Genomic DNA, 57,671 nt, shown 5'->3' with positions numbered 1-57,671 from the left:
CGAAATATTACGTCCGGAACACGATCAAATTTTCCATCGCATTATACATATTCGACGGCGCAGCGCTCCGCGGGCGTTTCAGAAAACCAACCGATTGATTGAAATTTACGAAGACCATCCTGCGAACTATATCCGCAGCGTATAAAATTTTACCGAAAAAGTCATTGTGAATTCATCGGCAAGTACTTATAGTTGTCGAACGCCTGTTTGCTCTCCGGTTCAGCACTAAAAATTTCAACGGGGTGGATTTATCTTTATCCAGACCTGTGGTTTTGACATGATTTTCGATCGCACAGCTGAGTTAAGTCGCGTCAGAAATGCGATTCTTCAAAAATAACGAACGACCAAGGCAATATCCCGGGTGGGTATGCATTCACAACCTTGACGTAGCACATCCTTCTTTGCGGCTTTTTACCGTTCTTCCTAACTGAAATCTGGGCAGGGAGAATTTTACCGATGAGTCGCACGATGTCTCGTATAAATACCTCTCTCATGGCAACCCATGACATTGCCGAGATATGCAAAGATCTGTTTAAAGCAGCAGAGATAAATTTTTTTTCATACTCCAGAGTCTACAAGGATGGGTCGCGAGCCGAACTCTGGAGCGATCCGAATGCACTCGAACATACATTTTTCAAGAAGAAATATATTACCGGAACCTACACAGCGGATTACTACAATATCAACGAACGTTATGTTCTGCTGGACAGCAAGATTGAGTCATTCCCTGATTTAATTCGCGATAAATATTCAATGCACCTGGTCGATCAGCGGATCATTTTTGATCACACCAGTCCATTTGAGATTGTGATAAAGCTCAATGACTCATGCGAATTCTTTTCTTTTTATAGCTCCGCTTCGCGGCGCTCCGCAGAAATTTTTTATATAAACAATCTCGCGACGTTCGAACAATTTTCCAGTTTCTTCAAGATCGTCGCGGCCAGTCTGATTTCGGCCGCGTCGAGCCAGAGACTCGTTAAAGCGTCGAGTCCACCCGACGCTCCCCGTCTGGGCAACGACATCCTGCCCAGGCCAAAAGCGTGGGGCCTCGTCAGCTCACATCCCCAACTGCTCACCGGTAGGCAGCTAGAAATCGCCCGACACATCATCACAGGGCAAACCGCTCGCCAGATCGGCCATCGACTGGGTCTGTCGGCCCGCACGGTTGAAACTCATATCGACAACATGAAGTCCAGGCTGGGGTGCTCGAACAAGACTGAACTCCTGGTCCAGTTCTCGCATCTCGGAATGATTTAGAGCAGATGCGGAACGATCGGGGATGCCATCGCGCATGTCGGCGAGATGGATGGCGCGCGCTGGCGATTTTCCGAGCGCTTGATCGCATAGAGCAATTGTCGCCACGCTGACCGTCCGCCCTCCCTTCCACGCTGCATCGCTCGGCCAGCTTTCCTCCGTCTACGCCCATCTTCCCGTTATCGTCCCAATGACGCGATAATGCCGGCTTCACTCGTTCGAACGTTGTCACACTTTTGACACGGCACACACCGTGTGAATTTGGCTCGCATACCCCGCAACCCGGAGAACTCCATGCGGAAAGGTAGTTCGGCGACCCGCCCCACCGAGACCAGCAATGGGGGGATACCGATGGAGGCTCGTCTGGAGCTTCGGCATCTGCGCTATTTTCAGGCAGTAGCCGAGGAACTGAGCTTCACGCGCGCGGCGGAGCGCCTGCACATCGCCCAACCGCCACTGAGCCAACAGATCAAACAACTGGAAGACGATCTCGGTGTGCAACTCATCGAACGGGCGGAACGCCCGCTCAGGTTGACGGATGCAGGAAAGCAGCTACTCAGCCGCGCAGCGGAAATCCTGTCGTCCATGCAAACGACCGTGGACGAAGTCAGGCGTATCGGCCGAGGTATGGCGGGCCAGCTGTCAATTGGCTTTGCCGGTTCCGCCATGTACAACTTTTTGCCGACTATCCTGAATGCATATCGTGACCTCTACCCCGAGGTCGATCTGACTTTCGTCGAACTGCTCGCCTGCCAGATAGAAGACGCCCTGGAGGCGCGGCAAATCGATGTCGGGTTCTCTCGACCCGGCCTGGAAGCGCACGAGAAGATCAGGCAACGGATGCTCCTCGAAGAGCCGATGGTCGTCGCCGTTCCCGAACGTCACCCGTTCGCCGTGCGTCCGTGCGTCCCGATCGAAGCGCTGGATCGTCAGGACGCTATTCTTTATCCGCGCTATCCGAAACCGAGCATCACCGACTTCGTGCTGCAACAGCTAGAAGCGAACGCCGTCCATATGGACATCGTGCAGGAGGTCGGCAACCTGCAAACCGCACTGGGTCTTACTGCTGCGGGAGTCGGCATCACCTTCGTGCCGGCTAGCGTCGGGCAGCATCGCCGCTCGGGCGTCCGGTTCCTCGCGCTCGACCCACCGATCCTTACCTCTCCGATGACCGTCGTCTGGCTGAAAGACGCCACCTCGGCGGCGCTTGGGAATTTCCTGAACATCGTCGAGAACAACAAGCCGGTCCGATGGATTCCCGACGAGCCTGACCGGCTCGCCACAGGGCAAGCGTAGAGCGCCGCCGGCATCGGACTGACCTCAGGCAGGAGCCGCTGGATCTCGCACGAGGCACCCGGCTACCCACTTACGTACGCCTGAACAGTGCATTCGCGGAGAAAGCGAACAGGCTAGCCATCAACCATGCGGCCGGCCAGGACCACAATTTCGCGACGATGGGGGTGAAGTAAGGTGCGAAGAATAGCGCCGTATAGACCGCTGTATTGCACATGCCAAGCGCAGTACCGACACGCCGGATTCCAACCTGCACGGCGAGTTCCGCATTCGCGATGCCGGTCCAGGCCGATGCGCATACGCCGGATACAATGAGCAGTGCGGAAATGATCACCAGCTTGAGCGAATTATCGATGTTTAACCGTCCCAGGACGAACAGGGACAACGCTAGAACAGCGAAAGAGACAGCGACCAGCAAACTACACCGGATCAGATAGTAGCGCCGGTTGCCGTGCCTGTCGGTCCAGCGCCCGCTCCAGATCCGCGCCGCAATCGCGCCGGACTGAATGACGATCATGATCCCGGCCGTGACGACGATCCCCGCCTTGCACACGTCATGCAGGAAGATCGATGCGAAGGTGATGACGGCGAACTGCGGAACACTGAACAGGCCGATCGCGGCGATCATTCTCCATATTTTGAAGTCGCGCAATGGACTGCGCGCCGCCGAGGCGTCTTTCGCCGCTACGCCCGCATCGCCTGGCGCCGGCGTCCTGACGCCAGCGTCCTGTCTGATTTTTTCGGGCGACTCGTGGAGCCATACCCAGGTAAATGCGGCTGTCGTGACGCATCCGAACGCAAGCACCGCAAATGTCGCATTGAAGCCGAATCGCGACGCTACCACCGGCAACAACAGCGCTCCTATTCCTCCACCCAAAGGGTAAGCAATTTGCCGAATACTCATTGCATAACCCTGCTCATTTTTCTTGAACCATGACATCACTGCACGACCGCTCGATCCGTTAACGCTCCCGCCGAGCAGGCCGACAAAAAACAGGCCCAACGCCAGTTGCCATGGACCGGGAACACGATCGGCCGTCGGCGAACCGAACAGCGCAAACAGGCATAACGCAATGGACGTCGCCCCCAAGCCGGTCAGCAACACGCGCCGGTCGCCCCAGCGATCGGTCAGCAGCCCCCAGGGTATTTCGCTGACAGCGATACCCATGCCAAGCAGGCCCAACGCCAATCCCAGCTGATCGTTCGACAGGTTGTAGTTCATCCGCATCAACACGGACGTGGTGGGTAATCCCTGAAATACCGCTGCAAAGCTCGCGTTTGCAGCAACACCAATTCCCAGGATCTTCCAGCGATGCCGGTCACCATACTGCGTTGTATGCTGTTCGACCATTACGGCCACTCCTTGAGGGAAATCGACGACGTTGCAATCGAAAAATCAGAACGTTTTCAGCACCGCTGCGATGGTGTCTATCATCAGATCCACTTCGGCTTCCTTGACGATGAAAGGCGGGGACAAGGTCACGCTGCTTCCTGTATGTCGGACCAGCAGTCCTCTCGCGAAGCATCGGTAATGAATTTCGAGCGCCATTTCCTCATTAGCACTGCGATTCGATTCAAATTCGATCGCGCCCAGCAAGCCGATGTTGCGGATATCCTTTATCCCTTTGATGCCTTCCAGCGAGTGGATCGCTTCTTCGAAATAACCCGCCATCGCCCCTGCCTTCTGGAACAGACCTTCCCTCGCATAAATCTCCTGCGCCGCAAGGCTCGCGGCGCAGGCGGCCGGGTGCGCCGAGAAAGTATATCCGTGAAAAAACTCGGGAGTATTGGCCGGGGCAGCGTCGACTATCGTCTGGTAGATCTCGTTTTTTGCCGCAACCGCAGCCATCGGAATACTGGCGTTGTTGATGCCTTTGCCCATGACGATGAGATCCGCGGACACGCCGAAATATTGTGCCGAAAATGGGGTTCCCAATCGTCCAAAGCCGGTAATCACTTCATCGAGAATGAGCAGGATGCCATGTGTACGGGCAATGCGTTCGAGACGCCGCAGGTAACCGCGCGGGGGCACCAACACTCCCGTCGATCCCGCGACCGGCTCGACAATCACCGCGGCGATGGTGTGCGCGCCATGCACGTCCACCAGTTGCTCCAGTTCGTCCGCCAGTTCTCCCCCCCACTCCGGCTCCCCACGGGAGAAGCGCTGCTTTTCATAGTCGTAGGTGGCGCGCAGATGCTGGACGCCCGGCATGAGATTGGCGTGAAACTTCGCTCGGTTATTCGCGATCCCGCCCACCGACATTCCACCGAAATTCACGCCGTGATAGCTACGCTCCCTGCCAATGAATCTGAAGCGCTGCGTATCGCCACGACAATGGTGATAGCAGATCGCCATTTTCAGAGCGGTATCGATCGCCTCGGACCCCGAGTTAGTGAAAAATATTCGGTCGAGACCGGGCGGTGTGAGTTCGGCTACTTTATTGGCGGCGGAAAACGCCAGCGGGTGACCTAGCTGTAGAAAAGACGGAGCATAGTCGAGCTCCATCATTTGCTCATGGACCGCCTGTACGATCTCGCGGCGGCCGTGCCCTGCGTTGACGCACCATAGCCCGGCCGTTCCGTCGAGGATTCCGTCGCCGTTAGCCGTGAAGTAATACATGCCCTCGGCAGCCGTGATCAGCCGCGGTTGCTTCCTGAAATCCCGATTTGCCGTGAACGGCATCCAGAATTTATCGAGGTCCTGCGGCCTGGAAAGGCGACCGGCATGTGTACTCGCGGTCACCACCTCGCCACTCTCCCGGTCCAGCTCACTGGACCGCGAACCCGCAAGATCGTCTCGCGATCGCTCGCCAGATGAGGGGGTACTCATCACCTCGTTCAATTTATCTATCTCGCGCTCCATTTGCGTCGCTCGAAAATCTGCGTGAAATTGTGGCGAAAAAAGACTTGCCCCGGTTCTGCATTCCGGATTGATGGCCTCGCCGTGCTTCGCATTGAGCTCGCCCATGGTCGCGACAGTGCGCCCGATTGACAATAACGCCCCCCGTCTCACTGGACATCCGTAGAACTACGGAGACATCGGAAAAAATCGCTTTGCCGGACCTTACCGACGGCCTCAGCAAGTCAGCTCCGGACGACCGAAGAACGAACGTATTTCCCTCGCGCAAAGATCGGCGGCTTCGTAGTGCACGAAGTGTCCGGTGTCCGCGAAATCGATCGAATAGTTCGAGAAATACTCGTCGAGCTTGTCGCACCAGTCGGCCTTGATCAGCGGATCGAACCGGCCCCACAGGAACCGGGTTGGCGTATGGATGACGGGCGGCCTGGGCAATGTCCCTTCCAGCCACTTGCGCCGGTTTCTCGCCGAACTCAGGTACCAGTCGAAGCCGCCTTGAATGTTGTTGTTCATCATGAACATGTCCGTGTATATCTCGATCATGTTCTTGAAGACATCGTGATTGTCACCAGACCAGTGATTCAGGAAGTACGACAGGTATAGCTTGCACGATTGCCGGGATGCGCCTATCAGGTCGGCAGCCCAGGGCAGTTGCTGAAAATACTGATACCAGACCTCGATCAGATGATCGGGTGCGCCATACCGTGAGCCCAAGCCCGGATACGGCGTGCAAAAAAAGAACGCACGCTCGAGCCTTGCCGGAAACCGCTGAGCGAACGCTTGCAGGACATACGCACCGAGGTCCCCACCCACTACGCCCGCGCTCGCGAGTCCCAGCGCATCGAAAAGCCCCTTGATGTCTTCCGCATGCGTATCGGCGGTCGCGTTTTCATCGGGCCCCGCGAACGGCTTACCTGTAAAACCAAAGCCGCGCAAATCCGGCACGATGAGTTCGAACTCGTCCTCGAGGCGCTCCATCAACGGACGAAACACCATCCAGAATTCAGGCCAGCCGTGCAATAGAACCAGAGGCTTTCCGCGCCCCTTGCGGGCATAGTGCATCCGCAGTCCATTGGTTTCGGCGAACGCAAACTCGATGCCTGACGCAGCAGCATCTTTCATCGCTTCTTCTAGCGCACTCATCACACCTCCCTGGGCGAAATCATGCTGCATCGAGAACAACCAGAAGCCCGTCTAGCCCGGAAACGTCGAGCTTGACCGAACAGACTTCGCGTAGTGCCGGCTTCGGTCGGAATCCGACGCCGAGGCCGGCGAACCGGATCATGCCGATATCATTTGCTCCGTCGCCCACGGCGATCGTCTGGTTCGGGGCAATCCCGAGTCGCTCACAGAACCGGCCGACTATCCGCGATTTTTCGTCAGCGTCGATCACCTCGCCTTCAAGGTGACCAGTCAGTTTTCCATCGGCAATTCCAAGCGTGTGCGCAACTACCTCGTCGATCCCGAGCAGGTGGCCAACGTAATCGGCCACGAACTGAAATCCGCCGCTCACAATGAGGGTTTTCAGACCTGCTTTGCGTGCAGCGGAGACAAGCGCGGCTGCGCCTGGCGTAAGTGTGATCTGCTCTCTCAGAAAACGATCCAGAGCGTGCTGCTCAAGCCCGCGCAGCATACGCACCCGGGTACGCATGCTGTCCTTATAGTCGCCCGTCACGCCTCGAACCGCATCGTCTGTCAAGCTGCGTACCGCTGCTCCGGCACCCGCCAGGCTCGCCAGCTCGTCGATACACTCCATCGGAATCAGCGTCGAGTCCATATCGAGCGCCATCAACCGGTAATGATCGAGTCCGAACGCGTGGGAAAGCACAGCGTGGTCGAGGCCGTACGCCCGGCAAAAGAGGTCAATGGAACCTCTTTCTCGATCACCACAGTGTTCTAGCCGATACTCAAGCAGATTGGGGCGCCTGCAATGAGGCCGCGCGCCTAGGAGCGCATTTGCCCGCGCTAGCGTATCCGCATCGATTGTCTCGATGCTGAAAATCCGAACCCATGTCGTCATATTCGCGGTGCCGGGGCGCGCGCCCCGACTCTACATTGGCGCAGACCGATCTCAGCTCCAGTAACCCAGCGGACGGTCCGGTCCGTAGCAGCCGATGAAGGCCGCCATACCGATGCGATAGCTGTCGCGGCTTGGCGTGACCGCGTGCAGCATTCTCGAACTGAAGATGATGAGATCGCCGGCGTCCGGGTGAAGTACCAGTGCCGGCTCCTCGACGCTCTCGGGAAGCAGCCCTTCGACATCCCGAATCAGCACTTTTTCATCTTCGGACGGATCGCGCAACCACAACTGCAAATCGCCTCCTTGCGTGGGCGTGCGCAGGTACATGTTCGCCACGAGCTGCTCGACGATGCCGGCCAGCTCCGGTGCATCGGACTCTTCGTCGATGCGATCGTGATGTGGATAGAACTTCGACGTCGAGGGCTTGAAGACGCGGATCGCCCCCACAAAACAGGTCCGCCCGTGCAGGCGCTGGATGTTGGCGCCACCAGGCCAGTATTCCTGCAGCAGCAGACGAACATGATCGGCAGGTGTGACGTGCGGTGCGAACATCGTTCGCAAATCGTGAATGTTGCCGATCGCTTCGCTGTGATATTTCTGGGCGGCGTCTTCATTCCACTCGGAATCGATGTGCGGCATGCAGATCCGCCCGACGCTACTGGTGTATTTCTTGTTGTAGTTCCCGAGCTTGGGGTGATCGATTGCCTGTTCCGCCGCTTTTTCAGCGACCGCGGCGGAGTAGAACCCCTTCACGTGAATCGCCCCGATCTTTCGGGTAGCCAGTTGCAGCAGTGTTTCGGTATTGAGTTCGCGAGCAACCACGGCGGGGACCGTAGCTTTCGACGGCGACGAAGTAAGGGTATCCATGAGTGCTTTCCTTAGCAGGTTACGAAACGAAGTTGCATCTACAGGTCATGCGCGTTGACGGGTAGGCCGGATCCGGATGTCGTCGATGTGCACGTGGGGAGGTTGCTCGAGCACGAAGCGGATCGAGGTGGCAACATCCTGGGCGGACAACAACGGTCCCTGGGTCTGCTCGATCTCGTTGAACCATTTCATGTCATAGCCGGCCGTGGCTTGAAACTCTGTTTTGACGAATCCTGGCTCGATCAAGCTGACGCGAACACTGTGTTCACAGAGTTCCACCCTCAACGATTCGACCAGCGAATGCAGCGCGAACTTCGTCGCCCCGTAGACGGGATTACCAGCCGACAACGTGCGACCCACCGTGGAACCGATCACGACGATATCCCTGATGTCGCCGCTGGCGGAGCGGTACGTGTCCTTGAAGAAGGTCGCACAGGCACGCAACTGGCGCATGACTCCCAACACATTGACGCGCAAAAGCTCCTCCCAAAGGGATGCGTCCGAACCCGTTACCGAACCCGGAAGTCCCCGCCCCGCACACAGGACAAACGCCGAGGGGCGCTCACCGAACGCGTGGTTTGCCGCTTCAAAGAGCCTGTCTACATGATCCTCGTCCACCGCGTCTGCAGCGACACCTTCGACACGATGGCGGCTTTCGTTATGCTCAACGGCAATTTGCTGGATGCGCTCGGTGCGCCGTCCACTGAAGCTGACTTTGACGTCGGCTTGTACCAATGTCTCCAGTACCGCGTAGCCGATACCGGAGGTTCCGCCCGACACCGCTGCGACTCGATGGTTGATCATGTTGTTATCCTGTCTAAGCTGCTTATTGAGCAATGAACTCTGAAATTCGACGTGAGGGGTCGCGCCGCTCGCCTACCGCCAGCGCCCCGGACTGCCGGAGGTTCTCGACGAAGCGTGTCACCCACGCGCTATCGAGCGGCCTGAAGGCGATGTCCGAACTCGCCAGCATGGCAAGCGTCCTGCTGTTGTCGTACCGTATGTTGCGGCTGCCTCTCACCGCCCAGAAGTAACCGAGCGCGATGTCCGCGTGATCGAGCCGGCCGGAATGCCGGAACAGCTCTGCGAGATTCGCGTTGTCGACGCGTTCGATGGGAGCGCCCAAGGCCTCGATCGAGTCGATGAACATACTCGCGGGAACCGCACTTTCGGAGTCCACATGGAATGTGCCTCCCGATACGTTGCTGTCCAGCGAAATGGCGACGATGCCTCGGGCGACGATGTCGACCGGGCTCAGAATGATGCGCTCGGTATAGACACGCGGCGCTTTCCCGATCGTGACAATGGCCCGCAGACATTGAACCCAGCGATTGGCTGTGGCGTTGCGCTGGAACAAGGCGGTCTCCGAATGTCCGGTGACGTTTCCCGAGCGGTAGATGAATGCGCTGCGCCCCTGATACGCGAAGTTCCTGACCAGTACTTCAGCGTCGAACTTCGTGCGCTCGTATTCGTTGAAGAAGGTCTGGCCGACGTCGAGTGAATCCTCGTCGAAGGTACGCGGTTCATCGCCCGCGCACATGCCGCTCACGGCGAGGGTGGACATGAAGTGAAGGTCTTTCTGGCGTCCCTGCTCTGCGAGCCTGACAATTTCTCTCGTCGAGTGCAGGATGCTTGCCCGCATCTCCGTGGTGCTACCAACCAAGCGAGTATCGGCAGCGAAGTGATAGATCGCATCCGCGGAGCGGCTCGTCATGTCCCATTCGACGTCGCTCATACCGAGGCAGGGTTGCGTGATGTCACCCGCTATCACCGAGATTCTCGACCACCGCGATTCGAGTTCGTTGGGATCGAAGAATGCCGACCATGCATCGAACAGCCGGCTCGCAGCGCTTTCGTCTCCACTGTCGCGAACCAGACAGATGATGTGCGCGTCGGTACTCAACAATAGTTCGTATAGTGCGTAGATGCCGATGAAGCCATTCGCGCCGGTCACGAAGATGCTTTCATATGAGCGGCGTTTCCGGTCCGCGCCGTTGGACGACACAATATCGGCGGGAATATTCCACAACGCACCGGACGAATTCGCGTCGTGCATTCGCGGGGGGCCACTCGAACGCAAGCCCGGATCCACCGGTTGCAAAATACGCTCTTTCAGATTCAGGACGAACTGTTCGATGGATGGCGCGGTATCCGCGCTCGCATCGAAATTCAGATCGAGAATGAGTTGTCCGTCGACAATCTTCCCGGTCAACTTCAGGTCATAGACCCGGTCGTTTTGCGCGCCTCTGAGACTGGGCAATTCGATACTGACAAGCTTCATCTTCCAGTCGTTTCGCAAGCCGAGGCGCTGCCGGCCAAGAAAATTGAAGCAATATCGCGAACGCGTGCCATGTTGCATACCATCGATCAGCGTATAGGCATGTCCCAGATTGGGTAAGCGGTTCAGACGCTCGTGCAATGCGCTCGCCAACCCAATGGATGTAATTTGCCCGCGTTCGAACGCAACAGGGAATGTCGAGGTGAACCACCCGATCGTGCGCGATACATCGACGTCGGGGGAGAGAGACAAACGACCGTGGCTCTCCACGTCGACCTGCACGACCTCGTCTGGACGCGCATCCGCGCACTGCTCGAAAAATCCGGCAAGCAACATGCGGTCAATGCCCATATTCTGCGACGCAGCGATCTTCGACAGCGCTTCTGTTTCCACGGCGCTAAAGGCGATCCACGCTGTACCCGAATGCGCTTCCACGCCTGCATGCGATGCGGAGAACGGCTCCTGGCGAGGCTGCTCCAGCCAGTAATTCCGATCCGCATAGAGGCGCGCCTGGTGGGTCTCCAGGTGCTGGCACCACTGTCCGAACGTACAGGAGCGGATTGCCCGGGTAGCCGGTTCGACACCTTCCAGCACCGAATAGTGACGCATCAGATCGTCCAGCAGGATTCGCCATGAAATGACGTCGACGGCGAGATGATGTCCCACGAGCAGAAGGAACTGTTTGCCCCGGATGATCGACAACTCCGCGCGAAACGTCTGCCCACTCTCGATGTCGAGTTGCGAGGCAAGGTGCCCGTACCGCTCGTTCACGAACGGGCCCAGGTCGGACCATGGTGCTTCCTGCGCCGCGCAAATGGACAGAATCGAATCCACCGTCGGCTGGGAGCGGAAATACCACTGCCCGAGCGCTTCGTCGCGGTGAAAGCCGGCGCGCAACAACGCATGTTCGGAAACGAGGCGGTCAAACGCGCGCTCAAGCACCAGTGGATCGAGCTGGACTCCGAGTTCGAGCACCATGGCCTGGTTCCACCGGTTCGGTTCGGCGAAACCGCGCTTCAGGAATTCTTGCTGGGCTGGCGAACACGGCCACCTGTCGGCCGTTTCTTCGGGAGCCGGCGCAGGCGCGGTTCTCGCCTGCTCGCCGTCGATCATCGCTAGCACCCCCCTTACGGTCGGACGCTCCAGGAATGCGTGCGCGCTGACCGGATAGCCGCTCAACTGGAGCTCGGCGATGAGCTGAATCGCATCCAGCGAATCAGCTCCCAGATCGAAGAAGTTATCGTCCGGCGAATAGCATCGTTCGCCGACATATTTGCGGAAGACGCGTGTGATGAAGGTCTGGAGATCGTCGTCTGCGTGTGCTGATGCGAGGTACGCCGCGCCGGGAGCGTGTCTGCGCGAGAATGTGTCGATCAGCAGCTGCTTGATGGTGCCGCCGTCTATCTTGCCGTTCTGATTGGTCGGCAGCGAAGCATAGTGCTCGAAGACAACGGGGATCATATAGCCGGGCAAGATATGTTGCATCTCGCGGCGAAGCGCGGCCGGCTCCTGCGCCAGACCTTCATACGCGCACAACAGATAATCGTGTTCCTGATGACGGTGATGCACGACAACCACGTGACCGATGTCCGCCTTGCTACGGATGGCTCGCTCGACGTGTTCCAGTTCGACCCGATAACCATTCACCTTGACCTGACGATCCACCCTGCCAAGGAACGTGATCGTCCCTTCGCCGTCCGCGCGCACCCAGTCGCCGGTCCTGTAATAGCGGCCGGTGCTGTTCTCCAGCTCGACGAAACGCTCGCGTGTGGCCTCCTCCCGGTTCCGGTAGCCCTGCGCGACGGACGGACCGCCGATATACAACTCCCCCTCGATATCGGCTGTGCCGAATATGCCTTCGGCGGTTCTGATCTTGAGCGTGGTCCGGCCGAACGGGCGACCAATCGGAACGGTCGCGTCCCCGTCGTCACCGAGCGCCGCCAGGGCGACCGGCTGCACGGTTACGCCAATCGTGCTTTCTGTTGGCCCGTAGTGGTTCGCGAGGCGCCGGGTAACGCCGCTCTCCAGGGTCCTGCGGGCAAGCGCCGTCTGTAGTCTCTCGCCCCCCAGTATTAGCCACTCCAGCTTCGGCGCATGCTCGCCTGCGGCCTGCGCGACGGCAAGAATCGATTTCCAGTGGGTCGGCGTGATCTTGAGAACGTTCACACGATGACGGTTCAACGCCGAGACCATCGCCAGCGGATCTTTACGCTCGTGCTCGCCGGCGAGATACAGTGTGCCCCCGGTCCAAAGCGCCGTGAACAGGCAGGTGTTACCAAGATCGGCCGACAGCGTGCTTACGTGTGCATACGTCATTCCGTCCGGCAGACCGAGTCGCACGATGAGGCCCGTGCAGTAATGCGCGAGATTGTCGTGGCTGACTGCGACGCCTTTGGGCACCCCCGTAGAGCCGGATGTGAAAAGCACATAGGCGGTCGCGTCGCCCGGCGCGGGCACAAGCCGCGATTCCAATGGCGCACGCATGTCGGCCGGCGCCCCATGCGACGTGCACCAAGGCAAACCGGTCTCACCGGCGAGATGGGTCAGTTCGCTGGAAACAATCAGAAAATCGGCGTCTATGTCAGCTATCTGCTTCAACTGCTCGTGAGGAGCGCCATTCGCCTCGACCACGGTATATGCGCCGCCAGCCATCATGATCGCCAGCATCCCCATGACGATCGCCGGTGAACGCGGCATGAACAGCACGACGAGCTGGCCCGGTTTGACGCCGTTCGCGCCGAGCGTCAGCGCCAGCGACTCGGCCTGTGTGTTGAGTTCCCCATACGTGAGATTGCTGTCTTGCGAGCAGATCGCAATGCGATCCGCGGAATCACTCAGGTGAGATTGAAATATTTGGATAAACATGCGATCCACCCTCGTTTGGCGCAAGATCAAAGAGAAGACGGCTCGCAGAATGCAAGATCGACTCCTTACGAAAACCGTGGTCCGATAAGTTCTTATATTTTCATTCTTTAAGTAATATTCACTCGCCCGAATTGATGGAGACGCATGCTCAGGTTATATGCCTGCCCCGAAAACACTGAAACGCCACACGGAATTCCGAGAATTCCGGATCGACACCTGCATGATTCACCGGCTCCATTTTATTAATCCGAAACCTGGGATCGCCAGATCACGAAGCGGGCTTTTAGATGAATTCGATCCGACTATAGCCAGATTTTCACACCCGATCATCCGTAAAAATACGGAACCACAATGCATCGATTTCTATCGCAAAATTCCGATGCATGGATAGTTCAAACAGTGTCCGGTCTGATTCGATAAAGCCCTTCTCTAGTGCACGTGCCCGTCATCATGATCAAAACCGGGGATTTTCGATTTTCTCGGACCTTCCGTATTTTTCCGGATGACCTTCAGGCGAATCGCAGTTACCGTTCGTCAAACTGACGATGCGAAATGCAATCAAAGTAAAAATGTGATTGAGATCCGATCTAATTGACAGACCCTCTTCAGGGGCGAGGAGCCAGCATGATTGTCAGGAATATCAAAGACACCATCGGGACTGAACGTCACAAAAAAGAAAAAACCTGGGACAGCGTGCGATTGCTGCTAAGAAAAGACGGCATGGGTTTCGGGTTTCACATCACCACGATGTATGCCGGCACGACAACAGAGATGCAATATCGGCATCATCTCGAGTGCGTGTATTGCATATCTGGATCGGCGCAAATAAAAAATGTCGCGACCCAGGAGATATTTCCTGTCGAACCTGGAATGATGTACGCCCTCAACCAGCACGACCACCACATCGTTACCTGCGAGACCGACATTGTCATTGCCTGCACATTCTCACCGGCGCTCAACGGCGATGAAACGCATGGGCCGGACGGCGCTTATCCGGCGAGCGATTGATTTCTGAACGAGAACAAACCGATCTCGATTACCGAGGCTGATGCGCGACGATAGTTCATCGGCCCGCCCGTCTCCACGGCAGTCCGGATTCTTTTAAAGGATCTTGAGACCATGTTGATCAGCGATATTTCTTTCTGTCTGCGTGCGATGCAGCGCGAGATCGAGTTTGTCTACCTGAATTTCAGGAACCATCCTCGTGGTCGCACGATGCTCGACGCCTTGATCGAAGCGGATTTCGTACCCGCACTGGTTATCGAGGAAGCGTCGCTGCCAGGTCAGGACGGCGTGGAGGAACAGCGAAGTGTCCTTAAGGAGCTGGACGATTTCGTCGAAATCGGCGACGTGGAAGCGCTGTGCAGGAAGAAGAACATTCCCTATCGCATCGTTGAAAACCACAACGATACGGCATGCGTCGATCTGATCCGCGCAGCTAGCATCCACCTGGCCGTTCTTGGGGATACACGGATCATCAAGGAATCCGTCATTCACGAGTGCAATCTGGGCATCATCAACGTGCACCCTGGACTACTGCCGGAGATCAGGGGCAACAACCCTTATGTATGGGCCATTCTCGAAGGAAAGGCCCAGGGCGTGACCGTGCACTTCATCGACAAGGGCGTGGACACCGGACCTATATTGCTCAGGCGCGTGCTAAGTGAGGTGCCGTCGAGCTACCCGGAACTCATCCGGTCTATCAACATCCTGTGCGGCGAAGCGCTGGTTGAATCGTTGCGTCAACTCGGCAGCGGGACGTTCTCGATCGCTTTGCAGCCAACGGAATGCAGTCCGACAAGGAAAGCCGCATCCGTGGATCTAAAGCGGGTCGCAGCGCAAAAACTGCAGGAATGCGGGGTGAATGCCTGAGATTCCTTCGCTCACGCAGATTCCGCCTCACATCGCCCGCGCTCGACGGTGGCTCTCGTCGATGACAACGAGATACGCGTTGCGCTGTGCATGCAACTGAGCGTCGACCGACCTGCCTCACAAACGGCAAGAAAAATGACTCGAGGAGATTTGATCGTGAACCCCGAAAGAAATTTTTTGGAAACGAACCAGAAGGCGCTTTTCGAAACAACGGAAAGCCACTTTCTGGAAACAAGCTCCCTGCCGCCGGAGTGCTACAAATCAGATGAGTTCTTCCAGGCGGAAATCGACAACATCTTTTTCAAGTACTGGCTGTTTGTCGGCAGAGAAGAGAAAGTACCCACTGCCGGCGATTATTTCGTCTTCGATCTGCTAGGCGAATCGGTCATCGTGCTGCGAAACCCGGAGGGCGGGATTTCTGCGTTCCAGAATTTTTGCCGGCATCGCGGTGCCCGTCTGCTTGATGGCGAAGGCTCCGTCAAGATGATCAGATGCCCGTTTCATAACTGGGGGTATGACCTGGACGGCTCGCTGATGGGTGCGCCGGACATGAAAAAGAGCATCAATTTCGCGAAGGAAAAGAATGGCCTGGTGCCGATTCGGGTCGAGACGTGGGAAGGTTTCATCTTCATCAATTTCGACACCGATGCCGCGCCTTTGATGGAGTTTCTGGGCGACCTGCCGGACAAGATGCATGGGTATCAGCTGCAGAAGATGCGCTGCGTTATGGAGAAAAATCACCTCGTCAAATGCAACTGGAAGTTGTATACCGAGGTGGACATGGAGGACTATCACGCTCCGACAGTACATCCCGTTTCCATCGGGCAGCAGGTTTTCCCGAGGCAACCGTCGTCGGGTGAATACGAAACCACCTTTTTCGAATATCCCCGCACGGTTTCCGTTACATCTGTGGACAATGGCAAGATCTTCCCCAAGATTCCCGGCATCTCCGGTAAGGAGGCGACGGGAACTTACTTCACAATGATCTACCCCGGTTTCTTTCTCGTGACGACCCAGGATTCGAGCTGGTGGATCAACAAGCTTCCCGAAACTCCGACTACCACCAAAGTGCACGTGGGGTATTGCTTCCCGGAAAGTACCGTGGCGCGAGACGATTTCAAGGATATCTCACCACGCTACATCTCCCGGTGGGACATGGTGATCGATGAGGACAACCGAATCTGCGAACGTCAACAACTAGGTGTCAACTCAAGATGGTGCCTGCCAGGACGGTTTTCTTTCCATGAAGAAGTGGTACATGCCATGAACAAATGGGTAATCGGGAAAGTATATGCACGCCGCGACGAAAACTGACCCCCAGTCGGGCATGACGAATCCGTCCACATTCAGACTGGTTTTGATCGGCATAGTCAGTTCGGCGTTCTTCAGTGCCACGTTCCTGCTAAATGAAGTCATGCACCTGCAGGGGGGGCATTGGCTCTGGTCGGCGGCATTGAGGTTTCTTTTCATGCTAGTACTGCTCTCGGCGATCCTGCCGATTTCCAGGGGCAGCGCGTATTTCAGGCGTGTGGTGGCCAATTATTTCCGGAACCTGCTGTTCTGGACGCTGGCCGGCGGCATCGGATTCGGGGTTTTCTATTCCGGAATCTGTCTCGCCGCCGACTTCGCGCATGGCTGGGTCGTCGCTGCGACCTGGCAACTGACGGTACTGGCAAGCCCGTTTGTCCTGATGCTTTTCGGCAAGAAAATGCCCCGCAAGGGCTTGACGTTTTCCTTCCTGATCGTAGTGGGCGTGCTCGTCCTGAATTACGGCAGGATCAAGGAGGGCATCGCAGTTTCGGAAGTGATTCACGGCGCGTTGCCCGCGTTGATCGCAGCTATCGCGTATCCGATCGGCAATCAGTTCGTCAATAGCGCGAAACACAATCAGCTCGGCCGCCTGCGGTTGTCCGACAATGAAGTTCTCGAAAACCCGATGGCTTGCGTTCTGCTGATGAGCCTCGGGTCCGTGCCGTACTGGCTTGCGCTAATTTTCGCAATACAACCGCCGGCACCCTCAGCACAGCAATTCCTCGGCAGCTTCATGGTCGCGCTCCTGGCTGGTGTTTGCGCGACGTCACTATTTTATTTCGCCCGGAACAGCACGACGTCCGCGATGCAGATTGCGGCCGTCGATGCGACGCTGGCGGGTGAAGTCGTGATTACGCTGGTGGCCGGAATCGCCTTCATGCATCAACCGATTCCCGATCTGACGTCCTGGGTGGGCGTGCTAATCATCGTTCTTGGGCTCATCGGTTATTGCTACAAAAATTCGTCGTGACACATGCTTCGACAAAGCGGACATCGAGGTGAGCTCGATGTAGCGCAGAGACGACTCTGACCAAACGCGATGCAGGAGGAATCATGGAAGACATGCTCGAGAGGTTGCCCGAATTCGAATCCAGCGTCCGCACTTATTCGCGCTCTTTTCCGGTGGTTTTTTCGAAGGCACGAGGCGCGGAAATCTATTCGATAGACGGCACGCGATATATCGATTTTCTCGCCGGCGCCGGGACATTGAATTATGGGCATAACCACCCGGTTCTGAAGGAAGCGGTCATCGAGTATTTCCGGGGGGACAACATCGTTCATTCGCTGGATCTCTGGACGAAGGCCAAGTATGCGTACCTCGATACATTCGACCGGCTAATCCTGAAACCGCGCAAGCTCGATTACAAGGTACACCTGACCGGCCCCACCGGCACCAACGCCGTCGAAGCCGCGATCCGCCTCGCCCGAAAAGTAAAAAACCGCAGCAACATCGTCTCGTTCACCAATGGTTTTCATGGCGTGACCATGGGCTCGCTTGCCGTCACAGGAAACGCGAAGTTCCGGACCGCCGCCGGATTGCCAATCATGGGTGGCGCGTTTATGCCGTTCGATAATTACTTCGGTGGGGGTGTGGATACGCTCGCCTATTTCAGGAAATTCCTGTCCGATCGATCGAGCGGCCTCGACCATCCGGCTGCTGTCATCGTCGAAGTGGTGCAGGGAGAAGGAGGTATCAACGTCGCGTCGACGGCCTGGCTGCAAGGACTGGAAAAAATCTGCCGGACCCACGATATGTTGATGATCATCGACGACATCCAGGCGGGGTGCGGTCGAACCGGAAAATTCTTCAGCTTCGAACACGCGGGTGTCGTCCCCGACATGGTGACCAATTCGAAATCGTTGTCCGGGTACGGACTACCCTTTTCGCAAGTCCTGATTCGCCGGGAGCACGACCTGTGGGAACCGGGGCAATATAACGGCACGTTTCGCGGGCACAACCCCGCGATGGTCACTGCTGCCAGGGCGCTGGAGCACTTCTGGGCCGACGACACTTTCGCGGAAGAAACCCGGCAGAAAGAAATGATCGTCAGGAAAGGCTTTCTCGGGTTGGTGGAGACGTTGAGAAACTACGATATCGAGGCCGAGGAGCGTGGGCTCGGCCTGATGCGCGGTATCGATGTCCGGTCTGGAGATCTGGCGAGTAAAATCACGGTGGAAGCGTTCAGAAATGGCCTGATGATCGAAACATCCGGTCATTCCGGTCAGGTGATCAAGTGTCTTTGTCCGTTGGTGATCACCCACGATCAGATCGAAGAAGCCGTGCAGATCCTGAGTCGCAGCATCGCGAGGGTGCTCGGTTAAGCGCAGCGGTTCTGGAGATGGAAACCCATGGCACATTCGTTTGCATCCACGAAACGCACGGCGGCGCCACGCACCCTGCAACTCGATTCGAGCGCCGTCGTGCAAGCACGCCTCGAACTGGCCGCCTGCTTTCAACTGGCCGCGCGGCGCGGATTCGAAGAAGGAATTTGCAATCATTTCTCCGCCGTTGTACCGGGACACAGTGACCTGTTTTTCGTCAATCCATACGGCTATGCGTTTTCCGAAATCACCGCGTCAAGGCTCGTGGTATGTGATTTCGACGGCAATGTGATCGACGGCGACGGCGAACCCGAGGCAACCGCGTGGTACATCCATTCCCAACTGCATCAATCGATGCCGCGTGTGAAAGCCGCGTTCCACACGCATATGCCAAACGCCACGGCGCTGTGCTTGCTGGAAGGGCCGCCGTTGCTGTGGCTCGGGCAATCTTCCTTGAAGTTCTACGGCCGCACCGCCGTCGACGAACACTACAACGGGCTGGCGCTCGATACTTCAGAGGGAGATCGCATTGCGGAGGCACTCGGAAAGGCGGATATCCTGTTCCTGAAAAACCACGGCGTGCTAGTGGCGGGGGCGAGCATCGCGGAGGCTTGGGACGACCTGTACTACCTGGAGCGCGCAGCTGAAGTACAGCTCAAGGCGATGGGCAGTAATCGCATGCTCAAGCCAGTGCCTCCCGAAGTGGCCCAACGCGCCTATGAGCAAATGCGGGTAGTCGATCCCGAAAGCGCGCGGGCACACCTCGCTAGCGGCTTAAGAGAGTTACGCAGGCTCGGAATCGCGTTCGACGAGTGAGCGGTATAACTCAGTGACCTGAAGAAAGTTTCAGACCGATCAGGCCGATGACGATCAACACTGCGCTAGCGACCCGCGCGAGCGTCACCGCCTCGCCCATCATCACGATCCCGAACACGAACGCGCCGACCGCGCCGATCCCGGTCCACACCGCATAGGCGGTGCCGAGTGGCAACTGGCGCATGGCCATCGCGAGCAGGATAAAGCTGCCGAGCGCCGTGACGATGGTGAACACCGACGGCCACAGGCGCGTGAAACCTTCAGAGGTTTTGAGTCCGGCGGCCCATGCGACTTCGAGCAGGCCGGCGATGAAAAGAAGAACCCAGGACATGTGACGACTCCATGGTTTAGATGGGGCCGTCCCCGTTTGCTGCGGATGCGTAAGGTCGTCCTTACGAAACGTAATTATATCAAAAATGCCTCTATCAGGCTGGCAGGCCGATCACGCTGGTCGCTCACATCGCTCAGGTTGCACCGACAAGCCGGTAACCCACCCCGGTCTCGGTGACGATATGCTCCGGCTGCGCCGGGTCGCGCTCCAGTTTCTGCCGCAAATGCGCCATGTAGATCCGCAGATAGTGATGGCTCTCGACATGCGACGGCCCCCACACGTCGCGCAGCAGTTGCCGGTGCGTAAGCACGCGGCCGGCGTGACGCACGAGCGTGGCAAGCAAACGGTATTCGATCGGCGTCAGATGTATCGCGGCACCATCGCGCGATACCTGGCGCAGTGCGAGATCGACGGTGACGGCGCCGAAATGCACTTGCGGCGATTCGTTGGCGCCGCCCTGATTGCGCCGGCGCATGTGGGCGCGAATCCGCGCGAGCAGCTCCGACACGCCGAACGGTTTGGTCAGATAATCGTCGGCACCGGCATCGAGGGCCGCGACCTTCTCGCTTTCCTGGGTGCGTGCCGACAGCACGATCACCGGTAGCTCGCTCCAGCCGCGCAGTTCGCGGATCACGTCGAGACCATCGGTATCGGGCAAGCCCAGGTCGACAATCACGAGATCGGGCTTGCGGGTTGCCGCCTCGATGAGGCCTTGCTTGCCTGTCTCCGCGTCGTACACAGTGATGCCCTCGCCTTCCAGCGACGTGCGCACGAAACGGCGGATCTGCTTTTCGTCTTCGATCAGAACGACGGTGATGCTCGGCTCATTCATCGGTGGGTCCTGCTACGGGTTTCGGACCGGGCAGTGCACGCGGTTCGTCTGGTTCATGCGTTTCATCGGGGTCCTCGTCGGGCAAGGCCTCGACGTAACCTTCGCTTTCGTCGCTCTCATCGGTGTCATCGCCCGCATCGGGCACCGGCGGCGGCGTCTCGACCGGCAGCGTGAACCAGAAGCGCGCGCCTTCGACGTGCCCATCCGCGGCCACCCGGTTGAGCGCGCCGATTGTACCGCCATGCGCTTCGACAATCGCGCGGCAGATTGCGAGCCCGAGCCCGATGCCCGGCTTCGCGGACTCTTTCTCGCCGCGTGTGAATTTGTCGAAGATGCGCGTTTCCATGCCCGGTGGCAAGCCGGGGCCCGCGTCGTCGACGGTAACGCGTACGAACGGCGTGCCGTCCGCGTTATCGATGCGCTGTGCGCCGATCACGAGCGGCGTATCGGGCGGCGCGTACTTCGCCGCATTCTCGAACAGGTTCGCGAACAGGCGCTCCATCAAGACCGCGTCGAGTTGCAGCAGCGGCAGATCAGCCGGCAGCCGCACTTGCGCCGGATGCCGTGCCAGCACGCGCCGGCATGCGCGTAGCGCAGCGCCCACGGTTTCTTCGAGCAGCGACCATTGGCGGTTCAGTTGCAGACCACCCGCCTGCAGTCGCGCCATATCGAGCAGATTGGTGACGATGCCCGCCATGCGCAGCGCTTCTTCGTGAATGGCCTCGACCAGATCGTCGCCAGGTTGCGGCGTGCCGGTGCGGGTCTGCGCGAGCATCGACGCGAAACCGACAATCGTAGTGAGCGGCGTGCGCAGATCGTGCGAAATTGCCGACAGCAACGAATTGCGCAGGCGCTCCGATTCCATGTTGACGAGCGCATCGCGGGCGATGTCTACGTAGTGCACGCGCTCGAGCGCCAGTGCGATCTGCGCGGCAAACGCGTCGAGCATGCGCTGCTGCTCGGGCACATCGAGTTCGTGCGGATCGCGCGTCGCAACCGCGAGCACACCGCGCGTTCGCATCGGTGCCTTCAGCGGCAGATACAGCGCGATCGCGGCAGGCAGCGTATCGGTGCCGCGTCCGGCCGGCTTCTGCTGATCGTAGACCCACTGACCAACGTCGCTGTCGAGATCCGCGCCTTCGAGCGTAACCTCGGCGTCCGGGTCTTCGATCTTCTGCCGCACCTGGTCCGCACTGTCCGGCAACAGCATCGCCACGCGCGCGCGGAACACTTCGTTGACATGGCGGCTACCGATACCGACGATCTGTTCGGTGGTAAGCGCCGCGGCCAGTTCGCCCGCCATCGCGTACATCGCGCCGGTACGCGCTTCGCGACGCTGCGCGACGCTCGCCTCGCGACGCAGGCTCGACGTCAGATGGCTGATGACGAGCGAGGTCAGCAGCATGCCGACGAAGGTCAACAGATACTGCGTGTCCGATACGGACAGCGACATGCGCGGCGGCACGAAGAAGAAATCGAACGCCGCGACGCTGACGAACGACAGCACGACGCCCGGCCCGCGTCCAAGCCTCACGGCCGCGAAAATGACGCCGAGCAGATACAGCATCACGAGGTTGGTCAGATCGATGTGATTGATCAACTGGCTCGCGACCAGCGTAATGATTGCGCACAGCGTGAGCGCCCATGCGTACGCACGCGGCGGCGAGCGTCGTTCGCGGGCGGCGCCCAGTGCTTCGCGCCATGCCTGCACCCCCGCGTCGAGCGGACCGCGCGACGCACCGTCACTGCTGCGCTCTTCGAATGCGCGAATCAGCGTGAGGTCGAGATCGCCGGCGCGCTCGGCGATGCGCTCGCCGATCGGTCGCCGCAGCCAGCGCGACACACCGGTGCGCATCGAGCCGCCCGCAACGAGCTTCGACACATTGCGCACCCGTGCATAACTGACCAGCGTGGCGACCGCATCGGCGCCCGCGAGCGTCGCCGTTTCGGCGCCCAGTTCGGCGGCGAGATGCAGCGCGCCGAGCGTGCGTTCGCGGCGCGCTGCGGGCAGTTGCTGCAGCCGCGGTGTCTCGACATACACCGCGATCCAGTCCGCCTTCAGGCTCGCCGCGAGACGCGCGGCCGCACGCACCAGCGTCTGCGCTTCCGGGCCGGGACCAACGCACACCAGCAGCCGTTCGCGCGCCTGCCAGATGCGCTGGATCGAACGATCGGCGCGGTACTCGCGCATCTGCGCATCGACGCGGTCGGCGGTGCGCCGCAGCGCCAGTTCGCGCAGCGCAATCAGGTTGCCCTTGCGAAAGAAATTGCGCACCGCGCGCTCGGCCTGCGCGGGCATATACACCTTGCCGTCGCGCATGCGGCCAAGCAGTTCCTCGGCGGGCAGATCGACCAGCGTGATTTCATCGGCCCGGTCGAATACGCGGTCGGGCACCGTCTCCCATACGCGGATGCCGGTGATCTGTCCGACCACATCGTTCAGGCTCTCCAGATGCTGGACGTTGACCGTCGTATAGACATCGATGCCCGCATCGAGCAGTTCGTAGACGTCCTGCCAGCGCTTGAGGTGGCGCGCGCCCTGCACGTTCGAATGCGCGAGTTCGTCGACGAGAATCAGTTGCGGCGCGCGAGCGAGCGCCGCGTCGAGATCGAATTCGCCGAGCTTGCGGCCGCGGTATTCGATATGCGCGAGCGGCAGTACGTCGAGCCCGTCGAGCAACGCAGCGGTCTCGCTGCGGCCGTGCGTCTCCGCGATGCCAACGAGCACATCGACGCCGTCTTCCATGCGACGGCGCGCCGCCTGCAGCATCGCGTAGGTCTTGCCCACGCCCGCCGACGCACCGAAAAATATCTTCAGCTTGCCGCGCTGCTGTTTTTCTTCATCGCGCTGCAGTTTGTCGAGCAGTTCGTCGGGGTTGGGTCGGTTCATCGAAGGTGACGATAGAGGGCGGACGCGGCACCGCGGATGCAGGTGCGCAACCCGTCATGCCGCGATGGTCGCACGGCGGCCCGCTATCCGCAAACGGCTGGGGACGGGTGGATGCGATGCGCATCGGCGATGGCGGATGCACACAGCGGCGCAGCAGCGCAAAGGCGCAATGGCAAAAAGCAGCGGCGCCCAGCAGGGCGCCGCCTTGGGGGAAAAGACGCGGCTTAGCCGTGCGCTGCGGCATCCAACGCGAGATTCAGCTCCAGCACGTTCACGCGCGGCTCGCCGAGCACGCCGAACTGGCGTCCGGTCGTATAGCGATCGACCAGTGCCGCGACGTCGTTAGCGTTCATCTTGCGGGCTTTCGCCACGCGGTCGATCTGGTAATCGGCAGCTGCGGGGCTGATTTCCGGATCGAGGCCGCTAGCCGACGATGTCACGAGGTCGATCGGCACCGGCTTCGACAGATCGGTGCCGGCCGCCTTCAGCGCGTCGATGCGCCCTTTGACTTCATCGTTGAGCGCCGGGTTGGTCGGGCCGAGGTTCGAACCGCCGGAGCCGAGAGCGTTATACGGCATCGGGCTGGTGGCCGACAGACGGCCCCAGAAGTACTGCGGCGCGTCGAACTGCTGGCCGATCAGCGACGAGCCGACAACCTTGCCGTTCTGCTCAATGATGCTGCCGTTGACCTGGTGGTGGAACGCACCCTGGCCGATAGCGGTCATGACGGCCGGGTAAGCGAGTCCCGTAATCGCCGACAGCACGACGAAGATCACGATAAGAGGACGAAAAAGTTTCATGATTGGCAATCCTTTTAGACGCGTCCGGCAGCCAGCGCCGCCGGACAGAGCCTGTTAAACCCAGCCGAGCGCGGCGAGCACCATATCGATCAGCTTGATGCCGATAAACGGCACGATGATCCCGCCGAGGCCATACACCAGCAAATTGCGGCGCAACAGTATCGCCGCGCCCAGCGGCCGGTACTTCACGCCCTTCAACGCCAGCGGAATCAGCGCGACGATAATCAGCGCGTTGAAGATCACCGCCGACATGATTGCCGACGCCGGCGTGGCCAGATGCATCACGTTCAGCGTGTTCAGCACCGGATAGGTCGTCGCGAAGGCAGCCGGGATGATGGCGAAGTACTTGGCAACGTCGTTGGCAATCGAGAACGTCGTGAGCGATCCGCGCGTCATCAGCATCTGCTTGCCGATTTCGACGATTTCGATCAGCTTGGTCGGATTCGAATCGAGGTCGACCATGTTGCCGGCTTCCTTGGCCGCCTGCGTACCCGTGTTCATCGCCACCGCGACGTCAGCCTGTGCGAGCGCCGGAGCGTCGTTAGTTCCGTCGCCCGTCATCGCGACCAGACGGCCTTCCGCCTGATGCGCGCGGATCGTCGACAGCTTGGCTTCCGGCGTGGCTTCGGCGAGGAAATCGTCGACGCCCGCTTCCGCTGCGATCGCGGCAGCCGTCAGGCGGTTGTCGCCCGTCACCATGATGGTCTTGATACCCATCTTGCGCAGTTCGGCGAAACGTTCCTTGATGCCGCCCTTGACGATGTCCTTCAGCTCGATCACGCCGAGCACGCGTGCACCCTGCTCGCCCTTCTCGGCCACCACCAGCGGCGTGCTGCCGCGGCGGGCCACTTCGGTCACCGCGTTGTTCACTTCCGCCGGATAGCGACCGCCATTGGCTTCGACGTAGTTCTTGACCGCATCGGCCGCGCCCTTGCGGATCTCGCGACCCGGAAGGTCGACACCGCTCATGCGCGTCTGCGCGGTGAATGAGAGGAAGACCGCGTGCAGCGAGCCCATGTCGCGCGCCCGGATGTTGAAGCGCTGCTTGGCGAGCACGACGATACTGCGGCCTTCCGGCGTTTCGTCCGACAGCGACGACAGTTGCGCGGCATCGGCCAGCGCTTCTTCGGTCACACCCGGCGCCGGCACGAAGGTCGACGCCTGACGGTTGCCGAGCGTGATCGTGCCGGTCTTGTCGAGCAGCAGCACGTCCACGTCGCCCGCCGCTTCGACCGCACGGCCCGACGTCGCAATCACGTTCGCCTGCATCATGCGGCTCATGCCCGCCACCCCGATGGCCGACAGCAGGCCGCCGATGGTGGTCGGAATCAGACACACGAGCAGCGCCACCAGCGCGGTGATCGTCACCACGTGGCCGGCTTTCGCCGCTTCGACCGAGAAAATCGAGAACGGCAGCAGCGTCGCGGTTGCGAGCAGCATCACGATCGTCAGCGCGACCAGCAGAATCGTCAGGGCGATTTCGTTCGGCGTCTTTTGACGCTTCGCGCCTTCGACCATCGCAATCATGCGGTCGAGGAAAGCTTCGCCCGGATTCACGGTGACGCGCACCACGATCCAGTCCGATAGCACGCGTGTGCCGCCCGTCACCGACGAGAAGTCGCCGCCCGATTCGCGGATCACCGGTGCCGATTCGCCAGTGATGGCCGATTCGTCGACCGACGCGACGCCTTCGATCACTTCGCCGTCGGCCGGAATCACGTCGCCCGTTTCGACCAGCACGACGTCGCCCTTGCGCAGATCGGAAGCCGTCATGATGCGGATCGGCGACTTCGGATGCGGCTCGTTGAGCTTCTTGGCCATCACGTCTTTCTTCGCGCTGCGCAGCGACGCGGCCTGGGCCTTCGAGCGGCCTTCGGCAAGCGCTTCCGCGAAGTTGGCGAACAGCACCGTGAACCACAGCCACAGCGTCACCGCGAGGATGAACCCCGCGGGTGCTTCGGCCTGGCCGCCCAGCGCGGCGATCCAGAGAATCGTCGTCAGGATGCTGCCGACGTACACGCAGAACATCACCGGGTTACGGAACTGCGTGCGTGGCGTGAGTTTCTTGAATGAGTCCACGATCGCCGGACGCACCAGCGCCGGATCGAACATGGACCGTGTTGCAGTATGAACAGTCATTGGATCCCCGAATTTCCCGTTAGTGGCCAGCGATCATCAGCAGATGTTCGACGCCAGGGCCGAGAGCGAGCGCAGGCACGTAAGTCAGTGCGCCGACAAGCAGCACCGTGCCAAGCAGCAGTACAACAAACAGCGGGCCATGCGTGGGCAGCGTGCCACCGGTAACACCGAGGCGCTTCTTGCCAGCCAGCGAGCCAGCGATCGCCAGCACCGGCACGATCGTGCCGAAGCGGCCGAACCACATCGCGATCGCTGTCAAAATGTTGTAGAACGGCGTGTTCACAGACAGGCCGGCAAACGCGCTACCGTTGTTGTTCGCCGACGAGCTGAACGCGTAGAGAATTTCCGAGAAACCGTGCGCACCGGGGTTAGAGATACCCGCCTTGCCCGCAGCGCTCAGTACCGCGATCGATGTACCGACCAGCACCAGCAGCGGCGTGAGCAGCACGACGATCGACACCATCTTCATCTCATACGCTTCGATCTTCTTGCCGACGTACTCGGGCGTGCGGCCAATCATCAGGCCTGCGACGAATACGGCTAGCAACGCGAAGACGAGCATCCCGTACATACCGGAACCCACGCCACCGAAGATCACTTCGCCCAGCTGGATCAGCAGCATCGGATACAGGCCGCCGAGCGGGGTCAGCGAGTCGTGCATCGCGTCGACCGCACCGCACGATGCCGCCGTCGTCGCGACCGTAAAGATGCCGGTCTGCGCAATCCCGAAGCGCGTTTCCTTGCCTTCCATGTTGCCGCCCGACTGCAGGGCGTTCGCCGACTGATCGACGTGCAGCGACGTCAAGGTCGGATTGCCCGCCTGCTCGGAGCTGATTTCACCGACCACACAAGCGGCGAACGCAATCGTCATCACGGCGAGTACGGCGACCCCCTGCTTGCGGTCAGCGATCATGCGCCCGAACACCAGAGCCAGCGCCGCCGGAATAATCAGGATCGAGACGATCTGCAGGAAGTTGCTGAACGGCGTCGGGTTTTCATACGGGTGCGCCGAGTTCGCGTTGAAGAAGCCGCCACCATTGGTGCCGAGCATCTTGATCGCTTCCTGCGACGCCACCGGGCCCATCGCGATGGTCTGCGTCGTCACCTTGGTGTCGACCGTCACCGCATTGCCCTTCGCATCCTTCACCGGATTGCCTTGCGCATCGAGCTTCGGTGCGGCATAGGTCGTGGTCTGCAGCGTCGGTACGTCCTGGTTCGCCTTGAAGGTCTGGATCACGCCCTGGCTCATCAGCAACGCAGCGATGATGGCCGCCATCGGTATCAGCACGTACAACGTCGCACGCGTGACATCGACCCAGAAGTTGCCGATGGTCTTCGCGGAATGGCGCGCGAAGCCGCGGATCAGCGCGATCACGACCGCGATCGCGGTAGCCGCCGACAGGAAGTTCTGCACCGTGAAGCCGAGCATCTGCGCCAGATAGCCAGTGGTCTGCTCAGGCGTGTAATCCTGCCAGTTCGTGTTGGTGACGAAGCTGACAGCCGTATTGAACGCGCTGTCGACCGACATCGGACCGAACTGCGCCGGATTGCCCGGTAGCCAGCCCTGCACGCGCAACAGCACGTACAGGAACAGCGTGCCGAGTGCATTAAGTGCAATCGTCGCGATCGCGTAATGCTTCCAGCCCATTTCGGCCGAAGAGTCGACCCCGGCGATGCGATACAGCACGCGTTCGAGCGGACCGCCGAAGCGGACCACGCGAGAGGTCCCGTCCATCACACGCGTGATATAGCCCGAGACCGGCACGGCGAGCGCCAGCAGGACGACGATATACAGGACCGTTTGCAGGACATTGTTGAGGTTCATTCAATGTCCTCCGCGCGCAGAAGCGCATAAACGAGGTAAGCGAACAGCAGCGCGGTCGCGGCACCCGATAACCACATAATCCAGGTCATGAGCGTGCTCCCTGGCCACGCCGGAACTGCATGAGCTTCTCGCAACCGGCAATCAATGCAAAGGTGAGCGCTGCGAACAGCACGATCCCCCCGATGTACAGCACATCCATTTAGTGTTCTCCATATGCGGACTTTGGATGCGTGCAACGATATGCTGATCCGCGTAAAGGTCAGGTCAAAGGTCGGGAGGGGGGTGTAAAAATGGCGTAAACAAAAAAAGCCGCTCCCTGGCGGGGAGCGGCTTTCTACGGGGGTGTCCGGGTATTACCGGGTCCGTCCAGGATCAGGGCAGCAGGATCGTCGAACCCGTCGTGCGCCGCGCTTCGAGGTCCGCATGCGCCTGTCCGGCGTCAGGCAGCGAGTAGCGCTGGTTGATGCTGGTCTTCACCTTGCCCGACAACAGCACGTCGAACAGCTCGTTCGACATCGCGTCGTAGTCGCTGCGTTTCGCTATATACGTAAACAGCGTCGGCCGCGTAAAGAACAATGACCCGCGACCGGCGAATTCGGACGAGTCGATCGGCGGCAGCGGTCCCGATGCATTGCCGAAGCTGACGAACAACCCGAGCGGCGCGAGACAGTCGAGCGATGCCGTAAACGTGTCCTTGCCGATCGAATCGTAGACGACCGGCACGCCCGCGCCATTGGTAATCTCGCGCACGCGCTTCGTGAAGTCTTCGCGCGTGTAGACGATCGGGTAGTCGCAACCGTGCGCCTTCGCGATCTCCGCCTTCTCGTCGGAGCCGACCGTGCCGATCACGGTCGCGCCGAGTGCCTTCGCCCACTGGCACGCCAGCAGCCCGACGCCGCCCGCGGCAGCCTGGATCAGGATCGTGTCGCCGGCCTTGACCGGGTAGGTACGGCGCAACAGATACTGCGCGGTGAGCCCCTGCAGCATGACGGAGGCCGCCTGTTCGTAGCTGATTCCTTCAGGCAGTTTCACGACCTTTTCCGCAGGCAGCACGCGCTCCTGCGCATACGCACCGGGTGGCCGCGCGACATAGGCGATGCGGTCGCCCACCCGCAGGTTCGCAACGCCCGCACCGACCGCGCTGACCTCGCCTGCCGCCTCCATGCCGAGACCGCCCGGCAGCGGCAGCGGATACAAACCCGTGCGGAAATACACATCGATGTAGTTCAGGCCGACCGCATGCTGCTTCACGCGGATTTCGCCCGCGCCCGGCTCGCCCACTTCGACATCGACCCACTTCATGACTTCGGGGCCACCGGTCTTATCGAATCGTGTTGCCTTGACCATCGTCTCTCCTGGATTGGCCTGGTTTTGCTTGATGTTGCGCGCCCGCACGCTGCCGGCGCCGCGTTGCACTTCAGTACGTTCCGGGGTACGTGCCGCCGTCGATCAGCCAGTTCTGCCCGGTGATATAGCCGCCGTGCACGCTGCACAGGAACGCGCAGGCACGGCCGAACTCGTCGGGGGTGCCGAGCCGGCCTGCGGGAATCGACGCCATGCGGCGGCGCCGCGATTCCTCGATCGATATGTCCTGGGCCTTGGCCTGCGCGGCGATGGCTGCATTGATGCGGTCCGTATCGAACGAACCCGGCAGCAGGTTATTGATCGTCACGCCCTGCCCCGCGACCTTGCGCGCCACGCCGGCAACGAACCCGGTCAGCCCTGAGCGCGCGCCGTTCGACAGCCCCAGCACATCGATCGGCGCCTTCACCGACGAACTCGTGATGTTGACGATGCGGCCGAAACCGCGCGCCATCATGCCGTCGATCGTCGCCTGGATCAGCGCGATCGGTGTCAGCATGTTCGCTTCGAGCGCGCTGATCCAGTCGTCGTGGGTGTAGGAGCGGAAGTCTCCCGGCGGCGGCCCGCCCGCGTTATTGACGAGGATGTCCGGCTGCGGACAGGCGGCGAGCGCCGCGGCGCGGCCTTCGGGGGTGGTGATGTCGCAGGCCACCGTCTTGACCTCGACGCCGGTCTGCGCGCGGATTTCCGCAGCGGTGGCTTCGAGCGTCTGCGCGGTGCGGGCCACGATCGTCAGCGCCACGCCTTCGGCCGCGAGCGCCTCGGCACAGCCGCGGCCGAGCCCCTTGCTTGCCGCGCAGACCAGCGCGGTGCGTCCAGCGATTCCCATATCCATGGTGCGTTTCCTCTGGGTGCAAACTAAATTTCCCTCGATTCTAGAAGAATCGCCGCCGCGCTGCCGGAGGCCTCACACGGCCCTGCCCGTAAGCCCGCGCATAATCTTCGCTATCTTCGGGCGGGACTTTCGGTAAACTTGCAGCCGTGGTTCGCCTGGCCGGCCGGTCCGGCGCGAACCAGCGCCCCGTTCCCCGAGCTCCCGCCCGCCACCCCGCCACCTTTTCGCACTGCTTGCGCATAAGCCATGACCCAGGACAGCCGCTTTCCCAATCTTTTCATCCTCGACCACCCGCTGATCCAGCACAAGCTCTCGCATATGCGCGACCGCGACACGTCGACGCGCACGTTCCGCGAACTGCTGCGCGAGATCACGCTGCTGATGGGCTATGAAATCACCCGCAACCTGCCGATGACGACCCGCCCCGTCTCGACCCCGCTCGTCGATATCGACGCGCCGGTCATCGCGGGCAAGAAGCTCGCCATCGTGCCAGTGCTGCGCGCGGGCGTCGGCATGTCGGACGGGCTGCTCGAGCTGATCCCGTCGGCGCGGGTCGGCCATATCGGCGTCTACCGGGCCGACGACCACCGGCCGGTCGAATATCTGGTGCGCCTGCCCGATCTCGAGGACCGCAACTTCATCCTGTGCGACCCGATGGTCGCAACCGGCTACTCGGCCGTGCATGCCGTGGATGTGCTCAAACGCCGCGGCGTGGAAGGCTCCAGCATCATGTTCCTCGCGCTTGTGGCGGCGCCCGAGGGCGTGCAGGTGTTCCAGGACGCGCATCCGGACGTGAAGCTGTACGTCGCCTCGCTCGACTCGCATCTGAACGAGCACGCGTATATCGTGCCCGGCCTCGGTGACGCAGGCGACCGGTTGTTCGGCACGAAGAACTGAGCATCGCACCGACCGCCTGCCTGGGCGGTAGCCCAGGCTCTACGCGGTTCTCAGGCGCGGGCCGGGCGGCGGCGGCGTGATAAAATTCGCGTCTGCTTATCGGGCGGCCGCCCGACATCGCAACGACAATTGCACTATGCGTGCGCCTAGAGGCGCATGCGCTGGAGAAAGGTATGGCGGGTCATTCGAAATGGGCCAACATCAAGCATAAGAAAGCAGCGACCGACGCGAAGCGCGGCAAGATCTGGACGCGGCTCATCAAGGAAATTCAGGTCGCGGCCCGCATGGGCGGCGGAGAAATGGATACGAACCCGCGTCTGCGGCTCGCCGTCGAGAAGGCGTACGACGCCAACATGCCGAAGGACAACATCAACCGCGCGATCCAGCGCGGTACCGGCGGTGTGGACGGCGCGAACTACGAAGAAATCCGCTACGAAGGCTATGGCATCGGCGGCGCGGCCGTCATCGTCGACACGATGACCGACAACCGCATCCGCACCGTCGCGGAAGTGCGTCACGCGTTTTCGAAGTTCGGCGGCAACATGGGCACCGACGGCTCGGTGTCGTTCATGTTCGATCACGTCGGCCAGTTCCTGTTCGCACCGGGCACGCCCGAAGACAAACTGATGGACGCGGCGCTCGAAGCCGGCGCCGAAGACATCGTGACGAACGACGACGGCAGCATCGAAGTGCTGTGTCCGGCCAACGATTTCCCGAAAGTGAAGTCCGCGCTCGAAGCCGCCGGCTTCAAGGCCGAGCTGGCCGAAGTGACGATGAAGCCGCAGACCGAAGTCGAGTTCACCGGCGACGACGCGCTCAAGATGCAGAAGCTGCTCGATGCGCTCGAAAATCTCGACGACGTGCAGGAAGTCTATACAAACGCAGCGATCGCCGACGAGTGAGCTCGCTCGCGTTGCAGGCGTTGCAGTTGCAGACGCACTGGTTCGCGCTGTGCGAACCGCGCGAATGAATAGTCACGGATTCACAGATTCACGGCCGATGCCGACGCGTCGGCCGTTCACGGTTTTTAGTCTTCGGGGAAACACATGAAGTTACTCGTCGTCGGTTCCGGCGGTCGCGAACATGCGCTTGCGTGGAAGCTCGCGCAGTCGCCGCGCGTGCAGCTCGTCTACGTCGCGCCCGGCAACGGCGGTACCGCGCACGACGAGCGGCTACTCAACATCGACATCACCGAGCCGGCTGCGTTGGCCGATTTCGCCGAGCGCGAGCAGATCGCGTTCACGCTGGTCGGGCCGGAAGGCCCGCTCGCGGCCGGCATCGTCAATCTTTTCCGCTCGCGTGGTCTGAAGATCTTCGGGCCGAGCAAGGAAGCCGCGCAGCTCGAAAGCTCGAAGGACTTTGCGAAGGCGTTCATGAAACGCCACGCGATCCCCACCGCCGAATACGAAACCTTCACCGAGCCGGGCGCCGCGCACGCGTACCTCGACGCGAAAGGCGCACCGATCGTGGTCAAGGCCGACGGCCTCGCCGCAGGCAAGGGCGTGGTGGTCGCACAGACGCTCGAAGAAGCGCACGCCGCCGTGGACATGATGCTGTCCGGCAACAAGCTCGGCGATGCCGGTGCGCGCGTCGTGATCGAAGAGTTCCTGACCGGCGAAGAAGCGAGCTTCATCGTGATGGTCGATGGCAAGCACGTGCTTGCGCTCGCCTCGAGCCAGGATCACAAGCGTTTGCTCGACGGCGACCTGGGGCCGAACACGGGCGGCATGGGCGCCTACTCGCCCGCGCCGATCGTCACGCCGCAACTGCATGCACGCGTGATGCGCGAAATCATCCTGCCTACCGTGCGCGGCATGGAGAAGGAAGGTATTCGCTTCACCGGTTTTCTGTACGCCGGTCTGATGATCGACGCGCAAGGCAACCCGAAGACGCTCGAATTCAACTGCCGGATGGGCGACCCGGAAACGCAGCCGATCATGGCGCGGCTCAAGGGCGATTTCTCGAAGGTCGTCGAACAGGCGATCGCCGGCACGCTCGATACCGTCGAACTCGACTGGGATCGTCGCACCGCGCTCGGCGTCGTGCTGGCCGCGCACAACTATCCGGAGACGCCGCGCAAGGGCGACCGCATCAGCGACATCCCGGCCGCCACCGAAGAGTCGGTGACGTTCCACGCGGGCACGACGCTCGTGGACGGCAAGCTGCTCACATCGGGTGGCCGTGTGCTGTGCGTGGTCGGGCTCGCAGATTCGGTACGCAGCGCGCAATCGGTTGCGTACGAAACGATCAACCAGATCTCCTTCGACGGCATGCAGTATCGCCGCGACATCGGTTATCGCGCGCTCAACCGCAAGCATTGAGCAACTGGCGCGGCGCCTCGCGCGGGCGCCTGGCGGCTTCGGCGCTACACTTCGGGTATTGCCGCGCGGGTCTGGTGCTGGTCGTCCGCGGCGCTACAGGCTGTGACAAGCGGCCGTAGCAAGCGGGCGTGATAAGCGGCGCGATTTCGGCCGACCGCCTGTCACGGCTTGTAGCCTTGACCGCCTGCCGGCCGGCACTTCCCTGAACCCGCGGCCACTCAACCGGGCCGCCCAGCAGCCCCGTATTCATGACCGAACCGACCTATAACGTCCAGGCCGTCCGCAGCTGGTTGCAGCAGTTGCAGGCCAACATCGCCGATACGCTCGGTGCCTTCGACGGCCAGCCGTTCGCCACCGACGCCTGGCAGCGCGGCCCCGGCGAAAAGCTGCGCGGCGGCGGTTGCACGCGCATCCTCGAAGGCGGCGCGTTTTTCGAGCGGGCCGGCATCGGCCTGTCGGACGTCGCCGGCGATGCGCTGCCCGCGTCGGCCAGCGCGGCGCGGCCGCAGCTGGCCGGACGCAGTTTCGAGGCGATGGGTGTCTCGCTCGTGCTGCATCCGCACAATCCGCACTGCCCGACCGTGCACATGAACGTGCGTCTGCTGATGGCCACCAAGCCGAACGAAGCGCCGGTGTTCTGGTTCGGCGGCGGCATGGATCTCACGCCGTGCTACGGCTACGAAGAAGACGCGCAGCATTTTCATCGCGTGTGCCGCGACGCGTTGCAGCCATTCGGCGCGGACCTGTACCCGAGCTTCAAGCGCTGGTGCGACGAGTATTTCTTCCTGAAGCATCGCAACGAGACGCGCGGTATCGGCGGAATTTTCTTCGACGACTTTTCGGCGCCGGGCTTCGAGCGTTCGTTCGAGATGGTACAAAGCGTCGGCGACGCGTTTCTGAAAGCCTATCTGCCGATCGTCGAAAAACGCCGCGACCAGCCGTACACGCAGGCCGAACGCGATTTCCAGGCCTACCGGCGCGGCCGCTATGTCGAGTTCAACCTGGTGTTCGACCGTGGCACACTGTTCGGGCTGCAAAGCGGCGGACGCACCGAATCGATCCTGATGTCGATGCCACCCGTCGCCAACTGGCGCTATAACTGGCATCCTGAGCCCGGCACGCCCGAAGCACGCTTGCAAAGCGACTTCCTCGTGCCGCGCGAATGGGTGTGAGTGTGTGTGTTAGTACGATGAGGGCCGCGCGCCGCGCGGCCATTAGACCCATTAGACACACCACCCCGGCGCACGCATTGTCACGACAAAGGATCACGATCTGAATCCGCCCGTTCTTCCCGCTGCCCTGCCCCGCCGGATCGGTCTGCTCGGCGGTACGTTCGATCCGGTCCACGACGGCCACCTCGCGCTCGCGCGACGGTTCGCCGACGTACTGCAACTGACCGAGCTCGTGCTGCTGCCCGCCGGCCAGCCATGGCAGAAGACCGATGTCACGGCGGCACAGCATCGCCTCGCGATGACGCGCATCGCGGCCCGCACGCTGACGATACCTGGCGTGACCGTCAGCGTCGCCACCGACGAAATCGAACACGACGGCCCGACCTATACCGTCGAAACCCTCGCCCGCTGGCGCGAGCGGGAAGGACAGAAGACCTCGCTGGCGCTGCTGATCGGCGCGGATCAACTGGTCAAGCTCGACACCTGGCGCGAGTGGCGCAAACTGTTCGAGTTCGCGCACGTGTGCGCGTCGACGCGGCCCGGTTTCGACCTCGGTTCGATACCGCCCGCCGTGGCGGCTGAAATTGCGGCGCGCGCAGCGAGCGCCGAGGTATTGCAGGCAACACCCTGCGGGCATCTGCTGATCGATACGACACTGGCATTCGACGTCTCGGCCACGGACATCCGCGCACATCTGCGCGAACGGGTCGCACATCATGCGAGCCGTGCGGGCAACGAGGCGGGCCAGCCGGCCAGCCACGTTCCCGCAGCCGTGTGGGACTATATTCTTCAACATCATCTGTACCACCAGTAAATATGGATATACGCAAACTGCAACGCGCGATCGTCGACGCTCTCGAAGACGTGAAAGCGCAAGACATCCGGGTGTTCAACACCACCCACCTGACCTCGCTGTTCGATCGCGTGATCGTCGCGAGCGGCACGTCGAACCGGCAAACCAAGGCACTCGCATCGAACGTACGCGATAAGGTCAAGGAAGCCGGCGGCGAAGTGATCAGCACCGAGGGCGAAGACATCGGCGAATGGGTGCTGGTGGATTGCGCCGACGCGGTCGTCCACATCCTGCAGCCGGCGCTGCGTCAGTACTACAACCTCGAAGAGATCTGGGGTGACAAGCCGGTGCGCATCAAGCTGTCGACGCCGAACCCGTTCGGCGGTGCGCAGGCGAGCGGCCCGTTCGACGATGAGGACGAGGACGACGCGCCGGTTGCCAAGGCCGCGAAGGTTGCCAAGCCCGCCAAAGCCGCCAAGCCTGCGACAGCCAAGCCCGCCCGCAAGGCGCCCGCGCGGCGTAGCTAGCATGGTGCAACCGCGCCGGCGCGCCATGCGGATCGCCGTATGGCACGTCGACGTAGCCTCACGTACGCCATGAAATTGCACATCCTCGCGGTCGGTCACAAGATGCCCGACTGGATCGCAGCCGGCTTCGACGAATACACGAAGCGCATGCCGCCCGAGCTGCGCATCGAGTTGCGCGAGTTGAAGCCCGAGCAACGCTCGTCGGGCCGTTCCGCCGAAAGCGTGATGGCCGCCGAACGTCAGCGCATCGAAGCCGCCCTGCCGAAGCAGGCGCGCATCGTCGCACTCGATGAACATGGCAAAGACTGGACCACGATGCAGCTCGCCGCCGCGTTGCCGGACTGGCAGCAAGGCGGGCGCGACGTAGCGTTCCTGATCGGCGGTGCGGACGGGCTCGACCCGGCGCTGAAATCGCGCGCCGATATGTTGCTGCGACTCTCCAGCCTCACGTTGCCGCATGCGATGGTGCGCGTGCTGCTCGCCGAGCAGCTGTATCGCGCGTGGACCATTACGCAGAATCATCCTTATCATCGCGCGTAGTGCGGGCGACGTGCTGTGCATGCCGCACGTATAGCGCAGTCGTACCGTGCAGTTGTGCTGCGCCGCAACCGTTACGCGTCCTCCGGAAACGCCGCCATGTCATCCGCCGAACTCTATCCCTTCGTCTATCTCGCCTCGCAGAGTCCGCGCCGCCAGGAATTGCTGCAACAGCTCGGCGTGCGCTTCGAACTGCTGCTGCCGCGCCCCGATGAAGATGCCGAAGCACTCGAAGCCGAACTGCCCGACGAAGCCGCGCACGACTATGTGGTGCGCGTCTGCGCAGCGAAGGCACAGGCTGCACGCGCGCGCCTTTTGGCAAGCGGTCGTACGCATGCGCCGATCCTCGTTGCGGACACAACCGTCACGATCGACGATGCGATTCTCGGCAAACCCACCGACGCCGATGACGCGTTCGCGATGCTCGCGCGCCTCGCTGGTCGCGACCACGATGTGCTGACAGCAGTCGCTGCAATCAGCGCCGACGGCGCGCTATTACCCACCGTGCTGTCCCGCTCGCGCGTACGCTTCTCCGCGGCCCCGGAGCAGATGCTGCGCCGCTACATAGCGACCGGCGAACCAATGGGCAAGGCAGGCGCTTATGGCATACAGGGACGCGCCGCGGAGTTCGTCGAACATATCGGCGGGTCCTATTCAGGTATCATGGGTTTGCCGCTTTTTGAGACCGCTGCGCTGTTACGCGCAGTGCGCATCGACTTCTAGAACAAAACCATGAACGAAGAAATCCTGATCAACGTCACCCCTCAGGAAACGCGCGTCGCGCTCGTCCAGCAGGGCTCGGTCCAGGAGCTTCATGTCGAACGCACGCTGTCGCGCGGACGGGTCGGCAACGTCTATCTCGGCAAGGTCGTGCGCGTGCTGCCCGGTATGCAATCGGCCTTCATCGACATCGGTCTCGAACGTGCCGCGTTCCTGCATGTCGCCGACATCTGGCATCCGCGTACCGAAGGTGACCCGCAGCGTCCTGTACCGCATCAACCGATCGAGAAGATCGTGTTCGAAGGACAGACGCTAATGGTGCAGGTGGTCAAGGATCCGATCGGCACCAAGGGCGCGCGCCTGTCGACCCAGGTCAGCATCGCGGGACGCACGCTCGTCTATCTGCCGCAGGAACCGCATATCGGCATCTCGCAGAAGATCGAAAGTGAGACCGAACGCGAAGCGGTACGTGCGCGCCTGACGGCCGTGCTGCCGGTGGACGAAAAAGGCGGCTACATCGTGCGCACGATCGCCGAAGATGCGACCAGCGATGAACTCGCCTCCGATGTCGCCTATCTGCGCAAGACGTGGGTGACGATCCAGTCGCAATCGCAACGCATGCCGCCCACCACCCTGCTCTACCAGGACCTGAATCTCGCGCAGCGCGTGCTGCGCGATTTCGTCAACGACGAGACGACGCGCATCCAGGTCGATTCGCGCGAGACCTTCCAGATGCTGTCCGACTTCGCGGCGGAGTTCACGCCCACGGTGTCGCCGAAACTGCACCACTACACCGGCGAACGGCCGCTCTTCGATCTGTACAACATCGAGACCGAAATCCAGCGGGCGCTGTCGCGGCGCGTCGATCTGAAGTCGGGGGGTTATCTCGTCATCGACCAGACTGAAGCGATGACGACGATCGATGTGAACACCGGCGGCTATGTCGGTGCGCGCAATTTCGACGACACGATCTTCAAGACCAATCTGGAAGCCGCGCATACGATCGCACGCCAGTTGCGGCTGCGCAACCTGGGCGGCGTGATCATCATCGACTTCATCGATATGGAGAACGTCGAGCATCGCGACCAGGTGCTCGGCGAACTGAAGAAAGCGTTGTCGCGCGATCGTACGCGCGTGACGGTGAATGGTTTCTCGCAACTCGGGCTCGTCGAGATGACCCGCAAGCGCACGCGTGAATCGCTCGCGCATGTGCTGTGCGAGCCTTGCCCGGTGTGTCAGGGCAAAGGCCAGGTCAAGACGTCACGCACCGTCTGCTATGACGTGCTGCGCGAGATTTTGCGTGAGTCCCGGCAGTTCAATCCGCGTGAGTTTCGCGTGGTGGCGTCGCAGCAGGTGATCGATCTGTTCCTTGAAGAGGAATCGCAGCATCTCGCGATGCTGATCGATTTCATCGGCAAGCCGGTTTCGTTGCAGGTGGAGTCGAATTTGAGTCAGGAGCAGTACGACATCGTGCTGATGTGATTCGTGCGGCTGCGTCACAGCACGGGCAACAGCCACTCACCCGTACGCCACCGACACCCGACGCAACTGCCGCCAGTCACCTTTCTCGGCGACCTGCGTGTCGAGCGCGCTATGCGGCGACAGGTTCACCATGCGCACGCCGCGACGCTCGAGCAACGCCGCTGCCTCGCGAAATGAAGGCGCGATGAACGCATCGAAATGATCGTCGAGCGAACTCGGTTGCATGGTGCCGGCGGTTTCGTAAAAGCGCGGTGTACGCGCGGCATGACGAAAATCGAGCCCGTGTAGATAGAGCGTATCGAAACCCAGCGAATGAAGAATCTGTAGACCCGTATACGCCACGGTGCGACCATCGAACGTGCCGCGCCGGATATCGAGGCTGAAACCGAGCGCACGCGCTTCATCGAACACGACCAGGCCGTCGCGAGTCTGCGCAGCACGCAGTTCCTGGCGACGCAGCGCGCGCCGGCACGCGGGATAGCGAACGTCTTCGATGAGAAAGACCCGGCACTGCATCTGTTCGAGCGGAAAGTACTGCGCGATGTACCAGAGAACCAGCGGCGTGGCGAACAGCACGAGGCGCTGCTGCATCACGCGGGCCACCAGATCGGGACGGTTTCTCGCGAACCCGGCGTCGACGATGCAGTAGTAGTCGAACTGCACCGGGTGCCGGTCCTGCAACGCGATCGCACCGTTCACGCCCATCACGTGATCGAGATCGAGCGACGCGTAATCGATGTCGCTGATTGAAGGACCCGTCGCGATCAGATGGCAGGCGCCTTTGAATGCGCCGAGCAGCGTGTCCGCATTTTCAATCGGTAATTCGTGGCGCCCGATCCGCATGCGCTGCAAATACCCGCTTTCATGTCGCTCGACAGTAACCGCTCCCCATAAGCGCTCGTTGTGACGGAATGCGCGCGAATGCGTCCAGCGATACAGCAGTTTGAGCATCGTGCCCCGTGCGCGCCGGATCGGGCCGGGCCACGTATAGCAAGGCGGCTTTGACGGCAATTCGATCGCGGGGAGCGCCGGCGTTGCCCGTTCCACTGAAAGCATAGAGAGGTCGTCCAGGATGCATCGGACCATTGCCCGATTAACCGGCGACCAGTCTAGTTCTGTGTGCGATTACGCAGGTTACGGCTAAATCTCGAACCTTTACATATCGTTACAATCTGCCTTTCGTGCCGATCTGAACCATTAGCTCGAGCTTGGCGAAACCGGATTTTTGCGCCTGATCGGAACGAATCCGACACGCAATCCGAACAGCCTCGCAATGCTGTCGAGCGAATCGACGGTTGGGTTGCCGGTTCCGCGCTCGGTGTCCTGGACGACCCGGCGGCTCACGCCCCGGTGCGCGGCGAATTCCGCCTGAGTCAGGCCCGTCATCTCGCGCATCGCTTTCACGGCCTCGGAAATGGTCATGTCACCCCGATCGATTCTTTCGTAGAACGCGAGGCGCAGCGCATTTTGCTCGTCACGGGTAGGTCGGTTTCGGCGCGGCATGAGGGATCTCTGGCGATTAAAGGGCTTGCAGCTGGCGAACCTGCGCATCGACGGAAAGCGCCAGGAACTTGATGATGTCGTGATCGACGCCCTGCTCTTCGAGGACGTCCGGCAGGCGTTCGATCTGCACGGCAAACTGATTCAATCCGCGAGCAAGCATCTGACGCTCAGAGTCAGGCACCGGTAGCGCGACAAGGACATCGGCCCAGTTCGTCAACTCCACCTGGGTGTTGGGCCGATACCATCTGAGCGTTCGGGCAATCCCTTCGGGATCCAGATACATCGGAGCGAAATCGAACAAAGGCGTGAGCTGGACCTGCCCATCGACCCGTTGCACGGCCGTATTGCGCGCGTGGTTATCCGTGTTGCGCATCGCCAGATTGAGCACGTCGCGCTTGATGAATTCGAGCGTCTCGGCTGCGGGATCGGTCACTACCCTGCGGATTGCGGCCGTGACATCGAAAAGGCTTGGGCGCCGGTCAAAACCGGACAGCCCCAGGATCGAGGCCACGCTTTCCTGATGGAGACGCACGACTTTCCCGCCGCGCACGATCCGGTCAAAGCGTGGGATCAGCAGGACATCTCCGTGAAGAGTGGGTAAATCCATGTGCGTGCGGATACCGAGCTCGGCGGCCACCCGCATATAGGCCGCTTCGTTGCGCAGGACCTTGTGGTCGGCCGCACTATTGCCGCGAGGCAGTTTCACGATCAGATGCTGGGTAGCGTCGCCGTCGGGGAGTACCGCGTCGCCGTGCAAAAGGCCCGCCCGGTCATGCGTCAGCAGGTACTTCGGCGCGGCGCCCTGAACGCCTGTGGTGCCGGTGCCCAACATCCCGTGCAGGTGCATCCTTTCCGCGAATTCTGCACTGCGCCCGGCGACATCGTCGATTGTCAGTCCTGGCAGGTCGCGCGCATTCGGGTGCCGCGCCAGGTGCTTCTCAAGGTAATCGACTGCCTCGGCAACCCGAATCCTGCCGACCGGATTGAAGGCGCCTGCACAGATCAGCGGAAAGTCCGCGTCGGGACCATCCGGTAGCTGCAACTGGCCCAACAGGAAGCGACGGCCAGCCCCTTGCGGAACGAGGTCATAGAGGAAGGCTGGCATGGTCCGGGCCGCGCGGATGTCCATATCCACGGGCTCGGCGAGCGATAGCGGGGCATCCGGGTGTTCGAGGGCATACGCCACCAGGTGATTCCACTGGCAAAGCCCACCGTTGAATTCGATCTCGGCGCAGTCGACCCAGCGATCATCCAGGAATATCTGCAGGGTGCAATTCATGGGGAAGACTCCTTGTGCCTCATAAATGTAGCACAATGGAGTGGGAAGCTCTATATACGCATCTTATAAGTGCATTTTATCAAATTGGTACGTTCGAATACCGGGTGACATGTCCCTCGTTTGCCCGGCGCCTTTTCATCCCCATCGCCTAGAATTTCAGGATGAAATACGACGTGAAGGGAGGCTGCCATGGCTGAATCGATGGTCAGCATTGTAGTGGGGCTCATGGTCATCGCCATTGCGGTGATGGTGCTCGGTTCGCACCGCCGCCGCGAACACCGGACAGGCGCGCTGCATCATGACGGTCACCGGCTCTGGGACAGGATGCGGCACCGGCATTGAAGCCGTACCGCAAACCGCGCTAAAGCGCCCTGACCGATGGAGGCGACCATGATCGACGAGTACCGCGAATATGCGTGCTGGCAAACGGCGGAGTACGAAGGCTTCGAGGTCCACGTCGCACCGTTCGCGCAGAATCCGCCCGCCGTTCCACCCGACGTGAAACCGGTGCGCTACACGTATATCGGCTACGTCTGCCACCCCGGAGCGGACCCGGCCATCCCCGGGCATGCGGTACCGTTTCATCCGGACGGCGACGTGAGCTTTGCGAGCGCCGCCGATGCGCTGTTCGAAGCGGTCCACGTGGGCCGGAGCATTGTCGACGGCACGCATCCGGATCTGTCGGTGCTCGCGCTCGTCACCAGTGGCGTGTGACGGCGCTTCGAGCGTATCCCGCCCACTGTACAATCTGGCCTTCGGTCGCTGGGCAGGATGCCACCCATGCGGCCATCAACGACGGCCGCAACGATCAGCCCGCGCTTTCGCCCCGGCATCCTCGATGCCGACGCGCGTCATCCTAGAGAACCATCGGACACCGCCATACTCAAACTACTCCGTCGGTTCACCGCATGCCGTTCGCCCGCAACCGGGTCTGCTCACCACGCCAGTCAAACGAAATTCCAGGTTATTGCTCCATGCGTCTTGCTCCCGGACAGTCCGTCGCGCTCCTGATGTCCCCCCGTCTCGGCGATTCGCTGCTCACGATGGTTGTTGCACACAACCTCGTACGCAACGGTCATCGCGTCGTCGTGTTCGGCGACTACATTCATTCGCTCAAGGACTGGTTCGGATCGTTCGAGGTTCATCCAACCGTGCGTCCGGATGAAGCGCGCAGCCTGCTCGGCGGATTCGACGTGCTGCTGCATGCGTATCCGCCCGACGTGATCGAAGGCACACGTGACTGGCATCCGTGCGTACTCGTGATGGACGAGTGGCCGCGCTACCGGCAGTTGAAAACCATGGTGCAGATCCAGATGGAACTGTGCTCGCTCGACCTCGGTCTCGCCGACGTCGTGCCGGACAACGGACTCGTCCCACCGCCGCATCTACATGCACGCGCACATACACGCCGTGTCGTGATTCATCCCACTGCAAACCTGCCGCGCAAGAGCTGGCTGCCGCAGCGCTTTGTCGCGCTGGCGCTGCAACTACGCGACGACGGCTTCGAACCCGAGTTCGTGATGGCCGCGCACGAACGCAAGGACTGGGACCTGCTCGACCAGCACGGTCTGCCGCGGCCGGCGTTCGCTACGCTCGCCGATGTTGCGGCATGGATCTATGAGTCGGGATGGTTCATCGGCAACGATTCGGGCATCGCGCATCTGGCGTCGAATCTCGGTGTGCCCGCGGTCTCGCTTGCGGTGCGGCGCAAGATCGCGTTGCGCTGGCGGCCGGGCTGGGCGCCGAGCCGGGCGGTCCTGCCGCTGCCGGTACTGCCGGGGAAGATCGCGAAAGACCGGCTATGGAAACACTTCTTGCCGGTGTCGCGCGTGCTCAAGGCGTTTGCCGATCTGCGCAAGGAAACGGGCGACGCGGTGACGACAGCAGGCGAAGCGGATCAGGCGCCCGTCGTTCAGCAGCGCGGTTGAGTTGCACCGCTAGCTGCATGCGCCGGTTGCGCACGCAACTACGATCACCGCAACACGTTCACGCCGCCTGCTGCTGATACTGGATCTTATGCAGATGCGCATACAGGCCGCCCTGTATGAGCAGTTCGTCGTGACTACCCTGCTCCGCAATCTTTCCACCTTCCAGCACGAGAATGCGATCCGCGCGTTCGATCGTCGACAGGCGGTGAGCGATCACCAGCGTCGTACGTCCCTTCATCAGCGTTTCGAGTGCGACCTGCACGTGGCGCTCGGATTCGGAATCGAGTGCCGAGGTCGCCTCGTCGAGAATCAGGATCGGCGCGTCCTTGTAGATCGCGCGCGCAATCGCGAGACGCTGGCGCTGGCCGCCCGACAGGCGCATGCCGTTACCGCCGACCAGCGTATCGATACCGTTCGGCATCGCGTTCACCGTATCCATCAGATTCGCCGCGCGCAGCGCCGCTTCGACGCGCTCGCGATCCGGTGTCTGGCCGTACGCGACGTTGTGGGCGACCGAATCGTTGAACAGCACCACGTCCTGGCTCACCATCGCCATCTGGCCGCGCAGATCGTGCAGATCGTAGTCGTTGATCGGCACGCCATCGACGAGTATTTCGCCGCCCGCCGGATCGAAGAAGCGCGGCAGGAGATTGACGAGCGTAGTCTTGCCGCTGCCCGACGGTCCGGCCAGCGCCACCATTTCGCCCGGCGAGACCTTGAACGATACGCGGTCGAGTGTCGGCCGCTCGGAGGTGCCGTAGTTGAACGATACGTGGCGAAACTCGATTTCGCCGCGCGCATGTTCGAGCCGGCGTTCGCCACCCTGCGATTCTGTCGGCTCGTCGATCAGGCCGAAGATAAATTCGGCGGCGGTCATGCCGCGCTGCAACGGTTGATTGACGTCGATCAGGTGCTTCAGCGGCGAGATGATCAGCAGCATCGCCGTGATGAACGAGACGAAACCGCCCACTGTGGTCTGATCGTGAGACGACTGCACCACGGCTATCGTGATCACGATAGCCAGGGCGATCGACGCGAGGAACTGCGTGAGCGGCTGCGCCAGCCCACCCGAGATCGTCAGGCGCATCGCGTAACCCTTGAGGCGCTTGCTCATCTCGGTGAAACGGCGCATCTCGTACTTCTCGCCGTTATGTACCTTGACGACCTTGTAGCCCGCCACGGTCTCTTCGACGATGTACGACAACTCGTTCGTGAGCGTCTGTTGTTCGCGGTTCAAGTGTCGCAAGCGCCGGTTGATCTTGCTCACCACCCAGCCGATGGGAGGCAGGACCACGGCAACGATCAGCGTCAGGCGCCAGTTCAGGTAGAACAGCCAGCCAAGCAGGCCGACCACCGTCAGCGAATCGCGCACCAGCGTGACCATCACACCCAGCAGCACATTGAGGATCTGGTTGACCTCGAAGACGATCGCGTTGATGACCGTGCTCGCCGTTTCGCGCTGGAAAAACGAGGAGCTGGTGTGGAGCATCCGCTGGAACATGTCGAGTCGAAGCTGCAGCAGGATTCGGTTCGACACGTAGGCGAGCAGATAGCCGGACAGGTATTGCGCGGCGCCCCGCACGACGGCGAGCCCAATCACGGCGAGCGGCACCAGCCATTTCGCATTGGCGTTGCCGTGGGTGCCGAAACCGTGATCGAGCAGCGGTTTGAGCAGCGCTGGGATGCCGGTTTCGGTTGCGGCGACGATAGCCATCGTGGCGATCCCCAGCAACAGAACCACCAAGACCGGTTTGATATACGGCCAGAGACGCTCCAGAACGTCGGTCGACGAAGTACCTTCGTCACCGATGTTCTTGCGCAATGTGTTCCTGGTTTCCAAAAAATGTCCTTGTATCGGGCAATAGCCCCGGCAAGCGCTCGCCGGCGATGCGAAACAGCCTGGCGCAGCCTGGGCGGTGGTGCAGCCCCGCAGCCGGGCTACGGGGCAGTGAATCAGGCGGCCGGCATCAAATGGCCGTCTGCGGTTTGGCTGGCGCGCTTTCGGTGCGCGTCCCGCGGTGAATAATGGCCATCATTGTCGCCCATAGCAGGGCGATCAGCGCGACATTCATGACCGAGGACAATATATCGATGCTCAGACCGAAGATGATCGCCGACCCGCTGACCGCGATGCCGCAATAGGCCGCCGTGGACACCGTCGCATCCGCCGAGCGGTAATGGCGCAGAAAATACGCGAGCGGCCCCCAGTATAAAAGCAGCAGACAGGCGATGCCGAACGTGCCCAACTCGGCGATCGTCGAGAAAAATTCGCTATGCGCGCGCTCGTTGACGATCGCCTGCGACGCTTCGTGGTTATTCGCGAGCGTTTGCAGCGAACTTTCCAGCTTGCCCTTGCCGACACCGAGCACCGGGTTCTGCAAGAACAGATGTGACGACGCGTTCCACAATTGCAGGCGCAAGCCAATCGACGTATCGGCATTGCCATGTTCGAGCTGGTGCAGATCGGACGCCGTATCGCGCAGGCGCTGCTGCACGACATGGGTCGAGAACAGTGCCGCCACGCCCACCACGAGCACGGCGCCGACAATCGCGAGGCGTGCGCGGTGTCGCATCCAGCCGAAGTTCGCGGCCACGAGCCACGCGAACAGCGGCAGCGCGAGCCAGCCGCCGCGCGTGCCCGACAGATACGACGCGTAGCCGCCCGCGAGCAGCGCAAACAGCTTCAGCGGAATCGAAAAACGCCGCGCGAGACCGACGTCCCAGCGGATCGACAGCACCGCGAGAAAGCCGAGCAGCAGCGCCGTGTTGCCGAACGGGATCGGGTTCGTGTAGTAGTTGCCGAGGCGATTCAGATCACCCCAGCTCGCGTTGATACCGCTGATAAAAGCCCACGCGCCCGCCCCAACTGCGCCCGCCGCGCATCCCCAGCCGACGAGCGCAAGGCTGCGGCTCGACACCGTGCAGAACAGCAGGAAGATCGGCAGGCTCAGCACGAGCCGCGACATCGCGTCGAACTGCCGGGGCAGATAGTAATGTTCGAGCAGTTGCTGCAACGGCAGGTACAGCGTGAACGCCAGCATGCTCGCCGTGTACAACGGGTACTTGCGCAACGGTGCCAGATAGCCGTGCTGGCCGCGCATCACGGCGAGGTTGACGAGTGCTACAGCAAGCAGCAGGAAAAAGCAGTAGCCGGTACCGCCACGCAACGTCAGCATCGTCGCGGGCGCCAGAAACAGCAGCACAGCGGCCGCAACGGTGGTAGTTCTGTTAGCGGTCATAGTGCAGCGAAAGAAATCATGTAGTAACCACTGGCCGTCCGGAAAATTTGTCTCATTATAACGGTCCGTCCCCCGCCACTACGGGTTTTGTCCGGATCGAAAGACGAAGATGATATGCTCCGCGGAACCTCCCAATCATGCGATTTCACAATGGTTAACGTCGTACCTGACGGATCCGCGTTTCCGCTCGTCAGCCTGCTGTTGATCACCTATAACCAGGAAGCGACAGTCGCAGCGGCTATCGAAGGCGCGCTGCGGCAGACCTACTCCCCACTCGAAATCATCATCTCCGACGACGCGTCCAGCGACGGCACCTACGCCGCCGCCCAACGCTGCGTCGCCCACTACACTGGCCCCCACACGGTGCAGGTGCGACGCAATCCGTCGAACCTCGGCATCAGCGCGCATCTGAGCCTGCTCGCACGCGAAACCCAGGGCGAACTGCTGTTCATCGCAGCCGGCGACGACGTTTCGCTACCCGAACGCTGCCGTGCGGTAGTCGCCGCGTGGCTGAAAGCCGGGCGCCGCCCCGATTTGATCGCCACCGATCTTTACGATCTCGACACCGACGGCGACGTCCACGACGTGCTCGAAGTCACCGATCTCAGTTCTTACAAAACCTTCCAGGACTGGGCCGAGAAGCGCCCGCACGTAGTCGGCGCCGCGCACACATGGTCGCGACGCCTGTTCGACCGGTTCGGCGAGATGGAAGCCGGTATTTACGGCGAGGACCAGATCATGACGTTCCGCGCGATCATGAGCGGCGGCGCGATGACGCTGCACGAGCCGCTCGTCAAATACCGGCGTGGCGGCCTGTCGCGCAAGCGCGCGTGGCGCTCGTCCGACGAATTCGTCGCGCGCTTCCGGCTCGCCAATCGCAACGGGCTTGGCGAGACGCGCCAGTTGATCCGCGACGCCGAGCGGGTCGGAGTCGGCGAAGGCATGCGCGTCGCGCTCGCCCGCAAGTCGGCCCGCGAGCAATACGCGAGCGCGATATTCGCGAGTGCATCGGTGGGAGAGAAGCTCGCGCTGTTTGGGCGCAGCCACGACGTGTCGTTCGGCTACCGGTTGCGCGTCTTTTTGTACGCGACTTTTCCGTCGCTGTACAAACCCGTGCTCTTCGTAAAGTGGCACCTGCGCCGCTAGCGGCGGCGCTACCGATGTCGATTCCTGTATCGATCTCTTTACCCTGCCTCGATCGCAACGACTGCTTATGGCGGAACCTACTCTCGGCGTAGCGCTGATCGCGCACAACGCGGCTGCACGGCTCGCGCAGTGCCTCGCTGCCGTTTCGTTCGCGAACGACATCGTCGTCGTCGACGGCGGCAGCACCGACGACACCGCCGCGATCGCGCGCGCACACAACGCACGCGTGATCGTCGCCGCCGACTGGCCCGGCTTCGGTCCGCAGAAAAATCGCGCGCTCGATGCGCTCGCCACCGACTGGGTCCTGTCGATCGATACCGACGAAGTGCTCTCGCCGGAACTGGCCGCGTCGATTCGCGACGCGATCCGCAACCCGCGCGCGGAGGTCTATGCGATCGACCGGCTGTCGAGCTTCTGCGGCCAGTGGGTGCATCACAGCGGCTGGTATCCGGACTGGATTCCGCGGCTCTTCAAGCGTGGCGCGGCGCGCTTCTCCAACGATCTCGTGCACGAGCGGCTGGTCTACCAGACCGCCGGGCAGCCGGTCGTCCGCCTCGACGGCAAGCTTCTGCACTACTCGTACGAAGACTTCGAGGCGGTGCTGCGCAAGCTCGACGCCTATTCGAGCGCGGGCGCGCGGCAGCGACACGCGGCGGGCCAGCGGGCGAGCTTCGGTAAGGCACTGGGCCGCGGTGCGTGGGCGTTTTTGCGCACGTATCTGTTGCGCCGCGGGTTTCTCGATGGGCGCGCGGGATTCATGATTGCGCTCTTCAATGCGGAGACGGTTTATTACCGCTTTCTCAAGCTTGATCGGTTGAATCGGGAACGTGACGGGCGGTTGTGACGGGTGCGGTGCGGTTCAGCGTAGCTGGCCGAAGAGCGGCTCGATGAGTTTCAGCAACGCCTTCACGTGAGCCGCGATGCCTGAGAGTTGAGAGCGCCTCCGACGGTTGGTGGCGGTTACACCTCAACGCGGCTGGCTTCGCACCTGTTCGACGAGTTTCAGCAGCGCATTCACGTGCGCGCCGATGCTCATGTCATAACGAATCGCGCCTGCATCCGGCGCTGTGCGCGCAGGATCGGTTGCCGCCTTGACAGCCTGCGCCAGTGCCGCACGCAATCCATCGACATCGCCCGGCGCGAACGTAATGCGCGCTTCGTCCGTGAGCACTTCGCAGCAAGCGATATTCGACGAAAAGATCACCGGCGTGCCGCACAGCACGGACTCGATGCCGACGAGACCGAACGGCTCGTAGTTCGACGCGAGGATCGTGTAGTCGGCGGCGCGGTAGCAGTCTTCGATCTGCTTCGCGTAGCCGATGTAGCGGATCTGCTGCGACGTACGTTCGGGCGGTCGTCCGGCCACTGCGACCACGACCGGCAGCGGGTTGTCCTTTAGCGCCGCTTCGATCAGCGGCAAGCCCTTGCGTTCGTGGCTGCTCGACGGAAACAGCAGCACGACTTCGTGGTCCGCAAAACCGAACTGTTGCCGCAACTGCGCGCGTGCGTCGCGGCTAACTGGCGTAAAACGCCGCGCGTCGACAGGTGGATAGAGCAGCTGGATTTTTCCCGGCGGCACGCCGTAGAGTTCGATCAGTTCGTCGCGCATCAGCCCCGAGTGCGCGACGATGAAACGGGCGCGATCGTACTGGCGCTGCTCGAGCACGATCTGCCGATGATCGGACGGCCGCGTGTCACGCCGACCCGCGCGCAGAAAGCCGCGATGCGTGCCGCCGCAAATGGCGATCTCCGACGAATCGACGCGATTGCAACCGATCAGCACGTCGATGCGTGCCGCCGCCCGCGCGCGCCGCAGCCGCCACGAGAACCACGCATCGCGCAGCTTGCCGGGCAACCAGTTCACCGCGATGCGGTGCGGCTCCACGAGTTCGATTTCCGGCAACGAACGGTCGAAACGACGCGCGAACACAGCGGGTGTGATGCCGTTATCGTGCAGTCCGCACACGAGATCCATCGCGTAACGTTCGAGGCCACCACTGTGCCGGAACGCATTGCAGGACAGTCCGATTCTGGTCATGGGTTTCCAGGAGACGAAAACACCCGGCGCAAGTCATGCGAAGCACCGGGCACTGGCGTCAGTACACGATTTCGATCGAGCTGCCGGCAAACTCTCCGCGCAATGCGCTCAGCAGTTCGTCGGTGGGTTTGACGCGCCACGCATCGCCAAGGCGGACTTCGCCTTCCGCGTGTTCGCTGCGATAAACGATCTGCACCGCGAGGCCGCCAGGTATCTGCACGGGCGCGCGCTGCCGGCCACCGCCGTCGTTGCCGCCGTAGCCTCCCCCTCCACCGTAACCGCCGCTACGGCCATTGCCGTTTCCGCCGCCGCGCGATGCGGACGGCGCGGGCGCGGCAAGCACCTGGTCGGGACCTGCGCAATACGCTTCGAGCACGCGGCGCAAGGCACCCGCATCGGCATTGCCGTTCATCTGCACCTTCACAGCCCGCGCATAACGACTGCGCGCGCGTTCTAGATCCATCACGGTATCGACGGTGAAACGGATGCCGCCCGTGAACGCGTCGTTGCGCGCCTGCCCCTGGACGACGAGCAGCTCGTCTTCCTTGAAGAGTTGCTTGTTCGCCTCGAACTGTTCGTTGAAGACGGTGACCTCGCACTGGCCAGTGCCATCGTCGAGCAGCGCGATCAGCATCTTGCCGCGCTGGGTCATCTGCGTGCGCAGGGACGCGATCACACCGGCTACCAGCTTCTCGCGGCCTTCTTTCAGCTCGCTCAACTTCAGCCGCACGAAGCGGCGCACTTCTTCCCGGTACGCATCGAACAGATGGCCCGACAAGTAGAAGCCGAGCGCACCCTTCTCTTCCTGGAGCTTGCGCTTCTCGGGCCATGCGGGCTCGTCGATGAGCTCGTGACCTTGCGACGGCGCATCGCCCATATCGAACAGACCCGCCTGCATCGCGTTGGCGCTGGCCTGGTCGGCGGCTTCCATCGCGAGCGACACCGAGGCGATCAACTGCGCGCGATTGTCGTGCAGCGTGTCGAACGCGCCCGCACGGATCAGCGCTTCCACCGTGCGACGGTTGACGATGCGCCGGTCGATGCGATTGCAGAAATCGAACAGGTCGATGAACGGCCCGTCTTCGCGTGCCCGCAGGATTTCTTCGATCGCGCTCTGACCGCTGCCCTTCACGGCGCCGAGACCGTAGCGTATGGTTTTCGAGCGCTTGCCGCCAGGTTCCGCAACCGGCTCGAAGCGATAGGCCGACTGGTTGATATCGGGCGGCAGCACTGCCATCCCGTTGGTCCGGCAATCCTCGAACAGGATTTTGACCTTGTCGGTGTCGTCCATGGCGAGCGACATGTTGGCCGCCATGAATTCCGCCGGATGGTGCGCCTTCAGCCATGCGGTGTGATACGCGAGCAGGGCATACGCGGCCGCGTGCGACTTGTTGAAGCCGTAGCCCGCGAACTTCTCCATCAAGTCGAAGATCTCGTCGGCTTTCTCGCCGGTCAGCCCGTTCGTCGCGGCCCCTTCGCGGAACAGCTCGCGATGCTTGGCCATTTCCTCGGGCTTCTTCTTGCCCATCGCACGACGCAGCAAGTCGGCGCCACCGAGCGAGTAACCGCCGATGATCTGCGCCATCTGCATCACCTGCTCCTGGTAGACCATGATGCCGTAGGTCTCTTTCAGAACAGTTTCGACGCGCGGATCCGGATAGTCGACCACTTCGCGGCCATGCTTACGGGCGCAGAAACTCGGGATCAGATCCATCGGACCTGGCCGGTACAACGCCACCAGCGCGATGATGTCCTCGAAGCGGTCAGGCTGCGCGTCCTTCAGCATGCCTTGCATGCCGCGACTTTCCAGCTGGAACACCGCAACCGTGTTGGCCTTCTTGAGGATCGAGAACGACGCGGGGTCGTCGAGCGGCACCTGGGCGAGCGACCAGTCGGCCTTCGACGGATCGAGCCTGCGGATATACCGTTCGGCCCAGTCGAGAATGGTCAGCGTGGTCAGGCCCAAGAAGTCGAACTTGACGAGCCCAACCGCTTCGACGTCGTCCTTGTCGTACTGGCTCACGACGCCGCCTTCGTCGCCCTGCGTGTACAGCGGACAGAAATCGGTCAGCTTTCCAGGCGCGATCAGCACGCCGCCCGCGTGCATGCCGACGTTCCGCGTGATCCCTTCAACGCGCTGCGCGAGTTCCAGCAGCTGGCGCACTTCGTCTTCGTTGTCGAAGCGCTCCTGCAGCAGCGGCTCTTCCTTCATCGCGTCGGCGATCGTAACGTGCTTGCCCGGCTTGAACGGGATCAGCTTGGCAATGCCGTCGGTGAAGTTGTAGCCGAGATCGAGCACGCGGCCGACGTCGCGCACCGCCGCCTTCGCAGCCATCGTGCCGAACGTCGCGATCTGCGATACCGCGTCCGCACCGTACTTTTCCTTCACGTACTGGATCACGCGATCGCGGCCGTGCTGGCAGAAGTCGATGTCGAAGTCGGGCATCGATACCCGCTCCGGATTCAGGAAGCGCTCGAACAGCAGGTTGTAGCGCAGCGGATCGAGGTCGGTCACGCCGAGCGCATACGCAACCAGCGACCCCGCACCCGAGCCACGACCCGGGCCGACCGGCACGCCGTTGTTCTTCGCCCAGTTGATAAAGTCCGCGACGATCAGGAAGTAGCCGGGGAAGCCCATCTTGATGATCGTGCCGCACTCGAAATCGAGCCGCTTGTAATACGTGTCGCGTTTCTGCTCGCGCTCGGCTGCGTCGGGAAACAGTTGCTGCAGACGCGTTTCGAGACCGTCCTTCGACAGTTGCACGAGGTAATCGTCGAGCGACATGCCGTCGGGCGTCGGGAACAGCGGCAGCTTCGGCTTGCCGAGTTCGAGCGTGAGATTGCAGCGCTTCGCGATTTCGACGGTGTTGGCCAGCGCCGACGGCAGATCGGCGAACAGCGCCGTCATGTCGTCCTGGCTGCGGAAATACTGTTCGGTTGTGAAGCGCCTCTGGCGACGTGGGTTCGCCAGCATGTCGCCTTCCGAAATACAGACGCGCGCTTCGTGCGCGGTGAAGTCGTCGGAGGTCATGTACTGCAGCGGATGCGTGGCGACCACCGGCAGCTTCAGCGCCACCGCAAGCGCCACGGCCTGCTGCACGTACGCCTCGCTGCCCGGTTGCCCGCAGCGCTGCAGTTCGATATAGAAGCCGCCCGCGAACACCTTCGCCCAATGCTGCGCGTTGCGCTTCGCCGCTTCCGTATTGCCGGCCGCGAACGCGAGGCCGACGTCGCCGTACTGCGCGCCCGACAGGGCGAGCAAGCCTTCGCCCATGCCCGACTCGAGCCAGCCCGCTTCGACTTCCGCGCGACCGCGGTATTGATTGGTGAGCCACGCCTTGGTCAGCAGCTCGCACAGATTCAGATAGCCGCGCTGGTTTTTCACCAGCAGCAAGAGGCGCGAGGGTTTGTCGCGGTCGTCGGGATTGGTGATCCAGACATCGCAGCCGGCAATCGGCTTGACGCCTTTGCCACGTGCTTCCTGGTAGAAACGGACGAGGCCGAATGCGTTGCCGAGATCGGTGAGCGCGAGCGCGCCCTGACCGTCTTTGGCCGCCGCCGCGACGATGTCGTCGAGGCGCACGATGCCATCGGCAATCGAGAATTCGGAGTGAACGCGGAGATGAACGAAGCGAGGATCTGACATGGGCGTCATTGTACAACTGCACCGACGAACCTTCGCATCAAGACATGCCGGATTCGCCATCCGGCCGAGGGCATGGACCGCGTACGGCCGCCCCGCGGGACTCCCCGGGGCTGCACTGCGGGTCTTATGCCATTCGGCCAGCGAAGGCCGCCGCGCCGGTTGAGCGATAATACGGTTTTCGCCCATTCTGCCGGCGCCATCCGCGAGCACGCAGCGCATCCTTGTAGATGCCTGCCACCCTGCCTGTACGGTCCGCCCGGCCGCCTTACCGCTGAATCATCATGAGTATCGTCAATCTCTCCGCCTATCATTTCGTGACCCTCGACGCGACCGCCACCTGGCGCCCGCTCGTCACCGAACGTTGTGAGGCGCTCGGCCTGCGCGGCACCATCCTGCTCGCGCCTGAAGGCATCAATCTGTTCGTCGCGGGCGAGCCGGACGCAGCGAGCGGATTTATCGACTACCTGCGTCACGATCCGCTGTTCGAAGGCAAATTCACGACGCTGCAGTTCAAGGAAAGCCTGTCCGAGAAGCAGCCGTTTAGGCGCATGCTCGTCAAGCTCAAGCGCGAAATCATCACGATGAAAAAGCCGGCGATCCGGCCCGAACTCGGCCGCGCGCCCTCGGTCGATGCACCAACGCTGAAGGCGTGGCTCGATCGCGGCCACGACGATGCGGGCCGCCCGGTCGTGATGCTCGACACACGCAATGCGTTCGAGGTCGACGTCGGCACGTTCGACGACGCACTCGACTACCGGATCAGCAAGTTCAGCGAGTTCCCGGGGGTAATCGAAGCGCATCGTGCCGACCTCGAAGGCAAGACGGTCGTGTCGTTCTGCACCGGCGGGATTCGCTGCGAGAAAGCGGCGATCCATATGAAGGAAGTCGGCATCGAGAACGTGTACCAGCTCGAAGGCGGCATCCTGAAGTATTTCGAGGAAGTGGGCGGCGCGCACTATCACGGTGAGTGCTTCGTCTTCGATTACCGGACCGCGCTGAACCCGGAGCTCAAACCGACGGCCACTGCGCAGTGCTTTGGTTGCCGCGCGGTCGTCAGTCCTGACGCGCAGCGCTCGCCGCTTTACGTGCCGGGCAAGACTTGTCCCGCCTGTCATCCGCAACGGGACGCGGCGCACGCCGCGTAATGGACGGGGTTCGCGCTCGGGACGCTATGGCTACGGTCACGTCTCTAGTTGCGCGCGCTTCTGTGACCGTAAGCGCGATGGCGAATACGACTACGATTGCATTCGCGACCTGCGGCACAACACACGCCAGACCGCACCTGCGCCTGCCCGTATCGCTGCCATGAACGCCCCATCCCCCTACCGCGGACGCTTCGCCCCCTCACCGACCGGACCGCTGCACTTCGGCTCGCTTGTCAGCGCGCTCGCAAGCTGGCTGGACGCACGTGCCCATGGCGGCGCGTGGCTCGTGCGGATCGAAGACGTCGATGCGCCGCGCACGGTGCCCGGCGCCGCCGAAGACATACTCGCGACGCTCGCCCGTTTCGGCATGCAGACCGACGAACCGCCGGTCTGGCAAAGCGCGCGCGGCACCCATTACGCAAACGCATTCGACCGGCTCAAAGCCGCGGGCTTCGTCTATCCCTGCGGCTGCACGCGCAAAGAAATTGCGGACTCGCTGCTGCATGCGCACGCGCGCCATACGACGCTCGCCTACCCGGGCACCTGCCGCAGCGGCCTGCACGGCAAACCTGCGCGCGCGTGGCGTCTGCGTGTGCCGGACGGCGACACAGCCGTGATCGAATTCGAGGACCGCTGGCAGGGTCCGCAAACGCAGAACCTCGCCACCGAGGTCGGCGACTTCGTGCTGCGGCGAGCCGACGATCAATGGGCGTATCAACTGGCGGTCGTCGTCGACGACGCCGATGCGGGGATCACGCACGTGGTGCGCGGCGCGGATCTGCTCGATTCGACGGCGCGGCAGATCTACCTGCAGCGCTGTCTCGGCCTATCCACGCCCGCTTACTTGCACGTGCCGGTCGTCACCACCGTCGAAGGCGAAAAACTCAGCAAGCAGACGGGCGCGCAGGCGCTCGACAGCGCGCAGCCGCTAGCCGCGCTGCATGACGCGGCGGACTATCTGGGGCTGGTACTGGAGGGAGGGCCGGCCGCATCGCTCGCGGCCTTCTACGGCGCTGCGACGACCGCATGGGCGCGTCGCGTGGCAAGTCTCGCGGGAACACGCGGGGAGTAAGTTCGCCCGCGCCTGAACACCGAAAATTAAGAAGACGACTTACGCGGCATACCAAAACCGCCGAGCAGTGCCGCGAGCGGCTGCTTGGTCGCGCCCTTCTGCTGCTGCGCCGACGCCGCATCGGCCGCTGCCGCTTCGTCGGACTTGTGAGCCGACGGCGACGGCTCGTACGGCTTGAGGAAGAAATCGTCGATCGGTTGCTGACGGTGCGAGCCATGCGGACGATCGAACGACGGACCACCCGAGCGCCGACGAGCCGGCCGCTCATCGCGCCCGTCACGTCCATCGCGACCTTCGCGTCGTGGGCTACGTTCTTCGTGATGCCGCACAGGCACATCAACGGTTAGATGCCCAACGTCGAGCGGCCGCTTGATCAGCTTCTCGATATCGGCCAGTTGCTTGCGCTCGTTCGGGCTGCACAGCGACAGCGCATCCCCCGACGCACCCGCGCGCCCCGTGCGGCCGATACGGTGCACATAATCTTCCGCGTTGAACGGCAAGTCGAAGTTGATCACCGTCGGCAACTCGACGATATCGAGTCCGCGCGCGGCCACGTCGGTGGCCACCAGCGCTTCGATCTCGCCGCGCTTGAATGCTTCGAGCGCCTGCATCCGTTCGTTCTGGGTCCGGTCGCCGTGAATCGCGGTCGCCACCACGCCGCTCTTTTCGAGCGAACGGGCCAGCCGGCTCGCGCCGATCTTGCTGTTGCAGAACACCAGCACCTGTTTCAGGCTGCGTTCGCGGATCAGTTGGACGACCGCGCCGGTCTTGTCGCCTTCCGGCACTTCATAGACGGTCTGCGTGACGTTGGTCGCAGTCGAGTTGCTGCGCGCGACTTCGATGGTCTGCGGGTTGCGCAGATAAGTCGCCGCGAGCTTCTTGATTTCGCCCGAGAACGTTGCGGAAAATAGCAGCGTCTGGCGCTCCTTCGGCAGCAGGTTCAGGATGCGTTGCAGATCGGGCAGGAAGCCCATGTCGAGCATGCGGTCCGCTTCGTCGAGCACGAGCATCTGCACCTGACCGAGATTCGCGGTCTTCTGCTGAACGTGATCGAGCAACCGGCCCGGCGTTGCGATCAGCACTTCCACACCGCGCCGCAGTTCCGCGGATTGCGGGTTCATGTCCACCCCGCCAAACACCACCGCGCTGCGCAGCGGCGTGTGCTTCGCGTACGCCTGCACGTTGGCCGCCACCTGGTCGGCGAGTTCGCGGGTTGGCGTAAGGATCAGTGCGCGCACCGGATGTCGCGCCGGCGAGGCGCTGGTGCTGGCAAGCGGCAGCAGCCGCTGGATGATCGGCAGCGAGAAGCTCGCGGTCTTGCCGGTGCCGGTCTGGGCGGCGCCCATCACGTCACGGCCGGACAGCACGACGGGAATCGCCTGCGCCTGGATCGGCGTGGGTGTCGTGTAGCCCTGCTCCGCGATCGCTTTCAGGATGTCGGGCGATAGACCGAACTG

The 57,671-nt window shown here is 61.6% G+C and carries 49 protein-coding genes (1 of these 49 cut by a window edge); 24 read left to right on the top strand and 25 right to left on the bottom strand.

Features of this window, described 5'->3' with window-relative positions; all coding sequences use genetic code 11:
- Nucleotides 1-456 precede the first annotated feature (456 nt).
- Nucleotides 457-1,257 carry a response regulator transcription factor gene (locus FNZ07_RS19590; protein ID WP_091018382.1) on the top strand — a complete coding sequence of 267 codons (801 nt, stop codon included), beginning with the start codon at nt 457-459 and terminating at the stop codon, nt 1,255-1,257.
- A 348-nt stretch (nt 1,258-1,605) separates the two neighbouring features.
- Nucleotides 1,606-2,550, top strand: coding sequence for a LysR substrate-binding domain-containing protein (locus FNZ07_RS19585; protein WP_170275798.1), 945 nt, complete (start codon nt 1,606-1,608; stop codon nt 2,548-2,550).
- Between the two features lie 70 nt (nt 2,551-2,620).
- Here FNZ07_RS19585 and FNZ07_RS19580 read toward each other — a convergent pair whose 3' ends face one another.
- The 7 genes from FNZ07_RS19580 to FNZ07_RS19550 all read right to left on the bottom strand — a co-directional run bounded on the left by FNZ07_RS19580 (nt 2,621) and on the right by FNZ07_RS19550 (nt 13,434).
- On the bottom strand, nt 2,621-3,898 hold the full coding sequence (locus FNZ07_RS19580; protein ID WP_091018387.1) for an MFS transporter: 1,278 nt from the start codon (nt 3,896-3,898) through the stop codon (nt 2,621-2,623).
- 45 nt (nt 3,899-3,943) lie between these two features.
- Nucleotides 3,944-5,230, bottom strand: a complete 1,287-nt coding sequence (locus FNZ07_RS19575; protein WP_245811717.1) for an omega-aminotransferase AptA — start codon at nt 5,228-5,230, stop codon at nt 3,944-3,946.
- 393 nt (nt 5,231-5,623) lie between these two features.
- On the bottom strand, nt 5,624-6,547 hold the full coding sequence (locus tag FNZ07_RS19570) for an alpha/beta fold hydrolase (protein WP_143098156.1): 924 nt from the start codon (nt 6,545-6,547) through the stop codon (nt 5,624-5,626).
- Between the two features lie 19 nt (nt 6,548-6,566).
- Nucleotides 6,567-7,181, bottom strand: a complete 615-nt coding sequence (serB, locus tag FNZ07_RS19565; RefSeq protein WP_170275797.1) for a phosphoserine phosphatase SerB — start codon at nt 7,179-7,181, stop codon at nt 6,567-6,569.
- A gap of 294 nt (nt 7,182-7,475) precedes the next feature.
- Nucleotides 7,476-8,291 carry a 2OG-Fe(II) oxygenase gene (locus FNZ07_RS19560; RefSeq protein ID WP_091018391.1) on the bottom strand — a complete coding sequence of 272 codons (816 nt, stop codon included), beginning with the start codon at nt 8,289-8,291 and terminating at the stop codon, nt 7,476-7,478.
- A 45-nt stretch (nt 8,292-8,336) separates the two neighbouring features.
- Nucleotides 8,337-9,095: an SDR family oxidoreductase gene (locus tag FNZ07_RS19555; RefSeq protein WP_091018393.1), complete on the bottom strand. Its 759-nt coding sequence runs from the start codon at nt 9,093-9,095 to the stop codon at nt 8,337-8,339.
- A 22-nt stretch (nt 9,096-9,117) separates the two neighbouring features.
- Nucleotides 9,118-13,434 carry a non-ribosomal peptide synthetase gene (locus FNZ07_RS19550; protein WP_091018396.1) on the bottom strand — a complete coding sequence of 1,439 codons (4,317 nt, stop codon included), beginning with the start codon at nt 13,432-13,434 and terminating at the stop codon, nt 9,118-9,120.
- Nucleotides 13,435-14,058: 624 nt separating this feature from the next.
- Here FNZ07_RS19550 and FNZ07_RS19545 point away from each other — a divergent pair.
- The 6 genes from FNZ07_RS19545 (at nt 14,059) to FNZ07_RS19520 (ending at nt 19,755) form a co-directional block, all read left to right on the top strand.
- Nucleotides 14,059-14,442, top strand: a complete 384-nt coding sequence (locus tag FNZ07_RS19545) for an ectoine synthase (RefSeq protein ID WP_091018398.1) — start codon at nt 14,059-14,061, stop codon at nt 14,440-14,442.
- Nucleotides 14,443-14,553: 111 nt separating this feature from the next.
- Nucleotides 14,554-15,306, top strand: coding sequence for a formyltransferase family protein (locus FNZ07_RS19540; RefSeq protein WP_091018401.1), 753 nt, complete (start codon nt 14,554-14,556; stop codon nt 15,304-15,306).
- A gap of 48 nt (nt 15,307-15,354) precedes the next feature.
- Nucleotides 15,355-16,620 (top strand): aromatic ring-hydroxylating oxygenase subunit alpha, encoded by a 1,266-nt coding sequence (locus tag FNZ07_RS19535; RefSeq protein WP_143098157.1) that lies wholly within the window; start codon nt 15,355-15,357, stop codon nt 16,618-16,620.
- A gap of 13 nt (nt 16,621-16,633) precedes the next feature.
- A complete protein-coding gene (locus FNZ07_RS19530) occupies nt 16,634-17,587 on the top strand; it encodes a multidrug resistance efflux transporter family protein (RefSeq protein WP_170275796.1) in 954 nt (317 codons plus the stop codon).
- Between the two features lie 83 nt (nt 17,588-17,670).
- Complete coding sequence (ectB, locus tag FNZ07_RS19525; protein WP_091018408.1) at nt 17,671-18,939, top strand: diaminobutyrate--2-oxoglutarate transaminase; 1,269 nt, start codon at nt 17,671-17,673, stop codon at nt 18,937-18,939.
- A gap of 27 nt (nt 18,940-18,966) precedes the next feature.
- Entirely contained in the window at nt 18,967-19,755 is a 789-nt protein-coding gene (locus tag FNZ07_RS19520; protein WP_091018411.1) for an aldolase, read from the top strand.
- A gap of 10 nt (nt 19,756-19,765) precedes the next feature.
- On the opposite strand, the gene sugE is transcribed toward FNZ07_RS19520, so the two are convergent.
- The 10 genes from sugE to FNZ07_RS19470 form a co-directional block, all read right to left on the bottom strand.
- Nucleotides 19,766-20,086, bottom strand: a complete 321-nt coding sequence (gene sugE, locus FNZ07_RS19515; protein ID WP_091018414.1) for a quaternary ammonium compound efflux SMR transporter SugE — start codon at nt 20,084-20,086, stop codon at nt 19,766-19,768.
- A gap of 133 nt (nt 20,087-20,219) precedes the next feature.
- The gene (kdpE, locus tag FNZ07_RS19510; RefSeq protein ID WP_091018417.1) at nt 20,220-20,918 is read right to left on the bottom strand and encodes a two-component system response regulator KdpE; all 699 of its coding nucleotides are present in this window, start codon (nt 20,916-20,918) and stop codon (nt 20,220-20,222) included.
- Nucleotides 20,911-23,808, bottom strand: coding sequence for a DUF4118 domain-containing protein (locus tag FNZ07_RS19505; RefSeq protein ID WP_091018419.1), 2,898 nt, complete (start codon nt 23,806-23,808; stop codon nt 20,911-20,913). The genes kdpE and FNZ07_RS19505 overlap by 8 nt, the downstream gene beginning before the upstream one ends.
- 224 nt (nt 23,809-24,032) lie before the next feature.
- Nucleotides 24,033-24,608: a potassium-transporting ATPase subunit KdpC gene (gene kdpC, locus FNZ07_RS19500; protein ID WP_407670705.1), complete on the bottom strand. Its 576-nt coding sequence runs from the start codon at nt 24,606-24,608 to the stop codon at nt 24,033-24,035.
- 54 nt (nt 24,609-24,662) lie between these two features.
- Nucleotides 24,663-26,747, bottom strand: coding sequence for a potassium-transporting ATPase subunit KdpB (gene kdpB / locus FNZ07_RS19495; RefSeq protein ID WP_091018421.1), 2,085 nt, complete (start codon nt 26,745-26,747; stop codon nt 24,663-24,665).
- Nucleotides 26,748-26,766: 19 nt separating this feature from the next.
- Entirely contained in the window at nt 26,767-28,572 is a 1,806-nt protein-coding gene (kdpA, locus tag FNZ07_RS19490; RefSeq protein ID WP_091018423.1) for a potassium-transporting ATPase subunit KdpA, read from the bottom strand.
- On the bottom strand, nt 28,569-28,661 hold the full coding sequence (gene kdpF, locus FNZ07_RS19485; protein WP_091018426.1) for a K(+)-transporting ATPase subunit F: 93 nt from the start codon (nt 28,659-28,661) through the stop codon (nt 28,569-28,571). Before kdpF ends, kdpA begins: the two co-directional genes overlap by 4 nt.
- Complete coding sequence (locus FNZ07_RS19480; RefSeq protein ID WP_091018427.1) at nt 28,658-28,771, bottom strand: potassium ABC transporter ATPase; 114 nt, start codon at nt 28,769-28,771, stop codon at nt 28,658-28,660. The genes kdpF and FNZ07_RS19480 overlap by 4 nt, the downstream gene beginning before the upstream one ends.
- A 173-nt stretch (nt 28,772-28,944) precedes the next feature.
- Nucleotides 28,945-29,919: a quinone oxidoreductase family protein gene (locus FNZ07_RS19475; RefSeq protein ID WP_091018702.1), complete on the bottom strand. Its 975-nt coding sequence runs from the start codon at nt 29,917-29,919 to the stop codon at nt 28,945-28,947.
- Between the two features lie 70 nt (nt 29,920-29,989).
- Nucleotides 29,990-30,769: an SDR family oxidoreductase gene (locus tag FNZ07_RS19470; protein ID WP_091018429.1), complete on the bottom strand. Its 780-nt coding sequence runs from the start codon at nt 30,767-30,769 to the stop codon at nt 29,990-29,992.
- A gap of 246 nt (nt 30,770-31,015) precedes the next feature.
- On the opposite strand from FNZ07_RS19470, the gene upp reads away from it, so the two are divergent.
- From upp to rng, 9 genes are all read left to right on the top strand, one after another.
- Entirely contained in the window at nt 31,016-31,666 is a 651-nt protein-coding gene (gene upp, locus FNZ07_RS19465) for a uracil phosphoribosyltransferase (RefSeq protein WP_091018431.1), read from the top strand.
- A gap of 173 nt (nt 31,667-31,839) precedes the next feature.
- Nucleotides 31,840-32,568: a YebC/PmpR family DNA-binding transcriptional regulator gene (locus tag FNZ07_RS19460; RefSeq protein ID WP_091018433.1), complete on the top strand. Its 729-nt coding sequence runs from the start codon at nt 31,840-31,842 to the stop codon at nt 32,566-32,568.
- A gap of 144 nt (nt 32,569-32,712) precedes the next feature.
- Nucleotides 32,713-33,987, top strand: coding sequence for a phosphoribosylamine--glycine ligase (purD, locus tag FNZ07_RS19455; protein ID WP_091018434.1), 1,275 nt, complete (start codon nt 32,713-32,715; stop codon nt 33,985-33,987).
- Between the two features lie 248 nt (nt 33,988-34,235).
- Nucleotides 34,236-35,159: an oxygen-dependent coproporphyrinogen oxidase gene (gene hemF / locus FNZ07_RS19450; RefSeq protein ID WP_091018437.1), complete on the top strand. Its 924-nt coding sequence runs from the start codon at nt 34,236-34,238 to the stop codon at nt 35,157-35,159.
- A 76-nt stretch (nt 35,160-35,235) separates the two neighbouring features.
- Nucleotides 35,236-35,973 (top strand): nicotinate-nucleotide adenylyltransferase, encoded by a 738-nt coding sequence (locus tag FNZ07_RS19445; protein WP_091018439.1) that lies wholly within the window; start codon nt 35,236-35,238, stop codon nt 35,971-35,973.
- 2 nt (nt 35,974-35,975) lie between these two features.
- The gene (rsfS, locus tag FNZ07_RS19440) at nt 35,976-36,479 is read left to right on the top strand and encodes a ribosome silencing factor (protein WP_091018441.1); all 504 of its coding nucleotides are present in this window, start codon (nt 35,976-35,978) and stop codon (nt 36,477-36,479) included.
- Between the two features lie 69 nt (nt 36,480-36,548).
- Complete coding sequence (rlmH, locus tag FNZ07_RS19435; RefSeq protein WP_091018443.1) at nt 36,549-37,019, top strand: 23S rRNA (pseudouridine(1915)-N(3))-methyltransferase RlmH; 471 nt, start codon at nt 36,549-36,551, stop codon at nt 37,017-37,019.
- A 96-nt stretch (nt 37,020-37,115) separates the two neighbouring features.
- On the top strand, nt 37,116-37,739 hold the full coding sequence (locus FNZ07_RS19430) for a Maf family protein (protein ID WP_091018445.1): 624 nt from the start codon (nt 37,116-37,118) through the stop codon (nt 37,737-37,739).
- A gap of 9 nt (nt 37,740-37,748) precedes the next feature.
- The gene (gene rng / locus FNZ07_RS19425; protein WP_091018448.1) at nt 37,749-39,218 is read left to right on the top strand and encodes a ribonuclease G; all 1,470 of its coding nucleotides are present in this window, start codon (nt 37,749-37,751) and stop codon (nt 39,216-39,218) included.
- Between the two features lie 36 nt (nt 39,219-39,254).
- On the opposite strand, the gene FNZ07_RS19420 is transcribed toward rng, so the two are convergent.
- The 3 genes from FNZ07_RS19420 to FNZ07_RS19410 all read right to left on the bottom strand — a co-directional run bounded on the left by FNZ07_RS19420 (nt 39,255) and on the right by FNZ07_RS19410 (nt 42,000).
- Entirely contained in the window at nt 39,255-40,169 is a 915-nt protein-coding gene (locus FNZ07_RS19420) for a hypothetical protein (RefSeq protein WP_143098158.1), read from the bottom strand.
- 246 nt (nt 40,170-40,415) lie between these two features.
- Nucleotides 40,416-40,769, bottom strand: a complete 354-nt coding sequence (locus FNZ07_RS19415; protein WP_245811715.1) for a helix-turn-helix domain-containing protein — start codon at nt 40,767-40,769, stop codon at nt 40,416-40,418.
- Nucleotides 40,738-42,000, bottom strand: coding sequence for a type II toxin-antitoxin system HipA family toxin (locus tag FNZ07_RS19410; RefSeq protein WP_091018454.1), 1,263 nt, complete (start codon nt 41,998-42,000; stop codon nt 40,738-40,740). The genes FNZ07_RS19415 and FNZ07_RS19410 overlap by 32 nt, the downstream gene beginning before the upstream one ends.
- A 189-nt stretch (nt 42,001-42,189) precedes the next feature.
- On the opposite strand from FNZ07_RS19410, the gene FNZ07_RS33690 reads away from it, so the two are divergent.
- From FNZ07_RS33690 to FNZ07_RS19400, 3 genes are all read left to right on the top strand, one after another.
- Entirely contained in the window at nt 42,190-42,342 is a 153-nt protein-coding gene (locus FNZ07_RS33690) for a hypothetical protein (RefSeq protein WP_170275795.1), read from the top strand.
- Nucleotides 42,343-42,390: 48 nt separating this feature from the next.
- Entirely contained in the window at nt 42,391-42,714 is a 324-nt protein-coding gene (locus tag FNZ07_RS19405; RefSeq protein ID WP_091018456.1) for a hypothetical protein, read from the top strand.
- Between the two features lie 296 nt (nt 42,715-43,010).
- On the top strand, nt 43,011-43,928 hold the full coding sequence (locus FNZ07_RS19400; protein ID WP_170275794.1) for a glycosyltransferase family 9 protein: 918 nt from the start codon (nt 43,011-43,013) through the stop codon (nt 43,926-43,928).
- A gap of 58 nt (nt 43,929-43,986) precedes the next feature.
- On the opposite strand, the gene msbA is transcribed toward FNZ07_RS19400, so the two are convergent.
- Nucleotides 43,987-45,768, bottom strand: coding sequence for a lipid A export permease/ATP-binding protein MsbA (gene msbA / locus FNZ07_RS19395; RefSeq protein ID WP_091018460.1), 1,782 nt, complete (start codon nt 45,766-45,768; stop codon nt 43,987-43,989).
- Nucleotides 45,769-45,895: 127 nt separating this feature from the next.
- Nucleotides 45,896-47,167 carry an O-antigen ligase family protein gene (locus FNZ07_RS19390; RefSeq protein WP_091018462.1) on the bottom strand — a complete coding sequence of 424 codons (1,272 nt, stop codon included), beginning with the start codon at nt 47,165-47,167 and terminating at the stop codon, nt 45,896-45,898.
- A gap of 150 nt (nt 47,168-47,317) precedes the next feature.
- Here FNZ07_RS19390 and FNZ07_RS19385 point away from each other — a divergent pair, with 150 nt between their 5' ends.
- Nucleotides 47,318-48,313 (top strand): glycosyltransferase family 2 protein, encoded by a 996-nt coding sequence (locus FNZ07_RS19385; RefSeq protein ID WP_091018464.1) that lies wholly within the window; start codon nt 47,318-47,320, stop codon nt 48,311-48,313.
- A 67-nt stretch (nt 48,314-48,380) separates the two neighbouring features.
- Nucleotides 48,381-49,157 carry a glycosyltransferase family 2 protein gene (locus FNZ07_RS19380; protein WP_091018466.1) on the top strand — a complete coding sequence of 259 codons (777 nt, stop codon included), beginning with the start codon at nt 48,381-48,383 and terminating at the stop codon, nt 49,155-49,157.
- A gap of 123 nt (nt 49,158-49,280) precedes the next feature.
- On the opposite strand, the gene FNZ07_RS19375 is transcribed toward FNZ07_RS19380, so the two are convergent.
- Together FNZ07_RS19375 and dnaE are read right to left on the bottom strand one after the other, a co-directional pair.
- The gene (locus tag FNZ07_RS19375) at nt 49,281-50,351 is read right to left on the bottom strand and encodes a glycosyltransferase family 4 protein (protein WP_091018468.1); all 1,071 of its coding nucleotides are present in this window, start codon (nt 50,349-50,351) and stop codon (nt 49,281-49,283) included.
- A 58-nt stretch (nt 50,352-50,409) separates the two neighbouring features.
- Nucleotides 50,410-54,006, bottom strand: coding sequence for a DNA polymerase III subunit alpha (gene dnaE / locus FNZ07_RS19370; RefSeq protein ID WP_091018471.1), 3,597 nt, complete (start codon nt 54,004-54,006; stop codon nt 50,410-50,412).
- A 272-nt stretch (nt 54,007-54,278) separates the two neighbouring features.
- Between dnaE and FNZ07_RS19365 the strand changes: the two genes are divergently transcribed.
- Entirely contained in the window at nt 54,279-55,142 is an 864-nt protein-coding gene (locus FNZ07_RS19365) for a sulfurtransferase (protein WP_091018474.1), read from the top strand.
- Nucleotides 55,143-55,302: 160 nt separating this feature from the next.
- Nucleotides 55,303-56,214 carry a tRNA glutamyl-Q(34) synthetase GluQRS gene (gluQRS, locus tag FNZ07_RS19360; RefSeq protein WP_091018478.1) on the top strand — a complete coding sequence of 304 codons (912 nt, stop codon included), beginning with the start codon at nt 55,303-55,305 and terminating at the stop codon, nt 56,212-56,214.
- A 26-nt stretch (nt 56,215-56,240) separates the two neighbouring features.
- Here gluQRS and FNZ07_RS19355 read toward each other — a convergent pair whose 3' ends face one another.
- Nucleotides 56,241-57,671, bottom strand: partial view of a DEAD/DEAH box helicase gene (locus FNZ07_RS19355; RefSeq protein WP_091018480.1) — the 3' portion only. 42 nt of this gene lie beyond the right edge of the window; only the last 1,431 of its 1,473 coding nucleotides appear in the window; its start codon lies off the right edge, out of view; the stop codon is at nt 56,241-56,243.

The organism is Paraburkholderia megapolitana, from assembly GCF_007556815.1.
Lineage (GTDB): Bacteria > Pseudomonadota > Gammaproteobacteria > Burkholderiales > Burkholderiaceae > Paraburkholderia > Paraburkholderia megapolitana.
The sequence above is the reverse complement of the archived record's forward strand: the minus strand, read 5'-3'. Positions and strand labels throughout refer to the sequence as shown.

Bases quoted from the DNA above. Each gene is read 5' to 3' on its own strand.
- serB (WP_170275797.1), bottom strand. From the start codon at position 7,181: ATGGACTCGACGCTGATTCCGATGGAGTGTATCGACGAGCTGGCGAGC.
- FNZ07_RS19400 (WP_170275794.1), top strand. From the start codon at position 43,011: ATGTCCCCCCGTCTCGGCGATTCGCTGCTCACGATGGTTGTTGCACAC.
- FNZ07_RS19590 (WP_091018382.1), top strand. From the start codon at position 457: ATGAGTCGCACGATGTCTCGTATAAATACCTCTCTCATGGCAACCCAT.
- FNZ07_RS33690 (WP_170275795.1), top strand. From the start codon at position 42,190: ATGGCTGAATCGATGGTCAGCATTGTAGTGGGGCTCATGGTCATCGCC.
- FNZ07_RS19555 (WP_091018393.1), bottom strand. From the start codon at position 9,095: ATGATCAACCATCGAGTCGCAGCGGTGTCGGGCGGAACCTCCGGTATC.
- FNZ07_RS19460 (WP_091018433.1), top strand. From the start codon at position 31,840: ATGGCGGGTCATTCGAAATGGGCCAACATCAAGCATAAGAAAGCAGCG.
- FNZ07_RS19550 (WP_091018396.1), bottom strand. From the start codon at position 13,434: ATGTTTATCCAAATATTTCAATCTCACCTGAGTGATTCCGCGGATCGC.
- FNZ07_RS19375 (WP_091018468.1), bottom strand. From the start codon at position 50,351: ATGACCAGAATCGGACTGTCCTGCAATGCGTTCCGGCACAGTGGTGGC.
- FNZ07_RS19505 (WP_091018419.1), bottom strand. From the start codon at position 23,808: ATGAACCGACCCAACCCCGACGAACTGCTCGACAAACTGCAGCGCGAT.
- ectB (WP_091018408.1), top strand. From the start codon at position 17,671: ATGGAAGACATGCTCGAGAGGTTGCCCGAATTCGAATCCAGCGTCCGC.
- FNZ07_RS19480 (WP_091018427.1), bottom strand. From the start codon at position 28,771: ATGGATGTGCTGTACATCGGGGGGATCGTGCTGTTCGCAGCGCTCACC.
- FNZ07_RS19520 (WP_091018411.1), top strand. From the start codon at position 18,967: ATGGCACATTCGTTTGCATCCACGAAACGCACGGCGGCGCCACGCACC.
- FNZ07_RS19560 (WP_091018391.1), bottom strand. From the start codon at position 8,291: ATGGATACCCTTACTTCGTCGCCGTCGAAAGCTACGGTCCCCGCCGTG.
- FNZ07_RS19530 (WP_170275796.1), top strand. From the start codon at position 16,634: ATGACGAATCCGTCCACATTCAGACTGGTTTTGATCGGCATAGTCAGT.
- sugE (WP_091018414.1), bottom strand. From the start codon at position 20,086: ATGTCCTGGGTTCTTCTTTTCATCGCCGGCCTGCTCGAAGTCGCATGG.
- FNZ07_RS19380 (WP_091018466.1), top strand. From the start codon at position 48,381: ATGGCGGAACCTACTCTCGGCGTAGCGCTGATCGCGCACAACGCGGCT.
- FNZ07_RS19475 (WP_091018702.1), bottom strand. From the start codon at position 29,919: ATGGTCAAGGCAACACGATTCGATAAGACCGGTGGCCCCGAAGTCATG.
- FNZ07_RS19585 (WP_170275798.1), top strand. From the start codon at position 1,606: ATGGAGGCTCGTCTGGAGCTTCGGCATCTGCGCTATTTTCAGGCAGTA.
- kdpC (WP_407670705.1), bottom strand. From the start codon at position 24,608: ATGAAACTTTTTCGTCCTCTTATCGTGATCTTCGTCGTGCTGTCGGCG.
- FNZ07_RS19540 (WP_091018401.1), top strand. From the start codon at position 14,554: ATGTTGATCAGCGATATTTCTTTCTGTCTGCGTGCGATGCAGCGCGAG.
- FNZ07_RS19575 (WP_245811717.1), bottom strand. From the start codon at position 5,230: ATGCCGTTCACGGCAAATCGGGATTTCAGGAAGCAACCGCGGCTGATC.
- FNZ07_RS19410 (WP_091018454.1), bottom strand. From the start codon at position 42,000: ATGAATTGCACCCTGCAGATATTCCTGGATGATCGCTGGGTCGACTGC.
- FNZ07_RS19405 (WP_091018456.1), top strand. From the start codon at position 42,391: ATGATCGACGAGTACCGCGAATATGCGTGCTGGCAAACGGCGGAGTAC.
- kdpB (WP_091018421.1), bottom strand. From the start codon at position 26,747: ATGACTGTTCATACTGCAACACGGTCCATGTTCGATCCGGCGCTGGTG.
- kdpE (WP_091018417.1), bottom strand. From the start codon at position 20,918: ATGAATGAGCCGAGCATCACCGTCGTTCTGATCGAAGACGAAAAGCAG.
- FNZ07_RS19390 (WP_091018462.1), bottom strand. From the start codon at position 47,167: ATGACCGCTAACAGAACTACCACCGTTGCGGCCGCTGTGCTGCTGTTT.
- FNZ07_RS19545 (WP_091018398.1), top strand. From the start codon at position 14,059: ATGATTGTCAGGAATATCAAAGACACCATCGGGACTGAACGTCACAAA.
- kdpA (WP_091018423.1), bottom strand. From the start codon at position 28,572: ATGAACCTCAACAATGTCCTGCAAACGGTCCTGTATATCGTCGTCCTG.
- FNZ07_RS19365 (WP_091018474.1), top strand. From the start codon at position 54,279: ATGAGTATCGTCAATCTCTCCGCCTATCATTTCGTGACCCTCGACGCG.
- FNZ07_RS19470 (WP_091018429.1), bottom strand. From the start codon at position 30,769: ATGGATATGGGAATCGCTGGACGCACCGCGCTGGTCTGCGCGGCAAGC.
- FNZ07_RS19570 (WP_143098156.1), bottom strand. From the start codon at position 6,547: ATGAGTGCGCTAGAAGAAGCGATGAAAGATGCTGCTGCGTCAGGCATC.
- kdpF (WP_091018426.1), bottom strand. From the start codon at position 28,661: ATGACCTGGATTATGTGGTTATCGGGTGCCGCGACCGCGCTGCTGTTC.
- upp (WP_091018431.1), top strand. From the start codon at position 31,016: ATGACCCAGGACAGCCGCTTTCCCAATCTTTTCATCCTCGACCACCCG.
- FNZ07_RS19415 (WP_245811715.1), bottom strand. From the start codon at position 40,769: ATGCGCAGGTTCGCCAGCTGCAAGCCCTTTAATCGCCAGAGATCCCTC.
- FNZ07_RS19385 (WP_091018464.1), top strand. From the start codon at position 47,318: ATGGTTAACGTCGTACCTGACGGATCCGCGTTTCCGCTCGTCAGCCTG.
- FNZ07_RS19420 (WP_143098158.1), bottom strand. From the start codon at position 40,169: ATGCTCAAACTGCTGTATCGCTGGACGCATTCGCGCGCATTCCGTCAC.
- purD (WP_091018434.1), top strand. From the start codon at position 32,713: ATGAAGTTACTCGTCGTCGGTTCCGGCGGTCGCGAACATGCGCTTGCG.
- hemF (WP_091018437.1), top strand. From the start codon at position 34,236: ATGACCGAACCGACCTATAACGTCCAGGCCGTCCGCAGCTGGTTGCAG.
- rlmH (WP_091018443.1), top strand. From the start codon at position 36,549: ATGAAATTGCACATCCTCGCGGTCGGTCACAAGATGCCCGACTGGATC.
- FNZ07_RS19430 (WP_091018445.1), top strand. From the start codon at position 37,116: ATGTCATCCGCCGAACTCTATCCCTTCGTCTATCTCGCCTCGCAGAGT.
- FNZ07_RS19580 (WP_091018387.1), bottom strand. From the start codon at position 3,898: ATGGTCGAACAGCATACAACGCAGTATGGTGACCGGCATCGCTGGAAG.
- gluQRS (WP_091018478.1), top strand. From the start codon at position 55,303: ATGAACGCCCCATCCCCCTACCGCGGACGCTTCGCCCCCTCACCGACC.
- rsfS (WP_091018441.1), top strand. From the start codon at position 35,976: ATGGATATACGCAAACTGCAACGCGCGATCGTCGACGCTCTCGAAGAC.
- dnaE (WP_091018471.1), bottom strand. From the start codon at position 54,006: ATGACGCCCATGTCAGATCCTCGCTTCGTTCATCTCCGCGTTCACTCC.
- rng (WP_091018448.1), top strand. From the start codon at position 37,749: ATGAACGAAGAAATCCTGATCAACGTCACCCCTCAGGAAACGCGCGTC.